Here is a 57,671-nt window from a genome sequence, read left to right as displayed (position 1 = left end):
TGGTGTTGTTGCTGGTTCAGGCAGTGGATACCAATGCCAGCGCTATGGCGATTACCAGCTATAGCCTGTACGGCGGCAGCATGATCCTGCTGTTCCTCGCCTCAACCTTGTATCACGCGATCCCCCATCAGAGAGCGAAAGTCTGGCTGAAAAAATTCGACCACTGTGCGATTTATCTGCTGATTGCCGGGACCTATACGCCATTTCTGCTGGTGGGGCTTGATTCGCCGCTGGCTCGTGGGTTGATGATTGTTATCTGGAGCCTGGCGCTGCTCGGTATTTTATTCAAACTGACCATCGCACACCGGTTTAAAATTCTGTCGCTGGTGACTTACCTGACAATGGGCTGGCTTTCGCTGATTGTGGTGTATCAACTGGCGGTGAAGTTGGCGGCGGGAGGCGTGACGTTGCTGGCTGTTGGCGGTGTGGTGTATTCGCTGGGCGTAATTTTCTACGTCTGTAAGCGTATTCCTTATAACCATGCGATCTGGCACGGTTTTGTGCTGGGCGGCAGCGTTTGCCACTTCCTGGCGATCTATCTGTACGTGGGGCAACACGCATAGATTCAGTGCAACCCCGGGGGCGGCGTAAACGCCTCGCCCGGGCTGTATTTTGTTGGCCGGACGAGGCAATGCCGCAATCCGGCGGCCTGTGCCGAATTGCCTAATGGCGCTGCGCTTATCAGGCCGACCAATTACTCTTCGTCTAACGAATATGGCAGCGGTACGATACGCAGCGTTTTTGCGTCGTCACGGACGCGGAACACGCTGTCGGCCTCCATGTCGTTATTCATCACAACCTGCACCAGTACCTGACCATCGGCCAGTTGTACTGCGGCAAGTACGGTACCAGTACGACGCCAGTTCTCGCCCATTTTTAATTCAAGGTCTTCGCCAGCTTCCGGTACTCGACCGGCGGCACCCGCCAAAGTCCACATGGCGCGTTTGTTGGCTCCGCGGAATTTTGCACGAGCCACCATTTCCTGACCGGTGTAGCAGCCTTTTTTAAAGCTGATCCCGCCCAGAGCCTGCAGATTGGTAGCCTGTGGAATAAACTGTGCACTGTTGGCTGTATCAATAACGGGGATACCCGCTTCGATATCCAGCGCCAGCCACTGCTGGCTGTTATTTAACTCAGCTTCGCCACGCAGCTTTTCAACCAAGGTTTCTGCTGTGGTGGCATCAACGATCAGCAGAAAACGTTCGGCAGGGTGTTCGAACCACAATACCGTGGAGGCACCTTCGGTAATGACCTGCTTATCACTGTTCGGTAATTCGCTAAAGAGATTGGCCAGCGCTGCACGTGCCTGGAATCCCGCTACGCCCAGCAAGACGCGCTCGTCGTCTGGGGCGATCGCCACCTTCGAGAAGACCGCGTATTTTTTCAGCTCAGTGAGCTGCGCATCACGCAGGCTACGGCGCTCAAGCCATGCAAAACCGTCACCCTGGCGGAACAGACGCAGGTTGCTCCACATTTTACCTTTGGCGTCACAATGTGCAGCCAACAGGTGCTGATGCTCGGTCATCTGGCTGACATCCGCCGTGACCTGACCCTGAATATACTTCTCACTGTCGACACCGGTGATGGTGGCGAGCGCCCAGTCATCGAGCGTCATTAGCGTCAGAGGTAAACGCGTTGACGCAAAAGGCTGGCGAGGAGGAAAAGATGTAAAAGCCATAATAATGTCCTGATTTGCTTAACGCAGTGATGATGACTAATGGTAAAAGAGCTATGGGCCATTGCAAGCGGTTTAAACAGGCTATTTGTGCCATATATTGTGCTTTGCGAGGAGACATCCAAAATTGGTGAATCCTTTGGCTTAATAAGGTTTTATTTAGCGAGCGAGCTTCAGTTTACTGATATTCCCGTAAAAAGAGCGGGAAAAACACGTTACAATAGCGGGATACTTCGTTTTCGCGAGACAGGGAGAAGAACATGGATATTAACAACAAAGCACGTATTCATTGGGCATGCCGCCGCGGTATGCGCGAGCTGGACATCTCGATCATGCCGTTTTTTGAACATGAATATGACAGCTTAAGTGACGAAGAAAAACGTATCTTCATCCGTCTGCTAGAATGTGATGATCCAGATTTATTTAACTGGTTGATGAATCATGGGAAACCAGCTGATGAGCAGCTGGAACAGATGGTGCGACTTATCCAGACACGGAATCGGGAACGTGGTCCAGTGGCAATCTGATTTACGCGTATCATGGCGCGCGCAGTGGCTTTCACTGCTAATTCATGGGCTGGTCGCGGTGTTTATTTTATTGATGCCCTGGCCATTGAGCTACACCCCATTATGGCTGGTTTTGCTCTCTCTGGTGGTGTTCGATAGCGTTCGCAGTCAGCGTCGAATCAACGCCTGTCAGGGTGAGATTCGGCTATTGATGGATGGCCGTCTGCGCTGGCAAGGGCAAGAGTGGTCTATCGTTAGCGCCCCCTGGATGGTTAAAACAGGTATGATGCTACGCTTGCGATCTGATGCCGGAAAACGTCAACATTTGTGGCTGGCAGCAGACAGTATGGATGATGCAGAGTGGCGGGATTTACGGCGGTTGATGCTGCAAAAGGCGAAGCAAGGGTAACGCATGACACATGCCTGATGGCGCGCAGCTTGAAGGCCAACAGTTAGGTGCGTCATGCAGGCCGGATAAGGCATTTACGCCGTCATCCGGCAAATCGGTTATCAGGACCAGTGCTCGGCCATTTCCCCAAGAATTTGCTCGCACCAGGCCTGAATGCGTTCATCGCTGAGATCGTACTGGTTCGTCTCATCCAGCGCCAGGCCAACAAACAGCTGTCCATCAGCAATGACGGGTTTATCGCTGGTGAATTCGTAGCCTTCTGTGGGCCAGTAGCCGACAAACTTTACACCTTTGGTGATCAGTTTATCGTGCAGCATACCCAACGCATCCAGGAACCATTCGCCGTATCCCAACTGATCGCCCATACCGTAAAGCGCGACAATCTTGCCCTCCAGGTTGAGGTCGTCCAGTTGCTCCCAGACCGCTTCCCAGTCCTCCTGAATTTCACCGAAATCCCAGGTTGGGATGCCCAAAATGAGCACGTCATATTGCTCCATTAGGGTCGGGGAATCGTCTTTGAGGTTGTGCAGTGTCACCAGTTCGGGACCCAGGATATCGCGGATTTTTTCTGCTGCCATTTCGGTGTAGCAGGTGCTGGAACCGTAAAAAAGACCCATGTTCATGACGTAAACATCTCAATTCTGCTGTAGCGTTGCGGGTAGTGTAACAGAATCGCCGCATTCACGGCACAATGAGGCATAATGCATCAAAAATGAGAGTGGAATAAGGGGCGCGAGTGGAACAGGATCTGGCGCGCATCGAGCAGTTTCTTGATGCCCTGTGGCTGGAACGAAATCTGGCGGAAAACACATTAAGTGCGTATCGTCGCGATCTGACCATGCTTGTGGAATGGTTACATCACCGCGGCGCTTCGCTTGCGACCGCGCAAAGTGATGATCTGCAAGCCTTGCTGGCTGAGCGGATGGATGGAGGGTATAAAGCCACCAGTTCCGCACGTTTGCTCAGTGCGACGCGACGTTTTTTTCAGCATCTGTACCGCGAAAAATATCGCGAAGATGACCCCAGCGCCTCGCTTGCATCACCTAAACTTCCGCAGCGCCTGCCTAAAGATCTCAGCGAAGCGCAGGTTGAGCGGCTGCTACAAGCGCCGCTTATTGAGCAACCGCTGGAGCTACGCGACAAAGCCATGCTGGAAGTGCTGTATGCAACAGGCCTGCGCGTGTCTGAACTGGTAGGACTGACGATGAGTGACGTCAGCCTGCGTCAGGGTGTGGTACGGGTGATCGGTAAAGGTAACAAAGAGCGCCTTGTCCCGTTGGGTGAGGAGGCTGTGTACTGGCTGGAAACATACCTGGAGCATGGGCGTCCATGGTTGCTCAACGGTGTATCGATTGATGTGCTGTTTCCTAGTCAGCGGGCGCAACAGATGACCCGTCAGACCTTCTGGCATCGTATCAAACACTATGCTGTGTTGGCGGGAATCGACAGCGAAAAGCTGTCACCGCACGTCCTGCGGCACGCGTTTGCCACGCATCTGCTCAACCATGGCGCAGACCTGCGCGTGGTGCAGATGCTACTGGGGCATAGCGATCTCTCGACAACGCAAATTTATACTCATGTCGCAACGGAGCGCTTGCGGCAACTACATCAACAGCATCACCCGCGAGCGTGAGTGCTGACAGTATAGGATAGGCTATGAAAAAACGTTTTATGATGTTCACCCTGCTGGCGACGGCGTTTTCCGGCATGGTACATGCAGACGACGCGGCAATTCGTCAGTCATTAGCAAAGCTGGGTGTGCAGAGCACCGAGATTCAACCTGCTCCGGTTGCGGGCATGAAAACCGTACTGACCAATAGCGGCGTGCTGTACGTTACCGAAGACGGTAAACATATTATCCAGGGACCGATGTACGACGTGAGCGGCGCAAGTCCGGTGAATGTCACCAACCAACTGCTGATGAAGCATCTGAACGCGCTGGAAAAAGAGATGATCATCTACAAAGCGCCGCAGGAAAAACACGTCATTACCGTTTTCACCGACATCACTTGTGGTTACTGCCACAAGCTGCATGAAGAGATGAAAGATTACAATGCGTTGGGGATCACCGTACGTTATCTGGCCTTCCCACGTCAGGGGCTGGACAGCCAGGCTGAGCAAGACATGAAGTCTATCTGGTGTGCTAAGGACAAAAACAAAGCCTTTGACGACGCGATGACTGGCAAGGGCGTGAAAGCGGCGACCTGTGATGTGGATATCGCTAACCACTATGCGCTGGGCGTACAGTTTGGCGTCAGCGGTACACCGGCGATTGTGCTGAGCAATGGCTATGTCGTACCTGGTTATCAGGGCCCGAAAGAGATGAAAGAATTCCTCGACGCACATGCAAAACAGACCAGCGGTAAATAATTCGCGTGAAACAACAGATACAACTTCGTCGGCGTGAAGCCGACGAGACAGCCGAGCTGCCTGATGACTTGCCGCCATTGTTGCGTCGTTTATACGCCAGTCGCGGTGTACGTAGCGCGCAGGAGCTTGAGCGTAGCGTCAAAGGAATGCTGCCGTGGCAGCATTTAAACGGTGTCGAAAAGGCGGTTGAGATCCTCTACAACGCCTTTCGTGCGGGAACTCGCATCATCGTTGTTGGCGATTTCGATGCCGATGGCGCGACCAGCACGGCGCTAAGCATCCTGGCGATGCGCGCGTTGGGCTGCAGTAACGTTGACTACCTGGTGCCAAATCGTTTTGAGGACGGTTATGGTTTAAGCCCGGAAGTCGTTGATCAGGCCTATGCCCGTGGTGCTCAGCTGATTGTCACCGTAGACAACGGCATCTCGTCTCACGCGGGTGTCGAACATGCCAGAACGTTGGGGATCCCGGTCGTTGTGACCGATCACCACCTGCCAGGGGATACGCTGCCGGGCGCGGAGGCGATCATCAATCCTAACCTGCACGACTGTGAGTTCCCGTCGAAATCGCTGGCAGGCGTTGGTGTAGCCTTCTATCTGATGCTGGCGCTGCGCACTTTCCTGCGTGACAAAGGCTGGTTTGATGAGCGAGGCATTGCACCGCCGAATCTGGCGGATTTGCTCGATCTGGTTGCGCTTGGCACGGTGGCGGACGTAGTACCGCTGGATGCCAATAACCGCATTCTGACGTGGCAAGGCTTAAGCCGTATCCGTGCTGGAAAATGCCGCCCTGGTATCAAAGCGCTGCTGGAGATTTCCAATCGCGACCCCCTAAAGCTGGCAGCCAGTGATTTAGGTTTTGCCCTCGGGCCACGGCTGAATGCGGCGGGGCGTCTGGACGATATGTCCGTTGGCGTAGCGCTGTTGCTGTGCGACAACATTGGTGAAGCGCGCGTGCTGGCCAATGAGCTGGACGCACTCAACCAGACGCGCAAAGAAATTGAGCAGGGTATGCAGGCCGAAGCGCTTACCCTGTGTGAAAAGCTGGAACGCAGTAGCGATACGCTTCCGGGCGGCCTGGCAATGTATCATCCCGAGTGGCATCAGGGCGTTGTGGGGATTCTGGCATCGCGCATTAAAGAGCGATTCCATCGTCCGGTGATAGCGTTTGCCCCGGCAGGTGATGGTACTCTCAAAGGCTCCGGGCGTTCGATTCAGGGGCTGCACATGCGTGATGCGCTGGAGCGCCTGGACACCCTTCATCCGGGCATGATCATCAAGTTTGGCGGTCACGCCATGGCGGCGGGGTTATCGCTTGAAGAGGCGCAGTTTGAGCGTTTCCAGCAGCGTTTTGGCGAACTGGTTACCGAGTGGCTGGATCCCGCCTTACTGCAAGGTGAAGTGGTGTCGGATGGCCCACTGAGCGCAGCGGAGATGACCATGGAGGTCGCACAAATGCTGCGCGATGCCGGACCGTGGGGACAAATGTTCCCGGAACCGCTGTTTGACGGGCATTTCCGTTTGCTCCAGCAGCGTCTGGTCGGTGAGCGTCATCTGAAGGTAATGGTGGAGCCCGTAGGCGGTGGTCCGCTGCTGGACGGCATTGCGTTTAACGTCGATACCACCTGCTGGCCGGACAACGGCGTGCGCGAAGTTCAGCTTGCCTACAAACTGGATATTAATGAGTTTCGCGGCAACCGTAGTTTGCAGATTATAATCGACAATATCTGGCCACTTTAGCGTCACTAATCGCTATAAAAAAGGGCGTGGATTAGTTACAATCCCGCTCTTATCACCGCATTTTGACTAGTCCAATAAAAGAAATCAGACAATGTTTGAAATTAATCCGGTAAATAACCGCATTCAGGACCTCACGGAGCGCTCTGACGTTCTTAGGGGGTATCTTTGACTATGATGCCAAGAAAGAGCGTCTGGAAGAAGTAAACGCCGAGCTGGAACAGCCGGACGTATGGAACGAACCCGAACGCGCGCAGGCGTTGGGTAAAGAGCGTTCTTCTCTTGAAGCCATCGTTGATACGCTCGATCAGATGAGCCAGGGCCTGGAAGATGTCTCCGGCCTGCTGGAACTGGCTGTAGAAGCCGACGACGAAGAAACCTTTAACGAAGCCGTAGCAGAACTCGACACACTGGAAGATAAGCTGGCCCAGCTGGAATTCCGTCGTATGTTCTCCGGTGAATATGACAGCGCAGATTGCTATCTCGATATTCAGGCAGGTTCTGGCGGTACGGAAGCGCAGGACTGGGCAAGCATGCTGATGCGCATGTATCTGCGTTGGGCTGAAGCGCGCGGCTTCAAGACTGAAATTATTGAAGAGTCTGAAGGTGAAGTGGCGGGTATTAAATCCGTAACCATCAGAATTGCTGGCGAATATGCGTACGGTTGGCTGCGTACTGAAACCGGCGTACACCGTCTGGTTCGTAAGAGTCCGTTCGACTCCGGCGGACGTCGCCATACGTCGTTCAGTTCTGCGTTTGTTTATCCGGAAGTTGATGATGATATTGATATCGATATCAACCCGGCGGATCTGCGTATTGACGTTTACCGTGCCTCCGGTGCGGGTGGTCAGCACGTTAACCGTACGGAATCTGCGGTGCGTATTACCCACATCCCGACTGGGATTGTGACGCAGTGTCAGAACGACCGTTCCCAGCACAAGAACAAAGACCAGGCCATGAAGCAGATGAAAGCGAAGCTTTATGAACTGGAAATGCAGAAGAAGAATGCCGAGAAACAGGCGATGGAAGACAACAAGTCAGATATCGGCTGGGGTAGCCAGATTCGTTCTTATGTCCTTGATGACTCCCGCATCAAAGATCTGCGTACCGGGGTTGAAACCCGTAACACGCAGGCGGTGCTGGATGGCAGCCTGGATCAATTTATCGAAGCAAGTTTGAAAGCAGGGTTATGAGGAACCAACATGTCTGAACAACACGTACAGGGCGCTGACGCGGTAGCCGACCTTAACAATGAACTGAAAACGCGCCGTGAGAAGCTGGCGAGCCTGCGTGAGCAGGGGATCCCGTTCCCGAACGATTTCCGTCGCGATCATACCTCAGACCAACTGCATGCTGACTTCGACGCGAAAGAAAACGAAGAGCTGGAAGCGCTGAACATTGAGGTATCCGTTGCTGGCCGTATGATGACCCGTCGTATTATGGGTAAAGCATCATTCGTTACGCTGCAGGACGTTGGCGGCCGTATTCAGCTGTACGTTGCTCGCGATGACCTGCCTGAAGGCGTCTACAACGAGCAGTTCAAAAAATGGGATCTGGGCGATATCCTCGGCGCGAAAGGTAAGTTGTTCAAGACCAAGACCGGTGAGTTGTCTATTCACTGCACCGAACTGCGTCTGCTGACCAAAGCGCTGCGCCCGCTGCCGGACAAATTCCACGGTCTGCAGGATCAGGAAGCGCGCTATCGTCAACGTTACCTGGATCTCATCTCTAACGATGAATCCCGCAATACCTTTAAAGTGCGTTCACAAATTATGGCTGGCATCCGTCAGTTCATGGTGGGTCGCGGCTTTATGGAAGTGGAAACCCCGATGATGCAGGTGATCCCTGGCGGTGCCGCTGCGCGTCCGTTCATCACCCATCATAACGCGCTGGATCTGGATATGTACCTGCGTATCGCGCCGGAACTGTACCTCAAGCGTCTGGTGGTTGGCGGCTTCGAACGCGTATTCGAAATTAACCGTAACTTCCGTAACGAAGGCATCTCTGTTCGCCATAACCCAGAGTTCACCATGATGGAACTCTACATGGCTTATGCGGACTACAAAGATCTGATCGAACTGACCGAATCGCTGTTCCGTACGCTGGCGCAGAACGTTCTGGGAACGACTGAAGTGCCTTACGGTGAAGAAGTCTTCGACTTCGGTAAACCGTTCGAAAAACTGACCATGCGCGAAGCGATTCAGAAATACCGTCCGGAAACCAACATGGCCGATCTGGATAACTTCGACTCTGCAAAAGCGATTGCTGAATCTATCGGCATCAAAGTTGAGAAGAGCTGGGGTCTGGGCCGTATCGTGACCGAGATCTTTGAAGAAGTTGCGGAAGCGCACCTGATTCAACCGACCTTCATTACCGAGTACCCGGCAGAAGTTTCTCCGCTGGCGCGTCGTAATGACGAAAATCCGGAAATCACTGACCGTTTCGAATTCTTCATCGGCGGACGTGAAATCGGTAACGGTTTCAGCGAGCTGAACGATGCGGAAGATCAGGCGCAGCGTTTCCAGGATCAGGTTAACGCTAAAGATGCGGGTGATGACGAAGCAATGTTCTATGACGAAGACTACGTTACCGCTCTGGAACACGGTCTGCCGCCGACTGCGGGTCTGGGCATTGGTATCGACCGTATGGTTATGCTGTTCACCAACAGCCACACTATCCGCGACGTGATCCTGTTCCCGGCGATGCGCCCGGTTAAGTAAGATGTGAAATGCCGGATGGCGGCTGACGCCTTATCCGACCTACGATTCGTTATGTAGGCCAGATAAGCGTAGCGCCATCAGGCAATAATTTGTTGGCAGTAATTCCGCAACAGCGCACGCGCTTCTTTGTCTGCAACTTGCATTACCATCCACGGGCTAAAAGCCCACGGCGTCGCGTCAATCCCGCTTAAGACATCCTCAAGACTGCTCCACTGGCAATCCATCACTTCATCTGGGTTTAGCTGTAGCGGACTCACGATATGTGCGGCATAAACCGGGCACACTTCGTTTTCAACTATTCCACTCGGGTCTGTAGCGCGATAACGAAAGTCAGCGTATACGGGGCTGAGCAAGTCGATGTCTGCACCCAGTTCGAAGCGAGCCCGGCGAACAATAGCGGCTTCGTGGGTTTCACCCAGCTGCGGGTGACCACAGACAGAGTTGGTCCAGACGCCAGGCCAGGCTTTTTTGTGCAGCGAGCGGCGGGTGACCAGCAGTTGGCCCAGCTCGTTAAATATCCAGCACGAGAAAGCGGAATGCAGGGGAGTTGTGGCGGTATGCGCCGCATATTTTTCCAGCGTTCCGCAGGGTTGGTCCTGCTCATTCAATAAAATGACATGTTCCTGTCGCATAGCGTCCACCATCAATCTTAAGCACCCATATTATATGCTTAATTAAGTCAGATTGATTAACAGAGGGTGTGAAATGCCAGGGCCGACGATTCGTTGCGCGATATGATTTGGCATCCGGTGTCTGGCTGCTATGATAAAGCGTCTGAAAATGTTGCGAGGTATTGTTTTGAGTGCAGGACGCCTGAAGAAAAATGGCCTGGGTATCGTGATGTTGCTTTGTGTCGGTCTGCTGTTAGCAGGGTGTTCCGGGAGCAAGTCGTCTGATACAGGAAGTTATTCCGGCTCCGTGTATACCGTGAAGCGGGGGGATACGCTATACCGTATTTCGCGCGCTACCGGGACCAGCGTGAAAGAGATCGCCCGCCTGAATAATATTTCACCGCCCTATACCATTGAAGTAGGGCAAAAACTGAAGGTCAGCGGTGGCGCGAAAACCAGTTCTAACTCTGGAAAAACAACCAAGAAATCCTCAACCAAAACGGCAGCGGCCAGACCGTCTTCGTCCGTACCGCAGTCTTCATGGCCTCCGGTAGGGCAACGTTGCTGGCAGTGGCCTGCCAGCGGTAAGGTGATCCTGCCTTATTCAACCGCGGACGGCGGCAATAAAGGCATTGATATCTCGGCTGCGCGCGGTACACCGATTTATGCCGCCGGAGCCGGGAAGGTGGTTTACGTCGGTAATCAGCTGCGGGGCTATGGTAATCTCATCATGATTAAGCACAGTGAGGACTACATCACTGCGTATGCGCATAATGACACCATGCTGGTGAACAACGGTCAAAACGTGAAGGCCGGGCAGAAAATCGCGACGATGGGCAGCTCGGATGCGACTACGGTGCGGCTGCATTTCCAAATCCGCTACCGGGCGACGGCTATCGATCCGCTGCGTTATTTACCGCCGCAGGGCAGTAAGCCAAAATGCTGACGGTGAATTAATCGCCAGTCAGTGGGTAAGTCCCTTGCCAAGAAGAGCGTAAGGTTTATAATCCCTTACGCACTTTGATGCGGGCGTAGTTCAATGGTAGAACGAGAGCTTCCCAAGCTCTATACGAGGGTTCGATTCCCTTCGCCCGCTCCAAAATTCTCTCCCTGTAGTTAATCCTTAAAAACGTTAGATAGCGACACCGGAATCCGGTGGCAGCGTGTTGTTACCTTCACCCAGATTACGTTGTAGCAATACCGTGTCGAGCCATAGCCCATGTTTGAAGCCAATGTTTTTCAGTGTGCCGATTTGCGTAAATCCGGCCTGCTGATGGACTTTTAACGATCCCTGATTATTGCTGTCGCCGACGATGGCAATCAGTTGCCGATAACCCTGTGCTTCAGCCCAGCCAATCACATGACGCAGTAAGGCTTTTCCTACACCCTGACGCTGAGCCGTTGGAGCAATATAAATCGAATCCTCAAGGGTATAGCGGTAGGCATAGCGCTCGCGGTAGCGGGTGAGGTAGCAATACCCGATGACCTTATCTTCCTGCAGAGCGACGACCCACGGCAGCCCGAGGCTGCGGATTTTTTCCAGACGAGCAAGCATCTCGTGTGCATCCGGCGGGTCGGTTTCAAAGCTGCCGGTACCGTGAAGAACATGATGTGCATAGATATCGCGTATGGTGAGGATGTGCTTTTCTTCTGCGTTAACGATTTTCATTGACCGGCTCCCATTGGCGTCTTTGCCCAGATTACCTGAAAGACTGAGAGGAAGGTAAGTGCAAAAAATTATGCTTCTATCAGTTGCTTGTAATGCAAATAGGCTTGCATATTGTAAGGGGAAATAATTGATTGTGGTTGATATTGTCAATAGTACGCAAGGTTGGTAAATATATTAACAGGTAGAGTAATACACAATTATTCACGCACGTATTTGATTGAGTTTCCAAATACCAATTATGGTAGGTTTCGAAAAATGATAAATAAAGTTGTTTGATTTCAACGCATTGTTACTGTATCTAATTCTTCTTGCGCCTGTACCCTTATTTTCATTTCATTGGCCCTGTTTGAGCCCTAAAAATTAAGTTATATTTTGTTGTTAGCAGAGAGCCTATTATCAGATTTTTCTCTATTCACCTCTCAAAATAGTTACCATGCAAACAGTTGCGCGGTGTAGCTATGCTAACCAGCAATAGTAAGCATCGTCACATGATGTCACCGGGCAAACTTTGTTTAAATCCAGAATTCAATCCCAAGAGTATTAGGATTATTTAGTCTAAAATACTTTTTTGCCTAAGAATTTTCTTATTGCGTAGCCACGAACTACATGGAGTGATAAAATTCCCGAGTTTATGCCTCCTGTCCAACGATTAGAGGACGCGGTGCGGGTAGTCAATAAGACGAAAGAATTAATTGCTTCATAACCCTATTACGAAATAAGCGGCAGTGCATCTTACATGGTCGGCAACTGTCAGGGATTGACCGTAACTTATTGAAAACGCTTATTTTTACTCTGATGTAAGATATAAGGGCAGATATGTTCAGTATGCGTCGACATGCCAACTTCATTAAACGTTTTAAGTCTGTAAGCTGTTTATTTACGGCAAGCATTCTTTTCCCTATGCAAATCTCTGCTGCGGTATCAGATTATGATGCTTTGGTTATTGAAGCGCGGGGAGGGAATAGTGCGCCGCTATTGCGCTACCTTGAGGATCAGGGAAAGAAAAGTGCGCTAACGCCAAATCAGGTTGCCGACTGGTTGCAAGTTTCTGGTTGGGTCGATAACAACGATAAAACAACCATTCAAATCTGGCAGCGGTATCGTGGGCAGATGGATGTGCCTGCGCGCGGCAAAGTCGCCGCTGCACGTGCGTACCGTAACCAGAAAAACTGGAATGATTCATTGGCGGTGTGGGAAAGCGTTTTACAGGAAGAGCCTGATAACGTGGATGTACGCACCGGCTGGATAATGACGTTGGCGGATGCGCGCTACAATCAGCAAGCCCTTACTGAAGCGAATAAATGGGCGCAGGCGCATCCGGGCGCAGACTCCGACGCACTGCTTGCCTACGTATATCATTCTCAAGGGAAAAACTGGGATGCACTGTTGGTTGCCAGCCAGGCGGATGATGTTGATCCAGGCAACAAAAATGCAAAATCCACGCTGCTATCTGCGCTGTCGGCGAACCGCGTTTCCGGACCCGCTTTAAATATTGCGGAGGTCGTTCCCACTGCTGATCCAGTGAAGCGCCGTCTTGAGCTTGATGCGGCGGCTGAAATGGTACGCTCCTCCTATACGTCCGCACGTAATGAAGAAGAACGGTTTATCGTGGCCGATAAAGCGCTGGCCCGTTATGACCAGTTGCTGGCGGCCTGGAAAGATGAGCCGTCTGCGCAGAATGATGTCCGTCGGGCGAGAATTGACCGTATGGGTGCCTTGTTGGTGCGTAAGCGTACTGCCGAAGTGATTGATGAGTATGAGTCCCTTTCTGCAAGCGGCGAAGTACCAAACTATGCAAAACGCTGGGTGGCATCAGCATGGTTAAGCGAACGTCAGCCGGAAAAAACCGAAGCGATGCTGGCGAGCATTTACTACCCGAATGGACCTATCCCGGTGACGCCGCTCAGTCCTGAGGATCAACAAGATCTGTTCTACGCGCACATTGATAATGAAAACTTCGATGCTGCCAAAAAACAAGTTGATGATTTGATCAAAGAGAGTCCGTATCTGCGGCGTATCTATGGCTCGCCAACGCCGCAGCCTAACGATAACTGGCTGCTCGGACAGTCGCTACTGACGCAATATCATATCGCTGCCAATGAACTGCCAGAGGCAGAAAAGCTCGCAGAGCATCTGGCACGAACAGGCTCTGGTAACCAGGGATTGCGCATATCTTATGCCTCTGTGCTTGAAGCGCGTGGATTGCCGCATGCGGCGGAGAAAGAGCTTAAGCTGGCGGAAGTCATTGAGCCAAGCAACCTGGAGCTGGAACGTCAGCAGGCTTACGTTGCACTGGATCTTCAGGAGTGGAAACAGGCAGATGAACTGACGGATGACGTTATTGCCCGTAGCCCGGATGATGAAGCGACGCTACGCCTCGCGCGTATTCGTGATGTCCACAAAATGTCGGAAGTGCGCATTAGCGGAACGCAGGGGATCTCGTCCGATAGCCCGGTCAGCGGTAAGAATGACTTCAACATCAACACGGCTATTTACAGTCCGCCGATTAATGACAACTGGCGACTGTTTACCGGATTCAACTTCGCTACCGGTGAATTTGAGGAAGGGAAGGGCATCAGCCGCGATCTGGCGGCGGGGGCAGAATGGACTTCCCGTGATTACTGGGCGGAAATGGAAGTGTCAGGCCGAAATTATGGCGATGGTCAGAAGATTGGCGGGCGTCTATCCGGCTGGCATGACTTTAATGACAACTGGCGCGTTGGTGGGTCGGCCGAACGCCTCTCTCGCAATACCCCGTTGCGCGCGCTGCGTAGTGGCGTGTATGCCAACGGCGGCGATATGTTTGTTCGCTGGTATCAAAACGAACGACGTGAATATCAACTGTCGTTTGCCGCATCACATTTCTCGGACGGTAACGATCGCATCGAATATGGACTCAGCGGAAAAGAGCGCATGTGGACCACGCCGCGCTTCACGCTGGACTTTACGCCGGGTATCGGCGGGAGCACCAACACCAAAGAGAATGTGCCGTATTACAACCCGAAGAGTGATTTTTCCGTTGTCCCTGGCTTGAGCGCGGAGCAGGTTCTTTACCGCCACTATGATACCGTCTGGACGCAGCAAGGCCTGGCAGGCGTAGGTGGCTACTGGCAGCAAGGTGAAGATGCAGGTGCTATCGTCCAGGTGGGATACGGCCAACGGCTTAAATGGAACAACGTCGTAGATGGCGGGGTGATGCTGATTTGGGATAAACGCCCCTATGACGGTAAACGTGAGCGGAATATCTCCCTCGCTTTCGATTTAAATGTCAGGTTTTAAGGATTGTTCATGCTGAAAAGATGCCTGTGGCTTAGCGCATTAATCGCTGGCTGGTTGATGATTACCGCGTGCAGCAGCGCGCACAATACAACGCCTCGCTATGTTCCTCCCGCAGAGAGAACACCGCTGACGGCGGATCATCCGTGGCCGAAAAATAGCTTTCTGGTGCTCGGCTACCATGATGTGGAGGATGGTGCAGCCGACCAGCGCTACCTCTCTGTGCGTACCAGCGCGTTGAGCGACCAAATGGCCTGGCTGCGTGATAATGGCTATCAGCCGATCAGCGTGCAGCAAATTCTGGACGCCCATGACGGTAAAATTGTACTGCCGGAAAAAGCGGTATTACTCACCTTTGACGACGGATATAGCAGTTTTTATACCCGCGTCTGGCCATTGCTGAAAGCCTACAACTGGCCTGCACTCTGGGCACCAGTAGGCAGTTGGGTTGATGCGCCAGCCAACAAAAAAGTCGATTTTGGCGGCTTAATGACCGCGCGAGATAAATTCGCCACCTGGAAAATGGTCGAAGAAATGGGCAAGTCGCCGTTGGTAGAAGTCGGTGCGCACACCTGGAACTCGCACTTTGGCGCTGAGGCCAACCCGCAGGGGAGTAAAGAGCCCGCTGTGGCGAACCGCCTGTATGATAAGAAAACCGGCACTTACGAAACGGACGAACAGTACACGCGACGTATAAACACGGATATCTCTCTGATCACTAACAAGATCAAAGCGGTGACCGGCAAATCGCCGCGCGCGTGGGTATGGCCTTACGGCGCAGCCAACGGTACAACGTTAAACCTGGCCAAAGAGCATGGCTATAAGATGGCCTTTACGCTTAATGAAGGGTTGGCAAATGCCGCGTTTCTCGATGATATTCCGCGCGTGCTGATTTCTGATAACCCATCCCTTAAGCGCTTTGCCAGTCAGGTCGCTCAGGTCCGTGAACCACAGACGATGCGCGTGATGCATGTCGATCTGGATTACGTGTATGACAAAGACCCTGCTCAGCAGAAGCGAAATATCGATAAGCTGATCCAGCGCGTTTATGACATGCGTATCTCTCATGTCTTCCTGCAGGCGTACGCCGATCCGCAGGGCGACGGGAATATTCGCGAACTCTATTTCCCCAACCGCTGGCTGCCGATGCGTGCCGATCTCTTTAACTATATCTCCTGGCAGTTACAAACGCGGGCAGGGGTGACGGTGTATGCCTGGATGCCGGTTCTGGCTTTCGATCTCGACGCGTCCATTCCACGCGTAACCGCATGGGATCCGAAAACGGGGCGCACTGCTATCAATCACGAGAACTATGTTCGTCTCTCGCCCTGGGACAGCGAAGCGCGCAAACGCATCACTGAAATCTATGAAGACCTGGCGAAGCACGCCAGCTTCAAAGGTATTTTGTTCCATGACGATGCTTTCTTGACGGATTTTGAAGATGCGTCACCGGAGGCGTTAGCCGCCTACCGTGCCGCAGGGCTTCCGGGCAGTATCGAGCAAATACGTAATAATCCTCAGGCGTTCGAGCGCTGGACTCGCCTGAAAAGTAAGATGCTGATTGACTTCACCAAACAACTGACCCGGACGGTGCGTAATATTCGCGGTCCACAGGTGCAAACTGCGCGCAATATTTACGCCATGCCGGTACTGGAGCCTGAAAGTGAAGCCTGGTTTGCACAAAACCTGAATGATTTCCTCAATACCTATGACTGGACGGCGCCGATGGCGATGCCATTCATGGAACAGATCCCGGCCAATGATGCCAACGCATGGCTTGACCGACTGGTGAATGCCGTTGCACAAACCCCTGGGGCGCTGGATAAAACCGTGTTTGAACTGCAGGCACGAGACTGGCGTAAATCCGGGGATCAGGCTGAAATCAGCGGAAAACAAATAGCCGAATGGATGCGCCAGCTGAAATTAAGCGGTGCAGGTAACTACGGCTATTACCCGGATGATTTCATCAGCGACAAACCTGAGATGTCAGAGATTCGCTCGACGTTCTCCTCATACTGGTATCCGCAAAAATGACCGATCGCATTATTGCTTTCCTGATACTTTGCCTGATGTTCAGCCTGCCGTTTGGCGTGGCTGTCATCTTTACAGGTGAAGTGATGTTGAACTTCGTCTTCTTCTGGCCTTTGTTCATGTCTGCTTTGTGGATAAGCGGCGGGGTCTATTTCTGGTTTTACCGTGAACGTCACTGGAAATGGGGAGATGACACGCCACCACCGACCCTGCCGGGGAATCCACTGGTTTCCATTCTGATCCCCTGTTTTAACGAAGGGATTAACGCGCGTGAAACCATTGAGGCCGCACTGGCACAGCGATATAAGAATATCGAAGTGATCGCCATCAACGATGGTTCGACGGATGACACTCACGACGTGCTGGAACAACTGGCAGTGGAATACCCCAGCCTGCGGGTGATTCATCTTGCTGAAAACCAGGGTAAAGCGCTGGCGCTCAAGACCGGTGCAGCCGCTGCGCGCAGTGATTACCTGGTGTGCATTGATGGCGATGCGTTACTGGATCGTGATGCCGTTGCCTATATTGTGGCTCCGCTGATCCAGTTCCCGCGCGTTGGTGCAGTGACGGGGAACCCGCGTATTCGAACCCGCTCTACGTTAATTGGTCGTGTTCAGGTCGGTGAGTTCTCTTCCATTATCGGCTTAATTAAGCGTACTCAGCGAGTCTATGGGCAGATCTTTACCGTTTCCGGCGTAGTTGCGGCGTTTCGTCGTCGCGCGTTGGCCGAGGTCGGTTACTGGAGCCCGGACATGATCACCGAAGATATCGATATCAGCTGGAAGCTGCAATTGCGCCACTGGTCGGTATTCTTTGAGCCGCGCGCACTGTGCTGGATCCTGATGCCTGAAACATTAAAAGGGCTATGGAAGCAGCGTTTGCGCTGGGCGCAGGGTGGTGCAGAGGTGTTTATCGTTAACATGCGTCGTCTGTGGTCGTGGGAGTTCCGTCGCATGTGGCCGCTGTTTCTTGAGTTCTGTTTTTCTACCGCCTGGTCGTTTGCCTATGCGATCAGTATCGTGCTGTTCCTGTTAGGGCTGATGATCCCGATGCCGGACTCGCTGTATGTACAGCATCTGTTCCCGCCAGCCTTTACCGGGCTTATCCTCGGCGTGGTGTGCTTGTTGCAGTTTGCGGTGAGCCTGATGATTGAACGACGCTATGAAAAAGGCATTGGCGCCTCGTTGTTCTGGATTATCTGGTTCCCGGTGGTGTACTGGATGCTAAGTCTGTTCACCACGCTGGTCGCGTTCCCGAAAGTGATGCTCAAACGCAAACGTGGCAGAGCGCGTTGGGTGAGTCCTGACCGCGGTATTGGGAGGATCGAATCATGAACCAGCCACTGATCTTCACGGAGCGGCGTTTGCTGCCGCGCATCATCGATGTGTTGTTGACGGCCATCGCATGGGTTGGATTTATCTATTTGATCTATAAAGGGCTGATCACTGCACTGGCGCATTCACCGTATATGGGTGTGCGACCCTTTTTCACCACGCTGGATACGGTCACGTTTTATATCCTTGTCGCCCTGGTCAACGGCCTGGTGCTGATTGGCTGGGCGAAGTACAACCAGTTTCGTTTTCGGGTCGAACGCCGCAGTCGCAGACCCGGGCTTGAAGACCATGAGCTGGCAGAAAGTTTGCGTATTACCCGGGAGCTGGTTATGGAACTGAACAAGGCGAGGGTGCTGACGGTCCACCATCATGAGAATGGCGAAATCAGTCATATCGATGTGGACAGGGATATTGCCGATAACCGCCTCCCGCCGCCGACGCCAGCGATGCTGGAGTATTTGCCGCCAGAGCCGCAGCCGTCGATACAGAAAAAGCCTGAATGATATTTCTGCTTTCAGCCGCTTCCTTCAGCCTCGCATAGGTCTATGATTAGACCCAGACAATAAAAAAATGCGAGGCAATGTCGTGGATAAGGAACTACTGGATGCAGGTTACCGGGCCTATACCGGCGAGAAGATTGACGTCTACTTCAACACGGCGATGTGTCAGCATTCGGGCAATTGCGTGCGGGGAAGCGCGAAGCTGTTTAACCTGAAACGTAAACCGTGGATTATTCCGGATGAAGTGGACGTTGCCACGGTCATCAAGGTCATCGATACCTGTCCGAGCGGTGCGCTGAAATATCGCCAAAAATGAGTGAGGGAAGCATGGAAATTCTTGCAGGCCATAACAAGTTTTATGTCAATGATGCTGAGGGCAACCAGGTTGCCGAGATTGTTTTCGTGCCGACGGGCGAGCATCTGAGCATCATTGAACATACCGATGTTGATCCCAGCCTGAAAGGTCAGGGCGTCGGCAAACAGCTGGTGGCGAAAGTGGTAGAGAAGATGCGCGCTGAAAACCGCAAAGTTATTCCGCTGTGCCCGTTTGCCAAACATGAATTTGATAAAACCCGCGAGTACGACGATATCCGCGCCTGATTATCTTATATGCACCGGAAGGTATAACAGCCATCCGGTGCATCACGCCCGATGCAGTAAATCCTGATAAATCCCCGTCAGTATCCCTTGTGGGCCAAACTCTTTTTTAATCCACTGAGTGACACGACCGGTTGCCGAATGCTGGGTTGCCAAAAGCATTCGTGAATCCTGACGTGGGTTGTGGATCTGCCGTGTCACCAGCAACGACTTTTCCATCGCCTCGCGCACCATATAGTCTGGCAGAAAACCGATGCCCTCCCCCAGGATCTGGCACTGGCACTTGGTATTAAAATCGGGAACCAGAATCGACTCTTGACCGTGTAACAGCCAACCGACTTTTTTGTTGATGGTGTGCGCGGTGTCTTCCACCATGATGTTCGGGTACAGGCGCAGTTGGCTCTCAGAGATGGGTTCAGGCATAAACGCCAGCGGATGATCCGGGGCAATCGCGAACGACCAACGGATCGCGCCGATCTCGGTGTAATCAATTCCGCCGCCGTCCAGTAATGTATCGGGCGCGCCAATGGCGATATTGGCCAGGTTATTGATGATCGAATCCCAGACGCCGTTATACACCTCTGTAGTGACGGTTATCTGGCAGGTTGGAAACTGTTTCTTGAGTACCTGCAGCAGCCTCGCCGTATGTTGAGGGGTATACAACAGTTGGTTAATGCAGATGCGCACCCGAGCCTCAATTCCCTGAGCGATGGTATCAATGCTGCGCTTGATTGCGTGGAAATCGTTGAGCAGGTCGGTCGCCTTGCGAAACAGATAGCGTCCGGACTCGGTCAGCTCAATGCTGCGAGTACTGCGGGTAAACAGCACCACGTCGAGACCCATTTCCATGCGCTTAATGGTGTAACTAATTGCCGATGTGGTTAAGCCAAGCTCCTCCGCTGCCTTGCTGAAACTGCTATAGCGGGCAGCCATCGTAAATGCCAGTAGGTTTTCCTCGGTAAATATTGAATTCATCTTTCTCCCCTCCGGCGACAATGCGCATCCGCAACACGATGATTGTTGAATGTATTTGTAATCCTTATACAGAGCAATCAGTTTTGAACAGAATTTAACACTAGTTTTACATTTGATTTGAAGGCAATCACACTTCTGTATTTTAATTGCAGGCCGCTATCCGTGCAGCATACCGCCTGATTTCCCGGACTACTGATTAGTGGCTAAAAGGGCCCCAGCCATAAGGGAAAGATTGCACTACAGCACGTTTTGTCCTCATTGTTAAAATTGATTCAATAATCGATGCGCTAACGATGAATGAAATTTAAGCGGATGTTATTCTCTGCACTCTATTGCTATTCTCAGGTTATCGGATATTTAAAAAGTCTAAAAAACTGCAGGAGAGCGATTATGTCAGAGAAAGAACTCATTACTGAATTTCTGCTGGCGGCAGAACAGGGCAATGCCGATGGATTAAAATCCTGTCTGGCAAAAAATGTGGATATTAACGCCACTAACCGCCAGGGGCGTACTGCCATTATTATTGCCAGCCTGAATAAACATTATGACTGTGTTTCTTTATTGATTGCTGCGGGTGCCGATATTAATAAACAAGATCAAACTTGTTTTAACCCCTTCCTGATTAGCTGCCTGACGAATGATTTAACGCTGTTGCGTACGGTATTACCGGCTGACCCTGACCTCAATTGCCTGAGCCGTTTTGGCGGCGTTGGTATTACACCTGCCAGCGAAAAAGGTCATGTCGAGATCGTGCGCGAACTACTGCTGCGTACCGATATCAATGTCAACCATACTAATTTTGTTGGCTGGACGCCGCTCCTGGAAGCCATCGTGCTAAATGACGGCGGTGCGAAGCAGCAGGAGATCGTTAAGCTGCTGCTCGACCATGGCGCAAACCCGCACATGACGGATAAATACGGTAAAACCCCGCTGGAACTGGCGCGAGAGAAAGGGTACCACGAAATTGCCGAGCTGCTGATTGCGGCCGGAGCCTGACACAGGAGCGCCATTATCGCTACGCCATCACGGCGATGCGTACGGGCGCTAACCGCAGACAGCGCGTTTCTCACTTTCCGGGGAACGGGACGGGTTGAACAGGTTTTTTCCCACGCGGTAAACCTGTTGATACCCGAACAGCAGCGGCTGCTGACGTTACTGAGTGAAGATTGTGATAACGCACCTAACAGCTGTCGGTTGGCGCTGACGCATTGTGAAGACCTGTTTCACCCCGGTGAGCGGGTCAATTTTAGCGGGTCGGGAATAGTTGTTGGCAATGATAAATGGATAGAAACCGCCGGTTGCCAGCTGTGGCGAATACCACGGTGGACATCTGATGCAGCAAGCCTTGCCGCAGTCGGCTGGCAGCACTGGGAAGAGGTTATCCGCCAACAGCTAACAAGCGACGACACATTATTTCTGTACCGGGGTGACAATCCGTTTTATCAGGAAATCACCCGTCAATTACTCAACCGCCGACAAACATTACTGACGGCGTTGCGTACAGGAGAAAATATTACTACGGCGGTCAGCCATTTAATTGGTTTGGGGATAGGGCTGACGCCCTCATCGGATGATTATTTAGTAGGCTTAAGCACCATTTTATTTATTCCCGGACATCCGCTGAGGAAATATAGATATGATTTTTTAGCGGCATTGCAACGTGCAGGAAATAATACAACGCTACTTAGCAAAATAACGCTAGAGGAAGCATTTAATCAGCGTTATCGGGAAAGCATCGGACGGCTGCTGAACCAATTTATTACTGAGCAACAACTCGTTTCTACGCAATATATTACTGACATTAAAAATATCGGTTCAAGTTCTGGCTGCGACATGCTGTATGGCATGGCGGATGCCTGCGCCCTGAGCCACAGGTCCGGAGGGAATTATGTCGATCAGGATAGTTGTTAAAAAGAACACGTATTTTGATTCTGTCTCACTGATGTCTATCTCCACGCGCGCAAATAAGCTCGATGGCGTTGAGCAGGCGTTTGTGGCTATGGCGACAGAGATGAATAAGGGCGTACTGAAGAATCTCGGCCTGCTGACGCCTGAGCTGGAAGAGGCGAAAAGTGGCGATCTGATGATTGTCATTAAAGGCGCCAGCGAGGCGGCGAACGACCAAACGCTGGTGGCGATTGACGATCTGTTTACGCATAAAGAGCAGGGTGGCCAGCATGAAGCGCGCTATGCCACGCTTGCCAGCGCGAAGAAGCATGTTCCTGAGAGCAATCTGGCGGTGATCTCAGTCAATGGCCTGTTTGCCGCGCGTGAAGCGCGCCAGGCGCTGCAAAATAACCTCAATGTGATGCTGTTCTCTGACAACGTCTCTCTTGAGGACGAGCTGGCGCTTAAGCAGCTGGCGCATGAAAAAGGACTGTTGATGATGGGGCCAGATTGCGGAACCGCCATCATTAACGGCGCGGCGCTGTGTTTTGGCAACGCGGTGCGTCGCGGCAACATCGGAATTATTGGTGCCTCCGGTACCGGCAGCCAGGAGCTGAGCGTACGCATTCACGAATTTGGCGGCGGAATTTCCCAGTTGATTGGCACAGGTGGACGCGATCTTAGCGAAAAGATTGGCGGCCTGATGATGCTTGACGCGATTGGCATGCTGGAGGCCGATCCGCAAACTGAGATCATCGCACTTATCTCCAAACCACCTGCGCCAGCGGTGGCGCGCAAGGTGCTGGAACGTGCGCGCGCCTGTCATAAGCCCGTGGTGGTGTGTTTCCTCGGACGTGAAGCCGCGCCTGCGGATGAAAAAGGCCTGCAGTTTGCCCGCGGTACTAAAGAGGCGGCGTTGAAAGCGGTACTGCTGACCGGCGTGAAAAAAGAGAGTCTGGATCTGCATCCGCTCAACTGGCCGCTGATTGAAGAGGTTCGCGCCCGTCTGACCCCACAGCAAAAGTACATCCGTGGCTTGTTCTGTGGCGGCACGTTGTGCGATGAGGCGATGTTTGCTGCCATGGAAAAACATGCCGAAGTTTACAGCAACATTCATCCGGATCCGGCGTTCCGCCTGAAAGATCTCAACCGCAGCGTGGCGCATACCTTCCTCGATTTCGGTGATGACGATTTTACCAATGGCAAACCGCACCCGATGATCGATCCCACCAACCGCATTAGTCGTCTGTTACAGGAAGCGCGCGATCCTGAAGTTGGCGTGATCGTGATGGACTTCGTCCTTGGATTTGGATCGCATGAAGATCCGGTTGGCGTGATGCTCGATGCGATCGTTGAAGCCAAAGCGATCGCCGTCGCAGACGGTCGTCAGCTTGAGATCCTCGGCTATGTGCTGGGAACCGATCTTGATACGCCGTCGCTGGAAAAACAGTGTCAGATGCTGACCGACGCCGGGGTTATCTGGGCGAGCAGTAGCACCAACACAGGATTGCTGGCGCGTGAATTTATCTGTAAAGGGGAGGAAGCCTGATGAGCCAGACACTGTTTAACCAGCCGCTGAACGTGATTAACGTTGGCATAGCAATGTTCAGCGATGACCTGAAAAAGCAGAACGTACCGGTGACTCAGCTCGACTGGACACCGCCGGGCCAGGGCAACATGCAGGTGGTAGCGGCACTGGATGATATTGCCGATTCACCGTTGGCAGACAAAATCGCGGCCGCTAACCAGCAGGCGCTGGAACGCATTATCCAGTCGCATCCGGTGCTGATTGGCTATGACCAGGCGATCAACGTCGTGCCGGGCATGACCCGTAACACCATCCTGCACGCCGGGCCGCCAATCCGCTGGGAAAAAATGTGCGGCGCAATGAAGGGGGCGGTAACCGGGGCGCTGGTCTTTGAAGGGCTGGCGAAAGATCTGGATGAAGCCGCCGAACTGGCCGCCTCGGGTGAAATCATCTTCTCTCCGTGCCACGAGCATGACTGTGTCGGCTCGATGGCGGGCGTGACATCGGCATCGATGTTTATGCACATCGTCGAGAACAAAACCTATGGCAACCGCGCATATACCAATATGAGCGAGCAGATGGCGAAGATCCTGCGTATGGGCGCGAACGATCAGAGCGTTATCGATCGTTTGAACTGGATGCGCGATGTGCTGGGACCGATGCTGCGCGACGCTATGAAACTGGCGGGCGAAATCGATCTGCGCCTGATGCTGGCGCAGGCATTGCACATGGGTGATGAGTGCCATAACCGCAACAACGCCGGGACGGCGCTGCTGATTCAGGCGCTGACGCCGTGGATTATTCAGACCGGCTATCCGGTTGAGCAGCAACGTGAGGTGTTCGAGTTCGTCCTCAGTAGTGATTACTTCTCCGGACCGACCTGGATGGCGATGTGTAAAGCCGCAATGGACGCTGCACACGGTATTGAATACAGCACCGTGGTGACGACGATGGCGCGCAACGGCGTTGAGTTCGGTCTGCGCATTAGTGGCTTACCGGGCCAGTGGTTTACCGGTCCGGCGCAGCAGGTGATTGGACCGATGTTTGCGGGCTATAAGCCGGAAGATTCCGGACGTGATATCGGCGATAGCGCGATCACCGAAACCTACGGCATTGGCGGTTTCGCGATGGCGACGGCACCGGCCATCGTAGCGCTGGTGGGCGGTACGGTCGAAGAGGCCGTTGATTTCTCTCGCCAGATGCGAGAAATCACTCTCGGCGAAAACCCCAACGTCACCATTCCGCTGCTTGGTTTTATGGGCGTACCGACTGCTATTGATATTACGCGCGTAGGCAGCACCGGCATTCTGCCGGTGATCAACACCGCTATTGCGCACAAAGACGCGGGGATCGGCATGATCGGCGCCGGAATAGTTCACCCGCCGTTCGCCTGTTTTGAAAAGGCGCTCCTCAACTGGCGCGACCGCTACTGCCAATAACAATAACCGGGGCTAACGCGGTTAGCCCCACAGTAGCGAAGCGAAAAACGTTGCTTACCTGCAGGGCCGGGCGATCTCCGCGATCGCAAATGATGCTTAACCTGTTAAGGATATTCCATGAACAGCATAAAACTAGAATGGAAACGTGGTGACTGGGCGGCTTACTTTGGGCTGATGACCAACAACCTGACTAACCTGCTGACAATGATGGGGCTGCTCATTTTTGTCGTCGGGATCCCTACCGAAATTGTCTACGGTCGTATTGCGCCTGCCTTTGGTCTGGCGGTGCTGGTGGCCAGCGTCTGCTACGCCTGGTTTGGCCTGCAGATGGCAAAGCACACCGGGCGTAACGACGTAACGGCGCTGCCGTCCGGACCGAGTGCACCGTCAATCTTCACCGTGACCTTCCTGGTGCTGATGCCGGTTTATCAGCAAACCAAAGATGCCAACTTCGCTATCCAGATAGCCCTGGTGTGGTGCTTTGTCGAAGCGTTGATCCTGGTCGGCGGCTCCTTCCTGGGCGAGACCATCCGCAAGATGATCCCGCGTACGGTACTGCTTTCTTGTCTGTCCGGCCTGGGGCTGTTGCTGCTGGCGATGAACCCGATGCTGCAGGCATTCGAAGCGCCGACGGTTTCTTTCATCGTCCTGTTGCTGATCTTCATTAACTGGTTCGGTAAGAAGCCGATTTTTGCCCGTATTCCTACCGGTTTGCTGTTGCTGATTGCCGGTACAGCCCTGGCGTGGATCTCCGGTTTACAAAGCCCGGAAGCCATTAAAGCGTCGATGTCTTCCTTTGGCTTCAACCCGCCGGAAATTCATGTCGACAGCTTCCTGCAAGGTTTGCCGCACGCACTGCCGTATCTGGCTTCTGCAGTTCCTCTGGGCCTGGCGAACTACATTTTTGACCTTGAGAACATTGAAAGTGCGCACGCGGCGGGGGATGAGTACAACACCCGTAAGGTCATGATGGCGAACGGCTTTGCCTCCATGCTCGGCTGCATGCTGGGTAACCCGTTCCCGGTGACCGTATATGTTGGGCATGCGGGCTGGAAAGCGATGGGCGCCAGCATCGGCTATACCCTCGCTTCAGGCATCACCATGTTCCTGGTGCCGCTGTTTGGGCTGGGCGCGTTTATGCTCGCCATTATTCCGATGACCGCGATAGTGCCGATTCTGGTGTTTATCGGCGTGGTGACCGCCAACCAGGTGGTGCGAGAAACGCCCAAAGTCGAGGTTCCCGTTATCTTCATCTGTCTGTTCCCGTGGATCGCCAACTGGGCATTGACCATCGTCAACAGCGTGATGGGTGCCGCCGGAACTTCCGCGGGGAAACTGGGTAGTGACTTGCTGCACAGCAAAGGTGTCTATTACGACGGACTGGTGCATCTGGGAAGCGGTGCACCGCTGGCCAGCATGCTTTGGGGCTGCGTCGCTATCTTCGCCATTATGAACAAGCCGCTGCGCGGCGCGATTGCCGCAGCCTTTGGCGCGCTGTTATCGCTGTTTGGCGTGATCCACTCCCCGGCGGTTGGCTTTGCGGAAGGCAGCTCAATGATGTTTGTTGTGGCCTACCTGATGATGAGCGGCATGTTTGTCCTCAAGCATGTTCTTGATAGCCGTGAAGCGGTGACTGCGCCTGAGCAGGAACCGACGAAAACGACCTGAATTGCCTGCAAGCGGAAGATAACACTATGAAAGAACTTGTGGTCGTTGCCATTGGCGGCAACAGCATTATCAAAGATAACGCCAGCCAGTCGATTGAACACCAGGCTGAAGCGGTGAAAGCGGTAGCGGATACGGTGCTGGAGATGCTGGCATCGGACTACAACATTGTGCTGACGCACGGTAACGGGCCACAGGTAGGGCTGGATCTGCGGCGTGCGGAAATCGCGCACGAGCGTGAAGGGCTGCCGCTTACCCCGCTGGCAAACTGCGTTGCCGATACGCAGGGCGGTATCGGTTACCTGATCCAACAGGCGCTGAATAACCGTCTGGCGCGGCGCGGTGAGCAGAGGGCAGTTACGGTGGTCACGCAGGTGGAGGTCGACAAAAACGATCCGGGCTTCGCTAATCCGACCAAGCCCATTGGAGCGTTCTTTAGCGAAGTGCAGCGTGATGAACTGCAGCGGGTCAATCCGGGCTGGCGCTTTGTTGAGGATTCGGGGCGCGGCTACCGTCGGGTAGTCGCCTCTCCACAACCGAAGCGCATTGTCGAGGCGGAGGCGATCAAAACTCTGACCCAGCAAGGCTTTGTGGTTATTGGCGCGGGCGGCGGCGGGATCCCGGTGGTGCGTAGCGATCAAGGGGATTACCAGAGCGTGGACGCGGTGATTGATAAAGATCTCTCCACGGCGCTACTGGCGCAGGAGATCCGCGCCGACATTTTGGTGATCACCACCGGCGTCGAGCAGGTCTGTATTCATTTTGGCAAACCCAACCAGCAGGCGCTGGATACGGTGGATGTTGCAACGATGACCCGTTACATGCAGGAGGGGCATTTCCCGCCTGGCAGCATGTTACCCAAGATCGTTGCCAGCCTGGCGTTTCTGGAGCGTGGCGGTAAACGAGTAATCATCACCACGCCGGAATGCCTGCCTGCCGCACTGCGCGGCGAAACGGGCACCCATATTGTCCATTCCTGAGAGGAGACGTGAATGAAGGAAAGTAACAGCCGCCGTGAATTTTTAAGCCAGAGCGGAAAAATGGTGACCGCTGCCGCGCTGTTTGGCGCGGTCGCTCCGGTCGCGTATGCTGCTAATCCTGTCGGGAACACCTGCGGGTCGAAGGGCACAATGACGATTAACGATAAACACTATTACCTGGATAACGTCCTGCTGGAAGCGGGCTTTGATTACGAAAACTCGGTGGTGGTGCACACCCGTACCGCGCTGCAAACCGTTGAAATCCAGGACGGAAAAATCGTTGCGCTGCGCGAGAATAAGCAGCATCCGGATGCGACGCTGCCGCACTACGATGCGGGTGGAAAGCTGATGCTGCCCGCCATGCGCGACATGCACATCCATCTGGATAAAACCTTTTACGGTGGCCCCTGGCGTTCGCTGAACCGTCCGGCGGGCACCACTATTCAGGATATGATCCGCCTGGAACAAAAGCTGCTGCCTGAACTCCAGCCTTATACGCAGGAGCGCGCGGAAAAGCTGATCGATCTACTGCAGTCAAAAGGCACCTCTGTCGCCCGCAGCCACTGCAACATAGAACCGGTTTCCGGGCTGAAAAATCTCGAAAACCTGCAGGCGGTACTGGCGCGTCGTCAACCGGGTTTTGCCTGTGAAATCGTGGCATTTCCGCAGCATGGCCTGTTGTTATCAAAATCTGAACCGCTGATGCGTGAAGCGATGCAGGCAGGAGCGCATTACGTCGGCGGTCTGGACCCAACCAGCGTCGATGGGGCGATGGAAAAATCCCTCGACACCATGTTCCAGATTGCTCTGGATTACGATAAAGGTGTAGATATCCATCTGCATGAAACCAGTCCCGCGGGTGTGGCGGCGGTGAATTACATGGTGGAAACGGTGGAGAAAACGCCGCAGTTAAAGGGCAAACTGACCATCAGCCACGCGTTTGCGCTGGCAACGTTGAACGAACAGCAGGTAGACACGTTGGCGGGCCGCATGGCGGCACAGCAGATTACCATTGCCTCGACGGTGCCGATCGGCACCTTGCACATGCCGCTCAAGCAGTTGCGTGATAAAGGCGTGGAAGTGATTACCGGCACCGACAGCGTAATTGATCACTGGTCGCCGTATGGGCTGGGCGACATGCTGGAAAAGGCAAATCTGTACGCGCAGCTCTATATTCGCCCCAACGAACTGAACCTGTCGCGGGCGTTATTCCTCGCCACCGGCGATGTGTTGCCGCTTAACGATAAAGGCGAGCGCGTCTGGCCGAAAGCGCAGGATGAAGCCAGCTTTGTGCTGGTGGATGCCTCCTGTTCGGCGGAAGCGGTCGCGCGAATTTCTCCACGCACCGCGACCTTCCATAAAGGGCAACTGGTGTGGGGGAATGTCGCAAGCTAGCCAGGTTTTACGCGCAGCGGCAATCGCTGCTGCGCTCTCTTGGTGTTAACCGACGATCCCCATATAGCCGTGAATCCCCATATATAAGCCGACCATCGCAATGAGCACACTGGAAAAATAGGGTGCTTTGCGGGCCATCGTGTTAAATCCGCTCCAGCGTTTGGCCGCCTGCTGCACGCTGATTGCCGCTCCCACGCCCACCGTTACCAGCGTCAGCGCCAGCCCGAGGCTGAAGCACAGCACCATGGTCGCGCCCAGCGTGAAGGCTTTGAGCTGGATGCAAATTAGCAGCACCGTAATGGCGGCTGGGCACGGGATTAGCCCGCCGGTCAGACCGAACAATAATATTTGGCCGTTGGTGACCTCTTTGCCCGCAAAGCGGCGCTGAATATCGGTGGCATGGGCCCGTTCGTGGGCATCCTGATACTCTTTCGAGCCTTCGGTGAGTCCTGCCAGTGCGGCATGGTCGTGATTATGCTCGTGTTCGTGATGATGATGGTGATGATCGTCATCGTGGTCATGATGATGGTCGTCATGATCATGGTGGTGGTGATGCTCGTGATTGTGGTCGTGATGCGTCTGGGCCAGCCAGTTCTGCTCTCCCTGCCAGGTTCGCCAGAACATCCAGAATGCGGTCCCGAGAATAATAATCGCCGAGACAAACTGCAGCCAGGGCTCAACGGCCTGGGCAGTAAACGCTTTGCTGATATACATCCCGCCGAGCGCAATCAGCCATACCACGGCGGTATGCGACAGCGTTGCTGCCAGCCCCAGCATCACCGCCTGTTTGATGGTCCCCTTAATGGCAATAATAAAGGCCGCCATCATCGTCTTGGAATGCCCCGGTTCCAGACCGTGCAACACACCCAATAGAATCGCGCTGGGAATGAAAAACCAGGCGTTACCTTGCTGAAGAAGCGTAGAAAACTCACCCATGAGAATGATTCTTAGTTGTTTAATTTCGCCTGATTCTACTCCCCCCCCAGTATCAAATACTACCCCCCAGTAGAATGTCGATGGTATTGTCCCTACAGCCAGACGTTAAAAAGGTAAAGTTATGTCACATACGATCCGCGACAAACAAAAGCTGAAAGCCCGAACCAGCAAGATTCAGGGGCAGGTAGCAGCGTTGAAAACCATGCTGGATGAACCGCATGAATGCGCGGCAGTATTGCAGCAAATAGCGGCGATCCGCGGGGCAGTAAATGGATTAATGCGTGAAGTGATTAAAGGTCATCTGACCGAGCACATTGTGCATCAGGGCGATGAAATTAAGCGCGAAGAGGATTTGGATGTGGTCCTGAAAGTGCTGGATTCGTACATCAAATAAGTCAGTTTAACGGCTCATCCGCTTACTGGAATGAGCCGCTAAACAACACGTTCTAGCCAAAAAACATCACAGATACGCACAGCAGACCGACAATCAGGGTGATCAGATTACCCACTGAACGGTATGGCTTCAGCGCCGGGATCAGATAGGTAGACAATGTCGGCATGATAAATAGAATCATGGCAATCAGCGGGCCGCTTATCGCGTAAATCATTGAAATAGCATTAGGATTAATGCAGCAGATGATAAACGTGATAGCCGAGACAAGCATGATGGACAGAGCGCGGTTAAAGGCCCGGCTTTTCTTCACACCCACCTGATGCAACGACGTTTTTACTACCTCCGTTGCCCCTTCAATCACGCCAAAGTAGGTGCCGAGGAACGATTTTGACATCGCGACAACGGCAACGATGATCCCGGAAATCGACAGCCATGCCGGTGCGTTTGGCATCATCGACAGCGCGGAAAGAATCGTCACGCCTTCATTTTTCGCGTCTTCGATATAGTTTGTCGGAATCGAAAGCAAGCAGCTGAAGACGAAAAACAGTACGCTCAGGCAGATGATGACGTAGGCTACCTTCATGATTTTTTTGCATTTACCCATGGCCTGCTCGCCGTATTTCTCTCGTCTGTCGATGGCGAACGTAGAGATAATTGGCGTATGGCTAAAAGCGAAAACCATCACGGGAATAGATATCCAAACCTGATGAAGCGTGTGCTGATCGAAAGACATCTGGCCGGTGAGTAGCGTTGGCTGCCAGCTTCCGGTCAGGTAGAGCGAAAGGAACAAAAAGTACGCGATGAGCGGGAACACCAAAAAGCCCATGACCCGAATAGTGGCTTGCCGGCCCATCAGAAAAATCAGGTTCAGCACCAGCACCACGCCAAGGCTGACCAACATGCGGATCCGCAGATCGATAGTGATATGTTTGGCCAGCTGTTCAGTGAGTGAATTGGTTATCGCTACGGCGTAGATCAGCACCACCACAAAGAAGGCAATAAAATAGAGGGTGGTGATCAGGCTGCCAATCTTCTTGCCGTAGTAGTGGGTAACCGCGCCAGTGATCCCTTCACCAGCCGACGTTTTTGAGGACAGGATAAACTGACACAGCGCCTTGTGCGGCCAGTAGGTTAAAGGCCAGGCGACGAGTGCGGTGATAAACAATACCACCGCGCCTGCAGAACCCAGCTGTATGGGTAGGAATAGGGTTCCTGCGCCGACGGCAGTCCCATATAGTGCGAAGCTCCAGAGAGTCTCTTCTTTTGACCAAAATTTCGACATTATTTGAACGTATCAACTATAAAATAAACAAAAAGAAGCGCAATTTACCACAAATGGCAGGGGCTGGGGGAGGTGTGAACAAGCGGGCGAGTGAATGGGACAATAGCCGGAACCGAGAAGATTCCGACTATTATTTTAATTATCAGGCAGTAACGCGCTGCTGGCGGCGCTTCATAACGCGCTCGCGTAACGTGTCATAAGCCCAGTTATAGAACATGGTGTACGGCAGGAAGAACAGGAAGAAACCTATTTCCAGCGTGAATGCCTGAACCAGGCTGACGTTCAGCACATACGCCACGATGCTCACCCCGATCACAATAAAACCGCTCTCGAAGCCTAAGGCGTGAAATGCTCGCACTTTCGCCGTACGTTTTACCAGGTGTGACGGCCACAAACGGTCAAACAGGGCGTTATAAATGATATTCCAGATCATCGCTGTGGTGGCGAGAAGAATGGTCAGTCCGCCCATTTCCAGCACCGAGCGCTGCATCAACCATGCGGTGGTTGGTGCGAGGATCGCGGTGGCAATGCCTTCAAAGCAGACGGCATGAAAAATACGCTCCACTAACGAGCGGCGTTGGACAGTATCGTGTTGCATAACCTAAAACCTTCTTTGATGCCCGGATAACGGAATGGTGGCAATTTTATCGTTTTATGTGATATCTAAAAGATAGTATCCATCGATAAAGTAGATAGTTCATGCGTTATTCTCCTGAAGCATTAACGGCATTTGTGGAGACCGTTTCCTGCGGTTCATTTTCTGCGGCGGCCCGGCGGCTACGTAAAAGCCAGTCCACTATCAGTACGGCCATTGCGCATCTGGAAGCCGATCTTGGTTTTGCGCTGTTTGACCGCTCATCCCGCCAGCCAACGCTGACCGAGGAAGGTAAGCGGGTGTTGGGCTATGTGCAGGCTATTCTGACGGCCAGCGAACGTCTCGATGAGGCGGCGATCTCGCTGTCGGGTGAAACTGAGGCGCGTCTGACCTTTGTGCTGTCTGACACGCTGCATCCGGATGTGCTGGAAGAGTTGATGGTGCAGTTTGATCGCAAGTTTCCCCATACCGAGTTTGAATGCCTGATTGGTGAAGATGAAGACGTGATCGATCTGCTGCAAAAAGGACGTGCTCAGGTGGGGTTGATCGAGGCGCGGGAAGATTACCCGACCGACATGGGCGTTACGCGTCTGCCGATGCAAACCTGGATGGGATTATACGTTGCAGCGTCGCATCCGCTCGCGGCTCAAGAAAAACTGCAGTGGGAGCAGCTACACACCTGGCGCGAGCTGCGCTTGAATACCTATCTGGAAAGCGGCACCAACGTGGCGCGCGGTCCCGTCTGGTCTGCTCCTAACTATCTGTTATTGCTAAGTATGGCTGTTCAGGGATTCGGCTGGTGCGCGCTCCCTTGTGCGCTGGTGGAGGAGTTTGCGGCAGAAAAACCACTGGTGCAATTAAAGATGCCTGGCTGGCCAAAGGCTATCTCTATCGATCTGTTGTGGAATAAGAAATCACCGCCTGGTGTGGCAGGAAGCTGGCTGCGTGACCATTTGCAGCAGAGTGGAGTTCAGATGACCAATAAGTGATACGAATTTCCTTTGTGATAAAAATCACCGTTTTTAAACAACCTTGATAACTATTTTTAACAATCATCTACTATTGCGATGTTATTTTGCGCTGAGGTAGTGATGAAAGAGGTTGTGATCGTCGGGGCATTAAGGACACCGATTGGCTGCTTCCAGGGGACGCTGGCGCGCCACTCTGCCGTTGAGTTAGGCAGCATGGTGGTCAAGGCGTTACTGGAACGCACGGGCGTGGACGTTCACGCTGTGGATGAAGTGATCCTCGGACAGGTGCTTACCGCAGGTGCCGGGCAGAACCCTGCGCGTCAGTCTGCCATCAATGGTGGGCTACCCAATACCGTTTCCGCCATCACCATTAACGATGTCTGTGGCTCGGGTCTGAAAGCGCTGCATCTGGCGACCCAGGCTATCCAGTGTGGCGAAGCCGACATTGTGATTGCGGGCGGGCAAGAGAATATGAGCCGTGCACCGCATGTCCTTACCGATAGCCGCACTGGCGCACAGCTGGGGAACAGCCAACTGGTCGACAGCCTGGTACATGACGGTCTGTGGGATGCCTTCAACGATTATCACATGGGCGTTACCGCGGAAAACCTGGCGCGAGAATACGGAATCAGCCGCGAATTGCAGGATGCCTACGCGCTGCACTCGCAGCACAAAGCGCGGATGGCAATTGATGCCGGACGCTTTAAAGATGAAATCGTGCCGGTGGTAACACAGCGTAATGGGCAATCGTTCGTGGTGGACACCGACGAACAACCGCGTACTGATGCCAGCGCCGAGGGGCTGGCGCGTCTGGATCCTACCTTTGACAGACTCGGTTCGGTAACGGCGGGTAACGCGTCATCCATCAACGACGGTGCCGCTGCGGTGATGATGATGAGCGAGGCCAAGGCGCAGGAACTTAACTTACCTGTGTTGGCCCGTATTCGCGCCTTTGCCAGCGTCGGAGTCGACCCTGCGCTCATGGGGATTGCGCCAGTGTATGCAACACGCCGCTGCCTTGAGCGCGTGGGCTGGCAACTGGCTGATGTTGATCTTATCGAAGCTAATGAAGCCTTCGCCGCGCAGGCATTATCCGTTGGGAAAATGCTGGAGTGGGATGAACGGCGGGTGAATGTGAACGGCGGGGCCATTGCGCTCGGCCATCCGATTGGCGCTTCTGGCTGTCGTATTCTGGTTTCGCTGGTACATGAAATGGTGAAACGTCGGGCGCACAAGGGCCTGGCAACGCTGTGTATTGGTGGTGGTCAGGGGGTGGCGCTCGCTATCGAACGAGACTAATCCCCGTCATACTTCAAGCTGCATGTGCGTTGGCTTTACTCGCTCACCCCAGTCACGTACTTATGTACGCTCCGGGGAATTCGCTGCGTCGCCGCGTGATTCGGCCTTACGGCCTCACCCCTTCGGGGCCAGCGCAAGCGCTGTTCAAAACGGCCGGGAAGTTTTGTCCTGCAACTCGAATTATTTAGGGTATATATTTTTCTTCTCGAACAGTTTTCTGCCGTGTTATCTCTTCCTCTATAAAAAAGCCCTCCAGCAGGAGGGCAAGGCCAGTTACAGAAACATACACTCTAAACCCTGCCAACATATCAAAACGTTGTTTCATTTCATGTGATTGATAGCGCACTTTGTTAGAAAAGGTGTGTGAATGACGTATGAGCCTGGCTGTATTTTCAATATCTTATCCCTGCCACTAATGATCTACTTTTTTGTGTTTTTATCTATCTAATTGTTTTAAATGATTTTATTGAAACAAATTTTGCGATTTATATGCGCTAGCGTGATCGCACTTACACTTTTGATAATAAGATGCGGAAAAAGTGAAACATCGTTTTAGTTATAATTGAAAACACATTCAGGGAGGGATATCATGAGCGCATAAGATAAAACGGAACAGCGTTTTGCTATTCGTTTAAGCATTCACGGTCAATTTATCACTGGAGGTAAATGTGGACGTAAGACAAAGTATCCATAGTGCGCATGCGAAAACCCTGGACACTCAGGGGCTGCGTAATGAGTTTTTGGTCGAAGAAGTGTTTGTCGCAGATGAATACACCATGGTCTACAGCCACATCGACCGCATCATTGTTGGCGGCATTATGCCAGTGGCCAAAACCGTCTCTGTGGGTGGCGAAGTCGGCAAACAGCTGGGCGTAACCTATTTCCTCGAACGTCGTGAGCTGGGTGTGATCAATATCGGCGGCCCGGGCACGATTACCGTTGACGGCCAGTGCTATGAAATTGGTCATCGCGACGCGCTGTACGTCGGAAAAGGGGCAAAAGAAGTGGTATTCGCCAGTATTGATACGGCGAAACCGGCGAAGTTTTACTACAACTGCGCGCCGGCACACACGACTTACCCAACTAAGAAAGTCACGCCTGCAGACGTTGCGCCAGTGACGCTGGGCGATAACCTCACCAGTAACCGTCGTACCATCAACAAATACTTTGTGCCGGATGTTCTGGAAACCTGCCAGTTGAGCATGGGTCTGACTGAACTGGCACCGGGTAACCTGTGGAACACCATGCCGTGTCATACCCATGAACGTCGTATGGAAGTCTATTTCTACTTCAATATGGAAGAAGACACCTGCGTCTTCCACATGATGGGTCAGCCTCAGGAAACGCGTCATATTGTGATGCACAACGAGCAGGCGGTGATTTCTCCAAGCTGGTCTATTCACTCCGGTGTCGGCACAAAAGCTTATACGTTCATTTGGGGCATGGTCGGCGAAAACCAGGTCTTTGATGATATGGACCATGTTGCAGTAAAAGATCTGCGCTAGTTGCGGGCGACAGCCGTGCCTGCTGCGGCGGGCATTATAAAAAAATTAAGGATTTACAATGATTTTGAATGCATTCTCTCTTGAAGGTAAAGTCGCCGTTGTGACCGGTTGTGACACAGGTTTGGGTCAGGGTATGGCGCTGGGCCTGGCTGAAGCGGGCTGCGATATCGTCGGTATCAACATTGTTGAACCGACAGAAACCATCGAACGCGTGACCGCACTGGGCCGCCGTTTTTTAAGCCTGACCGCCGATCTGCGTCAAATCGATGGTATTCCGGCACTGCTGGAGCGCGCAGTGGCAGAATTCGGCCATATCGATATTCTGGTCAACAACGCGGGTCTTATCCGTCGTGACGATGCGATCGACTTCAGCGAAAAAGACTGGGATGACGTGATGAACCTGAACATTAAGAGCGTGTTCTTTATGTCTCAGGCCGCGGCGAAGCACTTTATCGCTCAGGGTAACGGCGGCAAAATTATCAATATCGCCTCTATGCTTTCCTTCCAGGGCGGGATCCGCGTGCCGTCTTACACCGCATCTAAAAGCGGCGTAATGGGTGTTACCCGTCTGATGGCGAACGAGTGGGCAAAACATAACATCAACGTCAACGCGATTGCACCGGGTTACATGGCGACGAATAACACTCAACAGCTGCGTGCTGATGAGCAGCGTAGCGCAGAGATCCTCGATCGTATCCCGGCGGGTCGTTGGGGTCTGCCGAGCGATCTGATGGGGCCTGTCGTGTTCCTGGCGTCCAGCGCATCTGACTATATCAACGGCTATACCGTTGCAGTAGATGGCGGCTGGCTGGCACGTTAATTCGCTTTCCAGAACCGTTAAACCCTGCCCTCTGGCAGGGTTTTTTTATATTCGGATCATTAAAATCCATATTGTGGTTATAAATTATTCCATATTAAATTTCATACGTATAAATTTATTGTTTTTAATATTCTTTAATATCAACGAATTAAATTTAATTGAGTAATTGTCGGTAAATTTTAAAATTGGAATATCCATCACATAACCATGTGGTGTAGCTATTTAATCCATGTTTTTGCCGTTTCCCGCCTGACGCTTCCTGCAAGGGATCCCTTACTTTCAATGGCATGGTTACTCTGTATCTGGCAGGAAAAAATGGTCTCAATAAATAATGATGCTGCTTTAGCGCCGCGCCCAGTGCGCGATACGCGACGTATGAATATGTTTGTTTCTATCTCTGCGGCTGTCGCAGGGTTGTTATTCGGCCTGGATATTGGCGTGATTGCTGGCGCGTTGCCTTTTATCACCGATCACTTTGTGTTGACCAGCCGCCTGCAGGAGTGGGTGGTAAGCAGCATGATGCTGGGTGCGGCAATTGGTGCGCTGTTTAACGGTTGGTTGTCATTCCGCCTGGGGCGCAAATACAGCCTGATGGCGGGCGCGATCCTTTTCGTCGTCGGATCACTGGGCTCGGCGTTTGCCTCCAGCGTAGAAATGCTCATTTTTGCCCGCGTGGTGCTGGGCGTAGCGGTGGGGATCGCGTCTTACACCGCACCGCTCTATCTCTCTGAAATGGCCAGCGAAAACGTGCGTGGCAAGATGATCAGTATGTATCAGCTGATGGTGACGCTGGGCATCGTTCTGGCCTTTTTGTCCGATACCGCGTTCAGCTACAGCGGTAACTGGCGCGCTATGCTGGGCGTGCTGGCGCTTCCGGCTGTATTGCTGATTATTCTGGTTGTTTTCTTGCCCAACAGCCCGCGCTGGCTGGCGGAGAAAGGTCGCCACATCGAAGCTGAAGAAGTACTGCGCATGTTGCGCGATACGTCAGAAAAAGCCCGCGATGAGCTGAACGAAATCCGTGAAAGCCTGAAGCTGAAGCAAGGTGGTTGGGCGCTGTTTAAAATTAACCGTAACGTGCGTCGTGCGGTTTTCCTCGGAATGTTACTGCAGGCGATGCAGCAGTTCACCGGGATGAACATCATCATGTACTACGCGCCGCGCATTTTTAAAATGGCGGGTTTTACCACCACAGAGCAGCAGATGATTGCCACGCTGGTAGTTGGCTTAACGTTTATGTTCGCCACCTTTATTGCCGTCTTTACGGTCGACAAAGCAGGACGTAAACCGGCGCTGAAAATTGGTTTCAGCGTAATGGCCATCGGGACGCTGGTGCTTGGTTATTGCCTGATGCAGTTTGATAACGGCACGGCTTCCAGTGGGCTATCCTGGCTGTCAGTTGGCATGACGATGATGTGTATTGCAGGCTATGCAATGAGCGCCGCGCCGGTGGTGTGGATCCTGTGTTCGGAAATTCAGCCACTGAAATGCCGTGATTTTGGTATTACCTGCTCCACCACTACCAACTGGGTGTCGAACATGATCATTGGCGCAACGTTCCTGACGCTGCTCGACAGCATTGGTGCCGCCGGTACGTTCTGGCTTTATACCGCGCTGAACGTTGTGTTTATCGGTATTACGTTCTGGCTGATTCCAGAAACCAAAAACGTCACGCTGGAGCATATCGAACGTAAGCTGATGGCGGGCGAGAAGTTAAGAGATATTGGGGTGTAAGTCAGACAAGCATGCCGGATGGCGCTTCAGCCTTGTCCGGCCGGCGAGTGGAGTCTCTTATAGGCCGGGAAAGCGTCAACGCGACCCGGTTTTTTTATTTAGCGCCTTACCCGTGCAGAAAATCTTCGCGAATTGGGGTAAAGGTATCCAGCAGCGTTCCCGGTTTTAAACAGACGCAGCCATGCATAATGTTGGGCTGTTTATACAGGGTATCGCCCGCCCTAACGATATGTTTCTCTTCGCCGATGGTAAATTCAAACTCACCGGACAACACGTAAGTCAGCTGCTCGTGCGGATGATTGTGCATCGGGCCGATTGCGCCTTGCTCGAAGTTCACCTCAACCGCCATCATGTTACCGTCGTGAGCAAGAATACGCCGGGTAACGCCATTGCCCAGATCGTCAAGCGTGGTCTCTTTATGAAAAATAAACATCCGGCCTTCCTGTGATTAATTAAAACAATGTTTCATTAAACCTATATCAGAAAATTAAAAAAAGAAATGCACACCAACAGATGTGGAAAGTTGATCACATCTTTGGTTCACTGGAGAGACAACAACGAGTCAGGGGAAATGATGAAAACGATCGGTCTGTTAGGCGGTATGAGCTGGGAATCTACCATTCCTTATTATCGACTCATTAATGAAGGCATAAAACAGCGTCTGGGCGGTCTGCATTCTGCGCAGATTCTGTTGCACAGCGTGGATTTTCACGAGATTGAATTCTGCCAGTCAAGCGGTGACTGGCAGCGAGCCGGTGAGATCCTCGCGCAGGCCGCCACAGGGCTACAGCAAGCCGGGGCGCAAGGAATTGTGCTGTGTACCAATACCATGCACAAAGTTGCTGAGGCGATTGAAAGCGCCTGTGATGTGCCGTTTCTGCATATTGCTGACGCGACGGGGCGGGCGATACAAAAGCAGCAGATGAACAACGTGGCGCTACTGGGTACGCGTTACACCATGGAGCAGGATTTTTACCGCGGGCGTTTGCAGACTGAATTCGGCATTAGCACGTTGATCCCTGAAGCTGATGATCGTCAGAAAATAAACCAGATTATTTTCGATGAGCTGTGTCTCGGTGAATTCAGCGAGGCTTCCCGCGATTATTACCTGGGCGTCATCGACCAACTGGCGAAACAGGGGGCGCAAGGGGTGATCTTTGGCTGTACCGAGATAGGTCTGCTGGTTCCCACCGAGCTAAGCCCACTACCGGTTTTCGACACCGCGGCAATCCATGCGCAAGATGCGGTGGCGTTTATGCTTTCGGCTGTGGATGCAAAATAGCCTCCAGCGGGTCAATAAGCCTCGGTAGATGGGCCTGCAGATGCGCCGTAAAAGCATCAACCAGCGCCGAGGCGGGGCGATGAAGCGGGTGAATCAGGCTGACTGTAAAGGGTACCGAAATACTGAAGCGGCGGATAACGACTCCGCTGCTGGCGTAATCCAGCGCGGTCAGTGGGTTCACCACCGAGATCCCCACGCCTGCCCGTACCATTGCACAAATTGAAGCGGCGCTATGGGTTTCAATCACCATGCGGCGCTTCACCTGGTGCTCATTAAACAGGGTATCCAGTAGCTGACGGTAGCTGTCGGTGCGCGACAGGCTGATGTAGTTTTCTCCCTGAAAATCCTGCGGCGTTAACACCGCTTTCTTAGTCAGCGGATGGCCCTGCGGCAGCACGCACACTTCATCCAGCGCCAGCAATTCGGTGCGTTTCGTTCCGGCAGGCGTATGCAGCGTTTCCGTTAACCCCAGATCGTGGCGCTGCGCCGACAGCCACTCTTCCAGCAGCGGTGACTCCTGCGGCACTATCTGAATATTGACCTGTGGATAGCGTGCGAGGAATGGCTGCAGCAGCGGCGGTAAAAAAGACTGTGAGAATACCGGCAGGCAAACAATCGACAATTCGCCCTGGCGAAACTCGCGCAGGCTTTCGGCGGCGCTCACAATTCTGTCCAGGCCATACCACGAACGTTGCACCTCTTCAAACAGACGTAACCCTTGCACGGTTGGATGCAGTCGGCCACGCGTACGTTCAAACAGCGTTAATCCCAGCACTTTCTCGAATCGGGCCAGTTCCCGGCTGACGGTGGGCTGCGAGGTATGTAGCATGCGCGCAGCTTCTGTCAGATTACCTGCCGTCATGATGGCGTGAAAAATTTCGATGTGTCGCAGGTTAACGGCGGGCATGGGCAATCCTCGAATGAATCAATCCATATCATTTTTGCATAGACTTACGATAAAACGATATTTTTTATTCTTTTCGGGCTGTGGCGTAATCATAAAAAAGCCAATATCGGAGCACACTATGCCACGCCCACTCAATAGTACTGACACTGACCTGACCGCCGACAACCTGCTACGCCTGCCTGCCGAATTCGGCTGCCCGGTGTGGGTCTATGATGCGCAGATTATCCGCGGGCAGATTGCCAAATTGAGTCAGTTTGACGTGGTGCGTTTCGCCCAGAAGGCATGTTCGAATATTCATATTTTGCGCCTGATGCGCGAGCAGGGCGTGAAGGTTGATTCCGTCTCGCTTGGCGAAATTGAACGTGCGCTGGCGGCAGGCTTCGTACCGGGGAAAGATGAAATCGTCTTTACCGCCGATATGATTGATGAAGCGACGCTCGCGCGGGTGCATGAATTGAGCATTCCGGTAAATGCCGGGTCGGTGGATATGTTGGAACAACTGGGCCAGGTCTCGCCGGGCCATCGCGTGTGGCTACGCGTAAACCCTGGCTTTGGGCATGGGCACAGTCAGAAAACCAATACCGGCGGCGAAAACAGCAAGCACGGGATCTGGTATAGCGATCTTCCCGCGGCGCTGGAGGTGATTCAGCGCTATAAGCTGAAGCTGGTGGGGATTCATATGCATATCGGCTCCGGCGTGGACTATGCGCATCTGGAGCAGGTGTGCGGTGCGATGGTGCTCCAGGTGGTTGAATTTGGTCAGGATCTGGAGGCGATCTCCGCAGGTGGTGGTTTATCAATCCCGTATCGCGAAGGCGAAGAGGCGATCGATACCGATCACTACTTTGGATTGTGGAACGCTGCGCGTGAACAGATTGCTAAACACCTGGGTCACCCGATCGCGCTTGAGATAGAGCCTGGTCGTTTTCTGGTCGCGGAAGCTGGCGTGTTAGTGGCGCAGGTACGTAGCGTAAAAGAAATGGGCAGCCGTCACTTTGTGCTGATCGATGCGGGCTTCAACGATCTAATGCGCCCGGCCATGTACGGTAGTTATCACCATATCTCCGCGCTGGCAGGGGATGGCCGCTCTCTGGAACACACCCCAAAACGGGAAACCGTGGTAGCCGGGCCGCTGTGCGAATCTGGCGACGTGTTTACCCAGCAGGAGGGCGGAAATGTGGAAACCCGTCTGTTGCCTGCGGTGGTGCCGGGCGATTATCTGGTGCTGCATGATACCGGGGCGTACGGCGCGTCAATGTCGTCAAACTACAATAGCCGTCCGCTGCTGCCGGAAGTTTTGTTCGATAACGGCGTGGCGCGGCTGATTCGCCGTCGCCAGACCATTGATGAGCTGTTAGCGCTGGAATTAATCTGATTACAGCGTTGTGAAATGCCGGATGGCGCTACGCTTATCCGGCCTACAAGATTAACTGCGCCGCCATCCGGCATTTGATTACTTAAAGTATGGCCCGAGCGTTACTGAGTCACGTAGTACCAGTTTGCCGGTAAACGGTGGGATTGGCTCGACGCTCTCGCCGTTGGCCAGCCGAATAGCCTGGTCGATTGCCGTGGTTATCATGGTATCAATCGGTAGATAAACGGTAGACAGCCCCGGCTCCAGCCATTTGGCGCTGGGCGCATCATCAAAACCAAACAGTGAGACGTCCGTTGGGATCCTCAGCCCGGCCTGATGTAACGCTTTTGATGCGCCTAATGCCATGTCATCGTTACAGGCGAACAGGGCGCTAAATTTTACCCCTTCCTCCAGCAGTTCACGGCAGGCCTCATAGCCTCGCGTCATCGTGGAGTCGCCGTATTTGACCTTATCGGGATCCCAGGGAATACCGTTTTTTTCCAGCGCCTTACGATACCCCATCAGGCGGGATTTACCGGTAGGCGTATGACCTGGCACAGTGATACAAGCAATATCGCTATGGCCCTGGGAGATCAGGTAATTGACCGCCTGATAGGCCGCGTCTTCCTGTTCAAAGAAAATTGCGCGATCGCGGGCCTGGCTGACATCACGGTTGATGACCAGCAAGGGCATAGCAATGCTGTTCATCAACGACATAATCGCCTTTTCACTCATATAGCGGGTATAGAGAATAATGGCGTCGCACTGCCTGTCCGCCAGCATTTGCACGGCTTCCTGCTCACGCTCTGGTGTGTCGTGTCCGTCGGTGACGATCAACTGCTTGCCGTGAGATTCCGTCTGGCGTGAAGCCTGTTGCAGCAGGCGGCCAAAGTAGAATCCATCAAATGTGGAAACTACCAGACCAATGCTGTTGCTGGTGCGGTTTGCCAAAGAGCGCGCTAAAAAATTAGGCCGATAATCAAGTGCCTGCATGGCCTTAAACACTTTCTGGCGCGTGCTCTCTTTTACCTGACCCGTGCCATTCAGTACGCGCGAAACGGTCGCTTTTGAGACGCCTGCGTGTCGTGAAACGTCCAACATCGTAGTCATAACGCTATCCTGGTTATTCGTTTGACGATGAATTCCCCGGCTCTGTCAGCGTCGAAACGGAATGGCGGCGCACCAGAGTTGGGTTAAAAACGTGGGTAATTTCAGGCACGGGACGCTTCTCCGCCAGCGCGAGCGCCAGTTCGGCAGCCTGGGTTGCCATCGTCACGATCGGGTAGCGCACCGTGGTCAGACGCGGGCGCACGTAGCGGGAAACCAGCACATCATCAAAACCAATCAGCGAGATTTCTCCCGGCACATCAATGCCGTTATCATTCAATACGCCCATGGCACCAGCCGCCATTGAGTCGTTGTAGCAGGCTACCGCAGTGAAGTTTTTGCCACGGCCAAGTAACTCTGTCATGGCCTGCTCACCGCCGCTTTCATCCGGTTCACCAAACGTTACCAGTCGATCGCTGACAGGAATATTGCTCTCTGCCAGCGCGTCGTAATAGCCTTGCAGACGATCTTCCGCATCTGAAATCGTGTGATTGGAGCACAGATAGCCAATGCGTGTATGGCCCTGCTGAATGAGGTGTCGGGTCGCGAGCCATGCGCCGAAACGGTCATCAAGGGCAACGCAGCGTTGTTCGAATCCCGGCAGAATTCGGTTAATCAATACCATGCCGGGGATTTGCTTCATGAGTGATGCCAGCTCAGCATCCGGGATAATTTTTGCGTGGACAACAAGGGCTGCGCAGCGGTGGCGAATGAGCTGTTCAATCGCCTGTCGTTCCTTCTGTTCGTTATGGTAGCCGTTACCAATCAGTAAAAAATTACCGGTGTTATACGCCACCTGCTCGACAGCTTTAACCATTGCCCCAAAAAATGGATCGGACACATCACCTACCACCAGACCGATGGTTTCAGTGGATTGTTGTGCCAGCGCACGTGCATTGGCGTTGGGGTGGTAGCTGAGTGATTCCATTGCACTCGTTACGGCCAGGCGCGATGCTTCGCTGGCTTTAGGGGAATCATTAATCACTCGAGAAACGGTGGCGACTGATACACCAGCTAGTCGGGCTACATCCTTTATGGTCGCCATGATAGTACCTGTTGTGGGTAAACGCTTACATTCCGTCAGTGTTACGGAAAATGGCTGGCTGTTCAAGCAGATTGCCCGTCAGAACGTCGCAAATGTGAGCGCACACGAGCGAAGTAAGACAGAAAATAGAAAATGCTAATTTTTGCTTACACTTTGCGATGTGCTGTTGCGATTGTTCGCTGGTGAGAGAACTGAGCAGATTGCTAGAGTTGAGATCCCAGAGGTATTGATAGGTGAAATCAACTTTCGGGTTGATCACTAGAATTACACCAGCCTGCGCAGATGCGCAGGTTTTTTTTTACCTTCAGCCTATCTGTAACAGTAACCGATAATTTACACAACTCGTTGCATTTGGGTTCATTCCTTTGCGTTTTCGCACTGGCGTATCTGGCTGCTGACGACCACAATCAAGATCCCAGAGGTATTGATTGGTGAGATTATTCGGTACGCACTTCGTACCTGTCTCTTGCACCAACCTGCGCGGATGCGCAGGTTTTTTTTCGGATTGTATTTACCAGTTACCTGTCGCGCCAATTCCCCAACTCGTATACTCTCCCACCATTGATGTTTATATAATTAATGGCACAGGGAGTTGAGATGCTATTTGGCTTTTTTCGTAATCTGTTTCGCGTGCTTTTCCGCGTTCGCGTCACGGGCGATGTCAGCGCGCTACAGGGAGAACGCGTTCTAATCACTCCCAACCATGTCTCATTTATAGACGGCATCCTGTTGGCGCTCTTTTTACCGATTCGTCCCGTCTTCGCTGTTTACACCTCGATCAGCCAGCAATGGTATATGCGCTGGCTAACCCCGCTGATTGATTTTGTACCGTTAGATCCAACCAAACCGATGTCGATTAAACATCTGGTTCGTCTGGTCGAACAGGGCCGTCCGGTGGTTATTTTCCCGGAAGGACGTATTTCGACCTCCGGCTCGTTAATGAAAATTTATGACGGCGCGGGGTTTGTTGCCGCTAAGTCGGGGGCGACGGTGGTTCCTGTGCGCATTGAAGGCGCGGAGCTTTCCCGCTTTAGCCGCCTGAAAGGTTTGGTTAAACAGCGATTCTTCCCGCGCATCCGCTTACACATCCTACCGCCCACACAACTGCCGATGCCGGAAGCTCCGCGTGCTCGCGATCGCCGCAAAATTGCCGGAGAGATGCTGCATCAAATTATGATGGAAGCACGCATGGCGGTTCGTCCGCGTGAAACGCTATACGAGTCGCTGCTGGCGGCGAAATACCGTTTTGGCGCAGGCAAAAACTGCATTGAAGATGTTAACTTTACCCCGGACAGCTACCGCAAACTGCTGACAAAGACGCTCTTTGTGGCCCGTATTCTGGAAAAATACAGCGTCGAAGGTGAAAAAATCGGCCTGATGCTGCCAAACGCGGGGATCAGCGCGGCGGTTATTTTTGGCGCCATTGCGCGTCGACGCATTCCGGCCATGATGAACTACACCGCGGGCGTGAAAGGATTAACCAGCGCCATTACTGCGTCTGAAATTAAAACGATCTTCACATCCCGACAGTTTCTCGATAAAGGCAAACTCTGGCATTTACCGGAACAGCTCACCCAGGTGCGTTGGGTTTATCTGGAAGACTTAAAAGCTGATGTGACCTTCAGCGATAAGCTGTGGATTTTCTCACATCTGCTGGCACCGCATCTGGCGCAGGTGAAGCAGCAGCCGGAAGACGCTGCGGTGATCCTCTTTACTTCTGGCTCAGAAGGCCATCCGAAAGGTGTGGTTCACAGTCATAAAAGCATTCTGGCGAACGTTGAGCAGATCAAAACGATTGCCGATTTCACCGCCGATGACCGTTTTATGTCGGCGCTGCCGCTGTTCCACTCCTTTGGCCTGACGGTGGGATTATTCACGCCGCTACTGACTGGCGCAGAAGTGTTTCTTTATCCCAGCCCGCTGCATTACCGCATTGTGCCAGAGCTGGTATACGACCGGAACTGCACCGTGTTGTTTGGTACTTCAACGTTCCTCGGCAACTACGCGCGTTTTGCGCATCCGTACGATTTCCACCGCCTGCGCTATGTGGTGGCGGGAGCGGAAAAACTTCAGGACAGCACAAAGCAGCTGTGGCAGGAGAAATTTGGCCTGCGCGTTCTTGAAGGCTATGGCGTGACGGAATGTGCGCCGGTTGTGTCGATTAACGTACCAATGGCGGCAAAATCGGGAACGGTAGGGCGCATCTTGCCTGGTATGGATGCTCGACTGTTGGCCGTTCCGGGAATTGAGGACGGTGGGCGTTTACAGCTGAAAGGTCCTAATATTATGAGCGGCTATTTGCGCGTCGAAAAACCTGGCGTGCTGGAAGTGCCGACAGCAGAGAATGCGCAAGGTGAGATTGAGCGCGGCTGGTATGACACCGGAGACATCGTGCGCTTTGATGAAAACGGCTTTGTACAGATTCAGGGGCGCGCTAAGCGTTTCGCTAAAATTGCCGGAGAGATGGTTTCGCTGGAAATGGTTGAGCAACTGGCATTGGCGGTATCCGCAGACAAAATGCACGCCACGGCGATCAAGAGTGATGCCAGCAAAGGTGAGGCGCTGGTGCTGTTCACTACCGACAGCGAACTGACACGTGAAAAACTACAGCAGTATGCGCGGGCGCACGGTGTACCTGAACTCGCCGTACCGCGTGATATTCGCCATCTGAAGCAACTCCCCTTACTCGGCAGCGGTAAGCCGGATTTTGTTACGCTGAAAAGCTGGGTCGATGAGCCGGAAAAACAACATGAGTGAGTCAGTGCACACTAACACTTCAATCTGGTCCAAAGGGATGATGTCCGTTATCGCCGCGCAGTTTCTGTCGGCGTTTGGCGATAATGCGTTGCTGTTTGCTACGCTGGCGTTGCTGAAAGAACAATTCTATCCGGACTGGAGTCAGCCAATCCTGCAAATGGTGTTTGTGGGCGCTTACATTCTGTTTGCTCCCTTTGTGGGACAGGTGGCGGATAGCTTTGCCAAAGGCAGAGTGATGATGTTCGCGAACGCTCTGAAACTGCTGGGCGCGGCGAGTATTTGCTTCGGCATTAATCCGTTTCTTGGGTATACGCTGGTGGGGATCGGCGCGGCGGCATATTCACCGGCCAAGTACGGCATTCTCGGTGAACTGACTACCGGCGACAAACTGGTGAAGGCTAACGGCCTGATGGAAGCCTCCACCATTGCCGCGATTTTGCTCGGATCTGTCGCCGGCGGCGTTCTGGCCGACTGGCACGTGATTGCCGCGCTTTCTGCCTGTGCCCTGGCCTATGCTGGGGCGGTGATGGCTAACCTGTATATCCCGAAACTGGCTGCGGCTCGTCCTGGCCAGTCCTGGCATCTGGGGAAAATGACGCGCAGTTTCTTCTGTGCCGCCTCCTCGCTTTGGCGCAACGGTGAAACACGCTTCTCGCTGGTGGGAACCAGCCTTTTTTGGGGCGCGGGCGTTACGCTGCGTTTTCTGCTGGTGCTGTGGGTCCCGGTGGCGCTCGGCATCACCGATAACGCCACACCGACCTACCTCAATGCCATGGTAGCAATCGGGATTGTGGTCGGTGCGGGTGCGGCAGCGAAGCTGGTAACGCTGGAAACCGTTTCGCGCTGTATGCCTGCGGGGATCCTGATTGGCGTCGTGGTGCTGATTTTCTCTCTTCAACATTCGCTGCTTCCGGCCTACGCATTGCTGATGCTTATCGGCGTGTCGGGTGGCTTCTTTGTGGTGCCGCTGAATGCGTTGCTGCAGGAACGGGGTAAGAAAAGCGTCGGCGCGGGTAATGCGATAGCGGTGCAAAACCTGGGCGAAAACAGCGCGATGCTGTTGATGCTCGGTATTTACTCACTGGCGGTGCTGGTGGGGATCCCGGCTGTTGCGATTGGTATTGGATTTGGTGCGCTGTTTGCGCTGGCGATTGCGGCGCTGTGGATTTGGCAGCGCCGCCATTAGTCTGTTGTATGCTGTTGCCGGATGGCGGCGTTACCGTATACGGCCTACAGGATGCTCACTTTGTAGGCCTGATAAGCGTAGCGCCATCAGGCGCTAACTGTTACGGTGCAGGATAGGTATACACCTGATGCACCGCTTCAATCTCCGCCAGTACTTCTTCGCTCAACTCCAGATGCAGACTTTCAACGTTGGTTTTTAGCTGCTCCATCGTCGTGGCGCCCAGCAAAGTGCTGGCGACAAACGGCTGACGACGCACGAATGCCAGCGCCATTTGCGCAGGATCCAGATTATGGCGTTTCGCGATATCCACATAGGCCGCAACGGCTTTCTGCGTCTGCTCGCCGCTGTAGCGCGTGAAACGGCTAAACAACGTATTGCGTGCACCGGCAGGTTTCGCGCCGTTCAGGTATTTCCCGGTTAACGTACCGAAGCCCAGGCAAGAGTAGGCCAGCAGCTCAACGCCTTCATACTGGCTCACTTCAGCCAGTCCAACCTCAAAGCTGCGGTTCAGCAGGCTGTAGGGGTTCTGGATGGTGGCGATGCGTGGCAGATCGTGTTTGTCCGCCAGGTGCAGATAGCGCATCACGCCAAACGCGGTTTCATTAGAAACGCCGATGTAGCGAATTTTCCCAGCGCGCTGAAACTCGGCTAGTGCGTCCAGCGTATCGAGAAGGGAAACGACCGGCGCGGAGTCTGTCCAGCTGTAACCTAACTTACCAAAACAGTTGGTCGGGCGCTGTGGCCAGTGAACCTGATACAGATCCAGATAATCGGTTTTCAGTCTTTTCAGGCTGTCGTGCAGCGCTTCACGGATATTTTTACGGTCCAGCGCCTGATTCGGTCGAATGCCGCTGTCGTTGTTACGTGATGGTCCGCTGACCTTAGACGCAACGATCAGCTTTTCGCGGCTGCCGTGTTTGGCGAGCCAGTTACCTACGTAGGTTTCGGTGAGACCCTGGGTTTCAGGACGCGGCGGTACTGGATACATCTCGGCAACGTCGATCAAATTAATGCCCTGTGCTACGGCATAATCGAGCTGTGCATGTGCGTCGGCTTCGCTGTTTTGTTCACCAAACGTCATTGTGCCCAGCCCCAGTGTACTGACTTCCAGCGAGCTGTGGGGTATACGGTGATATTGCATAGCCGTTTCCTTTTTATAATCACGACATAAGGATTATAAAAATGGCTGAGGGAAGAGAAAAAGGGAAGTAAAATTGTTAAGGCCAGCGCACTGCTGACCTCAACCATCAGCGTTCAATGATTTGAGACACATCATCACGGTTAATCTGCATCGCATTGCCCTGCTGGTCGTGATAGCTCACCAGACCGGTATCATCGTCAATTTCTGGTTTTCCATCGGTCAGGATCATTCGACCATCTTTTGTCGCCATTACATAATCGCTGCTGCATCCGGAAACGGCAAAAGCCAGTCCTACGGCGGAAATCAAAACTGCCCATTTTTTCATCTGCTTATCCTCACATGGCCTGCGTCTGACAATAGTTTAGTAATAACGCGAAGTTGTGCAGGGTGAAAGCAGTAAAATCTTAAACTGTGAGAAGGGGTAGGTGTGGCTGGCATTCGCTCCCCTTGCGGGGAGCGATGGATTTCATCAGAGCGGATTTTTTTTATTACGCCACAGGTTCAGGGTCTCTACCGCGATAGAGAAGAACATGGCGAAATAGATATATCCTTTCGGAACGTGGACGTCGAAACTTTCCAGAATCAGCGTAAAACCGACCAGAATCAGAAACGAGAGCGCCAGCATTTTCACCGAAGGGTGGCGATCGACAAACTCACCAATCGGGCGAGCAGCAAACATCATCACGCCTACGGCAATCACCACCGCCGCCATCATGATAAACAGATGATCGGACAAACCAACCGCAGTAATCACGGAATCCAGACTGAAGATAATGTCTAACAACATGATCTGTACAATCGCGCCCAGGAAAGAAGATACGCGGGTTTTTAACCCCTCTTCCTCACCTTCAATGGATTCGTGGATCTCTTTACTGGCTTTCCAGATCAGGAACAATCCTCCCAGCAGAAGGATCAGGTCGCGTGCTGATATCGCCTCGCCAAACAGCTCGAATAACGGGTTTGTCAGCCGCGTTACCCAGGCGATAGAAGCCAGCAGTGCCAGACGCATGATCATCGCCGCCGCCAGCCCAATACGTCGGGCATGATTGCGTTGCGCTGTCGGGAGTTTGGCTACAACCAGAGAAAGGAAAATAATATTGTCGATCCCAAGAACGATCTCCAGCAGCGTCAGCGTACCGAGCGCAAGCCAGGCGTTAGGATCGGTTATCCATGCAAATAACATCGAACAAAGTCCTGCCAAAAAAAAGAAGCGGTAATTATAGGCCCGTAACGCGGCGGGTGAAAGGCCGGACGGTGCCTATTGCGCCTGGAACAAGAAATGTCGCTCAAGCAATGCGCGGGTGAAGTTCTTTTTCAGGTAAAAGCCGCGTGGCAGGGTCAGGATGGGTTCGCCGTTGGCGCCAATGGCCTCGGTAAGCGCGCGGGCGTTGGCGGCTTTAGGACGCAGTTGCAGTACTTCCCCATGGCGAGCGGTGATGCGTTCGACATGACCTAACACAATCATGTCCATTAACTCTTCCCAGTCCAGACGCAATTGCCGGTCTTCTTCTTCATTCGGGCTCCACAGCAGGGGAGAGCCGACGCGGCGCTCAGCCAGAGGGATGCTGCGTTCGCCTTCTACCGGGATCCACAGAACACGTTTGAGTTTGTGCCGTACATGGCTGGTTTCCCAGGTGACGCCGGTATTGCCGGTTAACGGCGCCACACACACAAAGGTGGTTTCCAGCGGTCTGCCAAGACTGTCCACAGGGATCGTTTTCAGCTCCACGCCCAGCGCCGCAAAATCCTGCTCTGGTTTACTGCCCGCGCTGGCACCGAGCCAGATTTCCAGCAGGACGCCAATCCAGCCTTTATCGCGCTTAAGATCCTTCGGCGTAACGATTCCCGCCATTGCCGCTAATTCTCCTAACGCGTAGCCCGAAAGCTGCCGTGCCTGGCTCAGCAACTGGGCTTCAGATTCAGGGGGAGAAAGCAACGGACGGAGTTCTGGCATCGGGTTAACCCTTAGGTGAAAAAATGAGCAATGATTTTATACCGTGTGGACAGAGTTTATCTTTTTCCACATGTTTTATTCAATCCTATGATTTATATTGGTTTTTAGATTCACGTTCGCGGAGTTGCGCAACAGCGAAGCGGGTTTTCCAATTCTGGTCACTGACAATGAACAGGATCTTACACCATGTTATCCACAGAAAGATGGGATAACTGTGAAAAACCCCCACTACTGTTTCAATTTACAGCCTTGACGTGCGACGAAAATCGAATTTTCACACAAATTGTGCCTAACTTATTGGCATAATCTGTGGATAAAACCAACGCTGGTCGATCTTTCATCAGCGTGAAGATCGTATGCGTGATGCACATCACATTTCTGTGTGTTAATCTGCGTGGATCGGTTTTAACTTTATGAATGTATAAGAGTATTTTTGATATGTGACGAATGTCTTATTCGGACTGTTCTGGGTTTTCCCATAGTAATTCCGTACTTCTTCACAACTATATCCACAGAAAAGGTGAATAAAATCGCCTTGCTTGCCCTTCTTCTGTTTATAACTCGGCCTTTAACTGTGAGTTATTCAATTGTTATTAGAATATCGCACCCTTAACAGAGTGGTTTACCGCCCCTCAGGAGTGTGAAACAATCGTTTGTATATAAGGTTTATGTTGAGGTAGTCCGGTGATTGATGACGATGGCTACCGCCCGAATGTAGGGATAGTAATTTGTAACCGCCAGGGGCAGGTCATGTGGGCCCGGCGATTTGGTCAGCACTCCTGGCAATTCCCACAAGGTGGGATCAACGCAGGAGAGACAGCAGAGCAGGCGATGTACCGGGAACTCTTTGAAGAAGTGGGTCTCAGTCGTAAAGATGTACGGATCCTTGCTTCTACTCGTAACTGGTTGCGTTACAAGTTACCGAAACGTTTGGTGCGTTGGGACACAAAGCCGGTTTGTATCGGCCAGAAACAAAAATGGTTTCTTCTGCAATTGGTCAGCAGCGATGCTGAAATCAATATGCAAACCAGCAGTACACCTGAGTTCGACGGCTGGCGCTGGGTGAGTTACTGGTATCCGGTTCGACAGGTGGTGTCATTTAAACGCGATGTCTATCGCAGGGTGATGAAAGAATTCGCAAGTGTTGTCATGGCGCTTCAGGAGAGCACTCCTAAACCGCAAAGCGCACCTGCGTACAGACGTAAAAGAGGTTAAGCTACGCAAATTATGCTCACCCGCCTGCGCGAAATAGTCGAAAAGGTGGCCAGTGCTCCGCGTCTGAACGAAGCGCTGAATATACTGGTTACCGACATCTGTCTTGCGATGGATACAGAGGTCTGTTCGGTTTATCTGGCCGATCACGATCGACGTTGTTATTACCTCATGGCGACCCGGGGACTAAAAAAACCACGTGGTCGCACTGTCGCACTCGCGTTTGATGAAGGTATCGTTGGCCTGGTTGGCAGGCTGGCGGAACCTATCAACCTCGCCGATGCGCAAAAACATCCCAGCTTTAAATACATTCCTTCGGTAAAAGAAGAGCGTTTTCGCGCATTCTTAGGCGTACCGATCATTCAGCGTCGCCAGCTTTTAGGCGTGCTGGTGGTGCAGCAGCGTGAACTGCGTCAGTACGATGAAAGTGAAGAGTCTTTCCTCGTCACGCTCGCCACGCAAATGGCGGCCATACTTTCGCAGTCGCAGCTAAACGCGCTGTTCGGTCAATACCGTCAAACGCGCATCCGTGCGCTGCCTGCCGCTCCCGGTGTGGCAATAGCCGAAGGCTGGCAGGATGCGACGCTGCCGCTGATGGAGCAGGTCTACCAGGCTTCAACGCTGGATCCTGTGCTTGAACGCGAGCGACTGACCGGTGCGTTGGAAGAGGCGGCGAACGAATTCCGCCGCTACAGCAAGCGTTTTACCGCTGGGGCGCAGAAAGAAACGGCGGCGATCTTTGATCTTTACTCGCACTTGCTTTCCGATACCCGTCTGCGCCGCGAGCTGTTTGCGGAAGTGGATAACGGTTCGGTGGCCGAGTGGGCGGTTAAAACGATCATTGAAAAGTTTGCCGAACAGTTCGCCGCGCTGAGCGATAACTACCTCAAAGAGCGGGCCGGAGATTTACGCGCGCTGGGCCAGCGTCTGCTGTTCCACCTTGATGACTCTATCCAGGGGCCAAATGCCTGGCCGGAACGCTTTGTGCTGGTGGCGGACGAACTTTCGGCGACCACGCTGGCGGAGCTTCCTCAGGACCGGTTAGTTGGCGTGGTTGTCCGGGACGGCGCAGCCAACTCTCATGCGGCAATTATGGTGCGTGCGCTGGGTATCCCTACCGTTATGGGGGCCGATATCCAGCCGTCGGTGCTGCATCGCCGTACGCTGGTGGTGGACGGTTATCGCGGTGAACTGCTGGTCGATCCGGAACCGGTATTGATCCAGGAATACCAGCGTCTTATCAGTGAAGAAATTGAGCTGAGCCGCCTGGCGGAAGACGACGTCAACCAGCCAGCACAGCTGAAAAGCGGCGAGCGCGTGAAGGTGATGCTCAATGCGGGCCTCAGCCCGGAACATGAAGAAAAGCTGGGTAGCCGAATCGACGGCATTGGCCTGTATCGCACCGAAATTCCGTTCATGCTGCAAAGCGGTTTTCCTTCGGAAGAAGAACAGGTTGCGCAGTACCAGGGTATGCTGCAAATGTTTAACGACAAGCCGGTGACCCTTCGTACGCTGGATGTCGGTGCCGATAAACAGCTGCCCTACATGCCGATCAGTGAAGAGAACCCCTGCCTTGGCTGGCGAGGGATCCGCATAACGCTCGATCAGCCGGAGATCTTTTTGATCCAGGTTCGCGCTATGTTGCGTGCGAATGCGGCAACCGGAAACCTGAGCATTTTGCTGCCGATGGTAACCAGCATCGATGAAGTGGACGAAGCGCGACGTTTGATTGAACGCGCCGGACGCGAAGTGGAGGAGATGATCGGTTACGAGATCCCGAAACCGCGCATTGGCATCATGCTGGAAGTTCCGTCGATGGTGTTCATGCTGCCGCATCTGACAAACCGGATAGACTTTATCTCGGTCGGAACCAACGACCTTACCCAGTACATACTGGCCGTCGATCGTAACAACACACGGGTAGCCAGCATTTATGACAGCCTGCATCCGGGGATGTTGCGTGCGCTGGCGATGATTGCGCAGGAAGCCGAAAGAAGCGGTATCGATTTGCGCCTGTGTGGTGAAATGGCGGGCGACCCGATGTGCGTGGCTATTCTGATCGGTCTCGGTTTCCGTCATTTGTCGATGAACGGTCGTTCTGTCGCCCGCGTAAAATATCTGCTGCGTCATATCGATTTTGATGAGGCGCAAACGCTGGCGCAGCGCAGCCTGGAGGCACAGATGGCAACAGAAGTACGCCATCAGGTAGCGGCCTTCATGGAGCGTCGTGGTATGGGGGGCTTGATTCGCGGGGGATTGTAGGTCTGACAAGCGTAGCGCTATCAGGTATTACGGGGGATAGAGATTACCTATACAGATCTTTTACATCTTCCCGGCATCCGCTTCTAACCCCTTGTGCTATCATTCGCACCTTTGGAGCGCCTGCATTATGCAGGCGCGCTTATCAATTGCTGTCTGACTTCAGCGAAATAACAAGAACTTGTGGTGACAGATGACCAGTAGCTATCTGCATTTTCCGGATTTCGATCCGGTCATTTTCTCAATCGGACCCGTCGCGCTTCACTGGTACGGCTTAATGTATTTGGTGGGGTTTATTTTCGCGATGTGGCTGGCGACGCGCCGCGCGAATCGTCCGGGCAGTGGCTGGACCAAAAATGAAGTAGAAAACTTACTGTATGCGGGCTTCCTCGGGGTTTTCCTCGGTGGGCGTATTGGTTACGTACTGTTCTATAACTTCTCGTTATTCCTCGATAATCCCCTGTATCTGTTCCGCGTCTGGGACGGCGGTATGTCCTTCCACGGTGGACTTATCGGTGTGATCCTGGTGATGATCATCTTTGCCAAACGCACTAAGCGTTCGTTCTTCCAGGTTTCTGATTTCATTGCCCCGCTGATTCCCTTTGGCCTTGGTGCAGGGCGTCTGGGCAACTTTATCAACGGTGAGCTGTGGGGACGCGTTGACCCGAACTTCAAGTACGCCATGCTGTTCCCGGGCTCCCGTACCGAAGATATTTTACTGCTGCAAACTAACCCGCAATGGCAGTCTATTTTTGATACCTACGGCTCGCTGCCACGCCACGCCTCACAGCTTTATGAGATGGCGTTGGAAGGCGTTGTGCTGTTTATCATTCTGAACTTGTACATTCGCAAACCGCGCCCGATGGGCTCGGTATCCGGTCTGTTCCTGATTGGTTATGGCGCGTTTCGTATTATTGTTGAATTCTTCCGCCAGCCGGATGCGCAGTTTACCGGCACCTGGGTACAGTACATCAGCATGGGGCAGATCCTCTCTATCCCGATGATTGTCGCAGGCATTATTATGATGGTTTGGGCGTACCGCCGCAGCCCACAGCAACACGTTTCCTGAGGAACCATGAAACAGTATTTAGAACTGATGCAAAAAGTGCTGGATGAAGGCACACAGAAAAACGACCGTACCGGAACCGGAACGCTTTCCATTTTTGGTCATCAGATGCGTTTTAATCTGCAGGAAGGGTTCCCGCTGGTTACGACTAAACGCTGCCATTTACGCTCGATCATTCATGAGCTGCTGTGGTTCTTGCAGGGCGATACTAACGTTGCCTACCTGCATGAAAACAACGTCTCAATCTGGGACGAATGGGCGGATGAAAACGGTAATTTAGGCCCGGTTTATGGCAAACAATGGCGCGCGTGGCCTACGCCAGATGGTCGCCATATCGACCAGATCACCACCGTGCTAAACCAGCTGAAAAATGATCCGGACTCTCGCCGCATCATCGTTTCAGCATGGAACGTCGGTGAGCTGGATAAAATGGCGCTGGCACCGTGCCATGCGTTCTTCCAGTTCTACGTGGCGGATGGCAAGCTCTCCTGCCAGCTGTATCAGCGTTCGTGCGATGTGTTCCTCGGCCTGCCGTTTAACATTGCCAGCTACGCTTTGCTGGTACACATGATGGCGCAGCAGTGCGATCTGGAAGTGGGTGATTTTGTCTGGACCGGCGGCGACACGCACCTGTACAGCAACCATATGGATCAAACTCATCTGCAGCTTAGCCGTGAACCGCGCGCGCTGCCGAAACTGGTTATCAAACGTAAGCCTGAATCAATCTTTGACTATCGCTTCGAAGACTTCGAAATTGAAGGCTACGATCCGCACCCGGGTATTAAAGCACCGGTAGCTATCTAACCTGTTTCATGCTGTCACAACCGACGCCCATGTGCGTCGGTTTTTTTGTGCACAGAAAACCCCCAGCTAGGCTGGGGGTTCCGGAAAGCTTTCAGCTTTGGGCCAGTTATTAAAACCCCTTTTGATTTGTTAAAACACCTTGCGGTCTGGCAACTGCAAGGGTTAAACAAGAAATCAAAAGGGGGTCCCAATGGGGGACGAAAAGAGCTTAGCGCACACCCGATGGAACTGTAAATATCACATAGTTTTTGCGCCCAAATACCGAAGACAAGCATTCTACGGGGAGAAACGTAGGGCGATAGGCAGCATCTTAAGAAAGCTGTGTGAGTGGAAAAACGTGCGGATCCTGGAAGCGGAATGCTGTGCAGATCATATCCATATGCTTGTGGAAATCCCGCCCAAAATGAGCGTATCCGGTTTTATGGGTTATCTGAAAGGTAAAAGCAGTCTGATGTTGTATGAGCAGTTTGGTGATATGAAGTTTAAATACAGGAACAGGGAGTTCTGGTGTCGTGGGTATTACGTAGATACGGTGGGTAAGAACACAGCAAGGATACAGGAATACATAAAGCACCAGCTTGCAGAGGATAAAATGGGCGAGCAGTTATCGATCCCTTATCCGGGTAGCCCGTTTACGGGCCGTAAGTAACGAAGTCTGATGCAAATGTCAGATCGTATGCGCCTGTTAGGGCGCGGCTGGTAACAGAGCCTTATAGGCGCATCAGAAAAACCTCCGGCTATGCCGGAGGATATTTATT

53 protein-coding genes and 1 tRNA gene (1 of these 54 running past the window's edge) are annotated in these 57,671 nt (G+C 53.0%); 38 read left to right on the top strand and 16 right to left on the bottom strand.

Features of this window, described 5'->3' with window-relative positions; all coding sequences use genetic code 11:
* Positions 1-563 carry the 3' portion of a PAQR family membrane homeostasis protein TrhA gene (gene trhA, locus OGY08_RS07580; RefSeq protein ID WP_006686898.1) on the top strand. Its footprint begins 100 nt before the window's first position, so the window shows 563 of its 663 coding nt (coding positions 101-663); its start codon lies beyond the left edge, outside the window; the stop codon is at positions 561-563.
* A gap of 131 nt (positions 564-694) precedes the next feature.
* On the opposite strand, the gene ygfZ is transcribed toward trhA, so the two are convergent.
* A complete protein-coding gene (gene ygfZ / locus OGY08_RS07575; RefSeq protein WP_008785741.1) occupies positions 695-1,678 on the bottom strand; it encodes a tRNA-modifying protein YgfZ in 984 nt (327 codons plus the stop codon).
* A 257-nt stretch (positions 1,679-1,935) separates the two neighbouring features.
* Here ygfZ and sdhE point away from each other — a divergent pair, with 257 nt between their 5' ends.
* The gene (gene sdhE / locus OGY08_RS07570) at positions 1,936-2,202 is read left to right on the top strand and encodes an FAD assembly factor SdhE (RefSeq protein WP_003825514.1); all 267 of its coding nucleotides are present in this window, start codon (positions 1,936-1,938) and stop codon (positions 2,200-2,202) included.
* Positions 2,183-2,590, top strand: a complete 408-nt coding sequence (locus OGY08_RS07565) for a protein YgfX (protein WP_003825515.1) — start codon at positions 2,183-2,185, stop codon at positions 2,588-2,590. Before sdhE ends, OGY08_RS07565 begins: the two co-directional genes overlap by 20 nt.
* Positions 2,591-2,691: 101 nt before the next feature.
* Here OGY08_RS07565 and fldB read toward each other — a convergent pair whose 3' ends face one another.
* Positions 2,692-3,213, bottom strand: a complete 522-nt coding sequence (fldB, locus tag OGY08_RS07560) for a flavodoxin FldB (protein ID WP_003026933.1) — start codon at positions 3,211-3,213, stop codon at positions 2,692-2,694.
* Positions 3,214-3,326: 113 nt separating this feature from the next.
* Here fldB and xerD point away from each other — a divergent pair, with 113 nt between their 5' ends.
* From xerD to lysS, 5 genes are all read left to right on the top strand, one after another.
* The gene (gene xerD, locus OGY08_RS07555; protein ID WP_003825519.1) at positions 3,327-4,223 is read left to right on the top strand and encodes a site-specific tyrosine recombinase XerD; all 897 of its coding nucleotides are present in this window, start codon (positions 3,327-3,329) and stop codon (positions 4,221-4,223) included.
* 23 nt (positions 4,224-4,246) lie between these two features.
* Positions 4,247-4,960, top strand: coding sequence for a bifunctional protein-disulfide isomerase/oxidoreductase DsbC (gene dsbC, locus OGY08_RS07550; RefSeq protein WP_003825520.1), 714 nt, complete (start codon positions 4,247-4,249; stop codon positions 4,958-4,960).
* Positions 4,961-4,965: 5 nt separating this feature from the next.
* Complete coding sequence (gene recJ, locus OGY08_RS07545; RefSeq protein ID WP_125363287.1) at positions 4,966-6,699, top strand: single-stranded-DNA-specific exonuclease RecJ; 1,734 nt, start codon at positions 4,966-4,968, stop codon at positions 6,697-6,699.
* 91 nt (positions 6,700-6,790) lie between these two features.
* Positions 6,791-7,889 (top strand): peptide chain release factor 2 gene (prfB, locus tag OGY08_RS07540; RefSeq protein ID WP_100194817.1). Its coding sequence is split into 2 segments (ribosomal slippage): positions 6,791-6,865 and positions 6,867-7,889, totalling 1,098 coding nucleotides; the frame shifts between segments, so codons are not numbered across the junction.
* Between the two features lie 9 nt (positions 7,890-7,898).
* Entirely contained in the window at positions 7,899-9,416 is a 1,518-nt protein-coding gene (lysS, locus tag OGY08_RS07535) for a lysine--tRNA ligase (protein WP_005123357.1), read from the top strand.
* Between the two features lie 77 nt (positions 9,417-9,493).
* Here the strand turns inward: lysS and idi are convergent, their stop codons facing one another.
* A complete protein-coding gene (idi, locus tag OGY08_RS07530; protein WP_071446519.1) occupies positions 9,494-10,048 on the bottom strand; it encodes an isopentenyl-diphosphate Delta-isomerase in 555 nt (184 codons plus the stop codon).
* A 166-nt stretch (positions 10,049-10,214) separates the two neighbouring features.
* Here idi and actS point away from each other — a divergent pair, with 166 nt between their 5' ends.
* Both actS and OGY08_RS07520 read left to right on the top strand, forming a co-directional pair.
* Positions 10,215-10,973 (top strand): amidase activator ActS, encoded by a 759-nt coding sequence (gene actS, locus OGY08_RS07525; RefSeq protein ID WP_103285965.1) that lies wholly within the window; start codon positions 10,215-10,217, stop codon positions 10,971-10,973.
* A gap of 79 nt (positions 10,974-11,052) precedes the next feature.
* Positions 11,053-11,126 (top strand) — tRNA-Gly (locus OGY08_RS07520).
* Between the two features lie 33 nt (positions 11,127-11,159).
* Here OGY08_RS07520 and OGY08_RS07515 read toward each other — a convergent pair.
* Positions 11,160-11,696: a GNAT family N-acetyltransferase gene (locus tag OGY08_RS07515; RefSeq protein ID WP_125363286.1), complete on the bottom strand. Its 537-nt coding sequence runs from the start codon at positions 11,694-11,696 to the stop codon at positions 11,160-11,162.
* A gap of 816 nt (positions 11,697-12,512) precedes the next feature.
* Here OGY08_RS07515 and pgaA point away from each other — a divergent pair.
* From pgaA to OGY08_RS07485, 6 genes are all read left to right on the top strand, one after another.
* Positions 12,513-14,975: a poly-beta-1,6 N-acetyl-D-glucosamine export porin PgaA gene (pgaA, locus tag OGY08_RS07510; RefSeq protein ID WP_048225437.1), complete on the top strand. Its 2,463-nt coding sequence runs from the start codon at positions 12,513-12,515 to the stop codon at positions 14,973-14,975.
* A 9-nt stretch (positions 14,976-14,984) separates the two neighbouring features.
* Positions 14,985-17,006, top strand: coding sequence for a poly-beta-1,6-N-acetyl-D-glucosamine N-deacetylase PgaB (gene pgaB / locus OGY08_RS07505; RefSeq protein ID WP_048215612.1), 2,022 nt, complete (start codon positions 14,985-14,987; stop codon positions 17,004-17,006).
* The gene (gene pgaC, locus OGY08_RS07500; protein ID WP_003033859.1) at positions 17,003-18,337 is read left to right on the top strand and encodes a poly-beta-1,6-N-acetyl-D-glucosamine synthase; all 1,335 of its coding nucleotides are present in this window, start codon (positions 17,003-17,005) and stop codon (positions 18,335-18,337) included. Before pgaB ends, pgaC begins: the two co-directional genes overlap by 4 nt.
* A complete protein-coding gene (gene pgaD, locus OGY08_RS07495) occupies positions 18,334-18,840 on the top strand; it encodes a poly-beta-1,6-N-acetyl-D-glucosamine biosynthesis protein PgaD (protein WP_125363285.1) in 507 nt (168 codons plus the stop codon). Before pgaC ends, pgaD begins: the two co-directional genes overlap by 4 nt.
* Before the next feature lie 82 nt (positions 18,841-18,922).
* Positions 18,923-19,153 carry a 4Fe-4S mono-cluster protein YjdI gene (gene yjdI / locus OGY08_RS07490; RefSeq protein ID WP_003825544.1) on the top strand — a complete coding sequence of 77 codons (231 nt, stop codon included), beginning with the start codon at positions 18,923-18,925 and terminating at the stop codon, positions 19,151-19,153.
* Between the two features lie 11 nt (positions 19,154-19,164).
* Positions 19,165-19,437 carry a GNAT family N-acetyltransferase gene (locus OGY08_RS07485; protein WP_003033869.1) on the top strand — a complete coding sequence of 91 codons (273 nt, stop codon included), beginning with the start codon at positions 19,165-19,167 and terminating at the stop codon, positions 19,435-19,437.
* 42 nt (positions 19,438-19,479) lie between these two features.
* Here the strand turns inward: OGY08_RS07485 and OGY08_RS07480 are convergent, their stop codons facing one another.
* Positions 19,480-20,409, bottom strand: coding sequence for a LysR substrate-binding domain-containing protein (locus tag OGY08_RS07480; RefSeq protein WP_003825551.1), 930 nt, complete (start codon positions 20,407-20,409; stop codon positions 19,480-19,482).
* Between the two features lie 390 nt (positions 20,410-20,799).
* Between OGY08_RS07480 and OGY08_RS07475 the strand changes: the two genes are divergently transcribed.
* From OGY08_RS07475 to OGY08_RS07445, 7 genes are all read left to right on the top strand, one after another.
* Positions 20,800-21,405 (top strand): ankyrin repeat domain-containing protein, encoded by a 606-nt coding sequence (locus tag OGY08_RS07475; RefSeq protein WP_008785731.1) that lies wholly within the window; start codon positions 20,800-20,802, stop codon positions 21,403-21,405.
* Positions 21,406-21,420: 15 nt separating this feature from the next.
* Positions 21,421-22,320: an oxamate carbamoyltransferase subunit AllH family protein gene (locus tag OGY08_RS07470; RefSeq protein ID WP_502873275.1), complete on the top strand. Its 900-nt coding sequence runs from the start codon at positions 21,421-21,423 to the stop codon at positions 22,318-22,320.
* Positions 22,298-23,845, top strand: a complete 1,548-nt coding sequence (gene fdrA / locus OGY08_RS07465; protein WP_286565852.1) for an acyl-CoA synthetase FdrA — start codon at positions 22,298-22,300, stop codon at positions 23,843-23,845. Before OGY08_RS07470 ends, fdrA begins: the two co-directional genes overlap by 23 nt.
* A complete protein-coding gene (locus OGY08_RS07460; protein ID WP_125363282.1) occupies positions 23,845-25,263 on the top strand; it encodes a YlbE family protein in 1,419 nt (472 codons plus the stop codon). Before fdrA ends, OGY08_RS07460 begins: the two co-directional genes overlap by 1 nt.
* 117 nt (positions 25,264-25,380) lie before the next feature.
* A complete protein-coding gene (locus OGY08_RS07455; protein WP_003825560.1) occupies positions 25,381-26,931 on the top strand; it encodes a hypothetical protein in 1,551 nt (516 codons plus the stop codon).
* Between the two features lie 26 nt (positions 26,932-26,957).
* Entirely contained in the window at positions 26,958-27,908 is a 951-nt protein-coding gene (locus OGY08_RS07450; RefSeq protein WP_008785727.1) for a carbamate kinase family protein, read from the top strand.
* 12 nt (positions 27,909-27,920) lie between these two features.
* A complete protein-coding gene (locus OGY08_RS07445) occupies positions 27,921-29,303 on the top strand; it encodes an amidohydrolase family protein (RefSeq protein WP_125363281.1) in 1,383 nt (460 codons plus the stop codon).
* A gap of 45 nt (positions 29,304-29,348) precedes the next feature.
* Here the strand turns inward: OGY08_RS07445 and OGY08_RS07440 are convergent, their stop codons facing one another.
* Positions 29,349-30,239, bottom strand: a complete 891-nt coding sequence (locus OGY08_RS07440) for a nickel/cobalt efflux protein RcnA (RefSeq protein WP_153752315.1) — start codon at positions 30,237-30,239, stop codon at positions 29,349-29,351.
* A gap of 121 nt (positions 30,240-30,360) precedes the next feature.
* Between OGY08_RS07440 and rcnR the strand changes: the two genes are divergently transcribed.
* A complete protein-coding gene (gene rcnR, locus OGY08_RS07435) occupies positions 30,361-30,633 on the top strand; it encodes a Ni(II)/Co(II)-binding transcriptional repressor RcnR (RefSeq protein ID WP_003825567.1) in 273 nt (90 codons plus the stop codon).
* A 52-nt stretch (positions 30,634-30,685) separates the two neighbouring features.
* On the opposite strand, the gene OGY08_RS07430 is transcribed toward rcnR, so the two are convergent.
* Positions 30,686-31,915 carry an amino acid permease gene (locus tag OGY08_RS07430; RefSeq protein ID WP_008785724.1) on the bottom strand — a complete coding sequence of 410 codons (1,230 nt, stop codon included), beginning with the start codon at positions 31,913-31,915 and terminating at the stop codon, positions 30,686-30,688.
* Between the two features lie 142 nt (positions 31,916-32,057).
* Positions 32,058-32,513, bottom strand: coding sequence for a multidrug/biocide efflux PACE transporter (locus tag OGY08_RS07425; RefSeq protein ID WP_008785723.1), 456 nt, complete (start codon positions 32,511-32,513; stop codon positions 32,058-32,060).
* Positions 32,514-32,614: 101 nt separating this feature from the next.
* Between OGY08_RS07425 and OGY08_RS07420 the strand changes: the two genes are divergently transcribed.
* The 5 genes from OGY08_RS07420 (at position 32,615) to araE (ending at position 38,839) form a co-directional block, all read left to right on the top strand.
* Entirely contained in the window at positions 32,615-33,499 is an 885-nt protein-coding gene (locus OGY08_RS07420; RefSeq protein WP_008785722.1) for a LysR family transcriptional regulator, read from the top strand.
* A 102-nt stretch (positions 33,500-33,601) separates the two neighbouring features.
* The gene (locus tag OGY08_RS07415) at positions 33,602-34,780 is read left to right on the top strand and encodes an acetyl-CoA C-acetyltransferase (RefSeq protein WP_032944867.1); all 1,179 of its coding nucleotides are present in this window, start codon (positions 33,602-33,604) and stop codon (positions 34,778-34,780) included.
* Positions 34,781-35,448: 668 nt separating this feature from the next.
* A complete protein-coding gene (gene kduI / locus OGY08_RS07410; RefSeq protein ID WP_008785720.1) occupies positions 35,449-36,285 on the top strand; it encodes a 5-dehydro-4-deoxy-D-glucuronate isomerase in 837 nt (278 codons plus the stop codon).
* Between the two features lie 58 nt (positions 36,286-36,343).
* A complete protein-coding gene (gene kduD / locus OGY08_RS07405) occupies positions 36,344-37,105 on the top strand; it encodes a 2-dehydro-3-deoxy-D-gluconate 5-dehydrogenase KduD (protein WP_003033923.1) in 762 nt (253 codons plus the stop codon).
* A gap of 315 nt (positions 37,106-37,420) precedes the next feature.
* Positions 37,421-38,839 carry an arabinose-proton symporter AraE gene (gene araE, locus OGY08_RS07400; RefSeq protein ID WP_003033926.1) on the top strand — a complete coding sequence of 473 codons (1,419 nt, stop codon included), beginning with the start codon at positions 37,421-37,423 and terminating at the stop codon, positions 38,837-38,839.
* A 106-nt stretch (positions 38,840-38,945) separates the two neighbouring features.
* On the opposite strand, the gene OGY08_RS07395 is transcribed toward araE, so the two are convergent.
* Positions 38,946-39,272, bottom strand: a complete 327-nt coding sequence (locus OGY08_RS07395; RefSeq protein ID WP_048225407.1) for a cupin domain-containing protein — start codon at positions 39,270-39,272, stop codon at positions 38,946-38,948.
* Positions 39,273-39,413: 141 nt separating this feature from the next.
* On the opposite strand from OGY08_RS07395, the gene OGY08_RS07390 reads away from it, so the two are divergent.
* The gene (locus OGY08_RS07390) at positions 39,414-40,121 is read left to right on the top strand and encodes an aspartate/glutamate racemase (RefSeq protein WP_125363750.1); all 708 of its coding nucleotides are present in this window, start codon (positions 39,414-39,416) and stop codon (positions 40,119-40,121) included.
* On the opposite strand, the gene OGY08_RS07385 is transcribed toward OGY08_RS07390, so the two are convergent.
* Complete coding sequence (locus OGY08_RS07385) at positions 40,093-41,028, bottom strand: LysR family transcriptional regulator (RefSeq protein ID WP_008785717.1); 936 nt, start codon at positions 41,026-41,028, stop codon at positions 40,093-40,095. The two genes, OGY08_RS07390 and OGY08_RS07385, sit on opposite strands and share 29 nt — an antisense overlap.
* A gap of 118 nt (positions 41,029-41,146) precedes the next feature.
* Between OGY08_RS07385 and lysA the strand changes: the two genes are divergently transcribed.
* Positions 41,147-42,403, top strand: coding sequence for a diaminopimelate decarboxylase (gene lysA / locus OGY08_RS07380; protein WP_125363749.1), 1,257 nt, complete (start codon positions 41,147-41,149; stop codon positions 42,401-42,403).
* 78 nt (positions 42,404-42,481) lie between these two features.
* Here the strand turns inward: lysA and OGY08_RS07375 are convergent, their stop codons facing one another.
* Together OGY08_RS07375 and galR are read right to left on the bottom strand one after the other, a co-directional pair.
* Positions 42,482-43,492, bottom strand: coding sequence for a LacI family DNA-binding transcriptional regulator (locus OGY08_RS07375; protein ID WP_008785715.1), 1,011 nt, complete (start codon positions 43,490-43,492; stop codon positions 42,482-42,484).
* A 13-nt stretch (positions 43,493-43,505) separates the two neighbouring features.
* Positions 43,506-44,534, bottom strand: coding sequence for an HTH-type transcriptional regulator GalR (gene galR / locus OGY08_RS07370; protein ID WP_048215625.1), 1,029 nt, complete (start codon positions 44,532-44,534; stop codon positions 43,506-43,508).
* A 597-nt stretch (positions 44,535-45,131) separates the two neighbouring features.
* Here galR and aas point away from each other — a divergent pair.
* Entirely contained in the window at positions 45,132-47,291 is a 2,160-nt protein-coding gene (gene aas / locus OGY08_RS07365; protein ID WP_003825593.1) for a bifunctional acyl-ACP--phospholipid O-acyltransferase/long-chain-fatty-acid--ACP ligase, read from the top strand.
* A complete protein-coding gene (lplT, locus tag OGY08_RS07360) occupies positions 47,284-48,477 on the top strand; it encodes a lysophospholipid transporter LplT (protein ID WP_125363748.1) in 1,194 nt (397 codons plus the stop codon). Before aas ends, lplT begins: the two co-directional genes overlap by 8 nt.
* Positions 48,478-48,577: 100 nt before the next feature.
* Here the strand turns inward: lplT and OGY08_RS07355 are convergent, their stop codons facing one another.
* The 4 genes from OGY08_RS07355 to mutH all read right to left on the bottom strand — a co-directional run bounded on the left by OGY08_RS07355 (position 48,578) and on the right by mutH (position 51,572).
* Entirely contained in the window at positions 48,578-49,618 is a 1,041-nt protein-coding gene (locus OGY08_RS07355) for an NADP(H)-dependent aldo-keto reductase (RefSeq protein WP_003825597.1), read from the bottom strand.
* 106 nt (positions 49,619-49,724) lie between these two features.
* A complete protein-coding gene (ygdR, locus tag OGY08_RS07350) occupies positions 49,725-49,943 on the bottom strand; it encodes a lipoprotein YgdR (protein WP_000758660.1) in 219 nt (72 codons plus the stop codon).
* A gap of 144 nt (positions 49,944-50,087) precedes the next feature.
* Positions 50,088-50,801 (bottom strand): TerC family protein, encoded by a 714-nt coding sequence (locus OGY08_RS07345; RefSeq protein WP_003033961.1) that lies wholly within the window; start codon positions 50,799-50,801, stop codon positions 50,088-50,090.
* A 75-nt stretch (positions 50,802-50,876) separates the two neighbouring features.
* Complete coding sequence (mutH, locus tag OGY08_RS07340) at positions 50,877-51,572, bottom strand: DNA mismatch repair endonuclease MutH (RefSeq protein ID WP_003033965.1); 696 nt, start codon at positions 51,570-51,572, stop codon at positions 50,877-50,879.
* Between the two features lie 684 nt (positions 51,573-52,256).
* Here mutH and rppH point away from each other — a divergent pair.
* The 5 genes from rppH to tnpA all read left to right on the top strand — a co-directional run bounded on the left by rppH (position 52,257) and on the right by tnpA (position 57,562).
* Complete coding sequence (gene rppH, locus OGY08_RS07335) at positions 52,257-52,787, top strand: RNA pyrophosphohydrolase (RefSeq protein ID WP_003825602.1); 531 nt, start codon at positions 52,257-52,259, stop codon at positions 52,785-52,787.
* 12 nt (positions 52,788-52,799) lie between these two features.
* The gene (gene ptsP, locus OGY08_RS07330; protein ID WP_003825604.1) at positions 52,800-55,046 is read left to right on the top strand and encodes a phosphoenolpyruvate--protein phosphotransferase; all 2,247 of its coding nucleotides are present in this window, start codon (positions 52,800-52,802) and stop codon (positions 55,044-55,046) included.
* 190 nt (positions 55,047-55,236) lie between these two features.
* The gene (lgt, locus tag OGY08_RS07325; RefSeq protein ID WP_100271949.1) at positions 55,237-56,112 is read left to right on the top strand and encodes a prolipoprotein diacylglyceryl transferase; all 876 of its coding nucleotides are present in this window, start codon (positions 55,237-55,239) and stop codon (positions 56,110-56,112) included.
* Positions 56,113-56,118: 6 nt separating this feature from the next.
* Positions 56,119-56,913, top strand: coding sequence for a thymidylate synthase (thyA, locus tag OGY08_RS07320; RefSeq protein WP_003033990.1), 795 nt, complete (start codon positions 56,119-56,121; stop codon positions 56,911-56,913).
* A gap of 190 nt (positions 56,914-57,103) precedes the next feature.
* Positions 57,104-57,562: an IS200/IS605 family transposase gene (gene tnpA, locus OGY08_RS07315; protein ID WP_057069660.1), complete on the top strand. Its 459-nt coding sequence runs from the start codon at positions 57,104-57,106 to the stop codon at positions 57,560-57,562.
* Positions 57,563-57,671: the final 109 nt, after the last annotated feature.

It is taken from the genome of Citrobacter sp. Cpo069 (genome assembly GCF_030332785.1).
Taxonomy (GTDB): Bacteria; Pseudomonadota; Gammaproteobacteria; order Enterobacterales; family Enterobacteriaceae; genus Citrobacter; species Citrobacter portucalensis.
The sequence above is the reverse complement of the archived record's forward strand: the minus strand, read 5'-3'. Positions and strand labels throughout refer to the sequence as shown.

Coding starts and splice junctions, on each gene's coding strand:
- ygfZ (WP_008785741.1), bottom strand. CDS start 1,678: ATGGCTTTTACATCTTTTCCTCCTCGCCAGCCTTTTGCGTCAACGCGT.
- sdhE (WP_003825514.1), top strand. CDS start 1,936: ATGGATATTAACAACAAAGCACGTATTCATTGGGCATGCCGCCGCGGT.
- fldB (WP_003026933.1), bottom strand. CDS start 3,213: ATGAACATGGGTCTTTTTTACGGTTCCAGCACCTGCTACACCGAAATG.
- dsbC (WP_003825520.1), top strand. CDS start 4,247: ATGAAAAAACGTTTTATGATGTTCACCCTGCTGGCGACGGCGTTTTCC.
- lysS (WP_005123357.1), top strand. CDS start 7,899: ATGTCTGAACAACACGTACAGGGCGCTGACGCGGTAGCCGACCTTAAC.
- idi (WP_071446519.1), bottom strand. CDS start 10,048: ATGCGACAGGAACATGTCATTTTATTGAATGAGCAGGACCAACCCTGC.
- OGY08_RS07515 (WP_125363286.1), bottom strand. CDS start 11,696: ATGAAAATCGTTAACGCAGAAGAAAAGCACATCCTCACCATACGCGAT.
- pgaA (WP_048225437.1), top strand. CDS start 12,513: ATGTTCAGTATGCGTCGACATGCCAACTTCATTAAACGTTTTAAGTCT.
- pgaB (WP_048215612.1), top strand. CDS start 14,985: ATGCTGAAAAGATGCCTGTGGCTTAGCGCATTAATCGCTGGCTGGTTG.
- pgaC (WP_003033859.1), top strand. CDS start 17,003: ATGACCGATCGCATTATTGCTTTCCTGATACTTTGCCTGATGTTCAGC.
- pgaD (WP_125363285.1), top strand. CDS start 18,334: ATGAACCAGCCACTGATCTTCACGGAGCGGCGTTTGCTGCCGCGCATC.
- OGY08_RS07485 (WP_003033869.1), top strand. CDS start 19,165: ATGGAAATTCTTGCAGGCCATAACAAGTTTTATGTCAATGATGCTGAG.
- OGY08_RS07480 (WP_003825551.1), bottom strand. CDS start 20,409: ATGAATTCAATATTTACCGAGGAAAACCTACTGGCATTTACGATGGCT.
- OGY08_RS07475 (WP_008785731.1), top strand. CDS start 20,800: ATGTCAGAGAAAGAACTCATTACTGAATTTCTGCTGGCGGCAGAACAG.
- fdrA (WP_286565852.1), top strand. CDS start 22,298: ATGTCGATCAGGATAGTTGTTAAAAAGAACACGTATTTTGATTCTGTC.
- OGY08_RS07460 (WP_125363282.1), top strand. CDS start 23,845: ATGAGCCAGACACTGTTTAACCAGCCGCTGAACGTGATTAACGTTGGC.
- OGY08_RS07455 (WP_003825560.1), top strand. CDS start 25,381: ATGAACAGCATAAAACTAGAATGGAAACGTGGTGACTGGGCGGCTTAC.
- OGY08_RS07450 (WP_008785727.1), top strand. CDS start 26,958: ATGAAAGAACTTGTGGTCGTTGCCATTGGCGGCAACAGCATTATCAAA.
- OGY08_RS07445 (WP_125363281.1), top strand. CDS start 27,921: ATGAAGGAAAGTAACAGCCGCCGTGAATTTTTAAGCCAGAGCGGAAAA.
- OGY08_RS07440 (WP_153752315.1), bottom strand. CDS start 30,239: ATGGGTGAGTTTTCTACGCTTCTTCAGCAAGGTAACGCCTGGTTTTTC.
- rcnR (WP_003825567.1), top strand. CDS start 30,361: ATGTCACATACGATCCGCGACAAACAAAAGCTGAAAGCCCGAACCAGC.
- OGY08_RS07430 (WP_008785724.1), bottom strand. CDS start 31,915: ATGTCGAAATTTTGGTCAAAAGAAGAGACTCTCTGGAGCTTCGCACTA.
- OGY08_RS07425 (WP_008785723.1), bottom strand. CDS start 32,513: ATGCAACACGATACTGTCCAACGCCGCTCGTTAGTGGAGCGTATTTTT.
- OGY08_RS07420 (WP_008785722.1), top strand. CDS start 32,615: ATGCGTTATTCTCCTGAAGCATTAACGGCATTTGTGGAGACCGTTTCC.
- OGY08_RS07415 (WP_032944867.1), top strand. CDS start 33,602: ATGAAAGAGGTTGTGATCGTCGGGGCATTAAGGACACCGATTGGCTGC.
- kduD (WP_003033923.1), top strand. CDS start 36,344: ATGATTTTGAATGCATTCTCTCTTGAAGGTAAAGTCGCCGTTGTGACC.
- araE (WP_003033926.1), top strand. CDS start 37,421: ATGGTCTCAATAAATAATGATGCTGCTTTAGCGCCGCGCCCAGTGCGC.
- OGY08_RS07395 (WP_048225407.1), bottom strand. CDS start 39,272: ATGTTTATTTTTCATAAAGAGACCACGCTTGACGATCTGGGCAATGGC.
- OGY08_RS07390 (WP_125363750.1), top strand. CDS start 39,414: ATGAAAACGATCGGTCTGTTAGGCGGTATGAGCTGGGAATCTACCATT.
- OGY08_RS07385 (WP_008785717.1), bottom strand. CDS start 41,028: ATGCCCGCCGTTAACCTGCGACACATCGAAATTTTTCACGCCATCATG.
- lysA (WP_125363749.1), top strand. CDS start 41,147: ATGCCACGCCCACTCAATAGTACTGACACTGACCTGACCGCCGACAAC.
- OGY08_RS07375 (WP_008785715.1), bottom strand. CDS start 43,492: ATGACTACGATGTTGGACGTTTCACGACACGCAGGCGTCTCAAAAGCG.
- galR (WP_048215625.1), bottom strand. CDS start 44,534: ATGGCGACCATAAAGGATGTAGCCCGACTAGCTGGTGTATCAGTCGCC.
- aas (WP_003825593.1), top strand. CDS start 45,132: ATGCTATTTGGCTTTTTTCGTAATCTGTTTCGCGTGCTTTTCCGCGTT.
- lplT (WP_125363748.1), top strand. CDS start 47,284: ATGAGTGAGTCAGTGCACACTAACACTTCAATCTGGTCCAAAGGGATG.
- OGY08_RS07355 (WP_003825597.1), bottom strand. CDS start 49,618: ATGCAATATCACCGTATACCCCACAGCTCGCTGGAAGTCAGTACACTG.
- ygdR (WP_000758660.1), bottom strand. CDS start 49,943: ATGAAAAAATGGGCAGTTTTGATTTCCGCCGTAGGACTGGCTTTTGCC.
- OGY08_RS07345 (WP_003033961.1), bottom strand. CDS start 50,801: ATGTTATTTGCATGGATAACCGATCCTAACGCCTGGCTTGCGCTCGGT.
- mutH (WP_003033965.1), bottom strand. CDS start 51,572: ATGCCAGAACTCCGTCCGTTGCTTTCTCCCCCTGAATCTGAAGCCCAG.
- ptsP (WP_003825604.1), top strand. CDS start 52,800: ATGCTCACCCGCCTGCGCGAAATAGTCGAAAAGGTGGCCAGTGCTCCG.
- lgt (WP_100271949.1), top strand. CDS start 55,237: ATGACCAGTAGCTATCTGCATTTTCCGGATTTCGATCCGGTCATTTTC.
- thyA (WP_003033990.1), top strand. CDS start 56,119: ATGAAACAGTATTTAGAACTGATGCAAAAAGTGCTGGATGAAGGCACA.
- tnpA (WP_057069660.1), top strand. CDS start 57,104: ATGGGGGACGAAAAGAGCTTAGCGCACACCCGATGGAACTGTAAATAT.